This is a genomic window from Aquimarina penaris (genome assembly GCF_040786285.1).
Lineage (GTDB): Bacteria > Bacteroidota > Bacteroidia > Flavobacteriales > Flavobacteriaceae > Aquimarina.
Genome location: NZ_JBFMKQ010000002.1, coordinates 1 through 57,671, shown reverse-complemented (window position 1 = coordinate 57,671; position 57,671 = coordinate 1). Strand labels below are relative to the sequence as shown.

The window sequence follows — 57,671 nt, the reverse complement described above, 5'->3', positions numbered from 1 at the left end:
TGGATAATATTATCACTCCAAAAGTTGAAGGAAACAGTTGTGGTACGGATCATGATACAATTTGTGACACCTGTAATTGTCATGTATTTCATCAATATACCTTACGAATCACTAATGGCAAACGAGATGATTTAGCGCAACATCTTAACGATAAGAGCATACCCTGCGGAGTTTACTACCCTATTCCGCTGCACAGCCAAAAAGCGTATAAAGATGATCGTTATAATGGAGCTGATTTCCCAGTAACAAATCAATTAATTAAAGAAGTAATTTCATTACCTATGCATACAGAATTAGATGATGACCAAATTGACTTTATCACTAAAACTGTTATCGATTTTGTAAACTCATAATACTCACATACACTCTTCACACAATGCGAAAATTATATACCCTTATTTTAGTATTTGCTTGTACATTTTTTGCTCAAGCGCAAGACATCTATGTACAATGCGGAAAATTAATCGACACGAAAACCGGAAAAGTACTTGCCGAAAAAACTATAGTGGTTTCTGGGAATAAAATTAGCAAAGTAGAAAATGGTTATGTCTCTGGAAAAAATGATGATACGACCATTGATCTTAAAGACAAAACGGTGATGCCAGGGCTTATAGATATGCATGTTCATATTGAGAACGAATCAAATCCTAAAGCATATTTAGAGCGATACACAAACAATGAAGCCGATGTAGCCTATAATTCTGTTGGGTTGGCGAAAAAAACGCTAATGGCTGGATTTACTACAGTAAGAGATCTTGGAGGAAGCGGTGTAAATATCGCTTTAAAGAAAGCAATCGCAAAAGGAAAAATTGATGGCCCAAGAATCTTCACTGCCGGAAAAATAATATCAACTACTGGCGGACATGGAGATCCTACTAATGGAGGAAAAAAATCCCTAATCGGTGATCCTGGACCAAAAGAAGGAGTTGTTAATAGTGTAGAAGATGCAAAAAAAGCAGTACGCCAACGCTATAAAAACGGTGCTGATCTGATTAAAATCACCGCAACTGGTGGTGTGTTAAGTGTTGCTAAAAGTAGTTCTAATCCACAGTTTACCGTCGAAGAAATAAAAGCGATCTGTGAAACGGCCAAAGATTATGGTTTTCATGTAGCTGCACATGCTCATGGTGATGAAGGAATGCAACGAGCAATCCTGGGAGGTGTAAAGACCATAGAACACGGTACTTTAATGAGTGAAAAAACAATGGATCTCATGAAACAATATAATGCTTATCTAGTACCTACAATTACCGCAGGAAAAGAAGTTACCGAAAAAGCGGCTATCGATGGATACTATCCTGCTATTATTGTTCCTAAAGCATTAGAGATTGGACCAAAAATCCAAAATACTTTTAAAAAGGCATACGATCGCGGTGTAGGAATAGCGTTTGGTACAGATGCAGGAGTATTTAAACACGGACAGAACGGTAAAGAATTTGGTTATATGGTCGAAGCAGGAATGCCCGTAATGGCCGTTATACAAAGTGCTACCACGACCAACGCAAAAATCCTGAATATGGAAAATGAACTAGGACAAATTGCTCCTGGTTTTCTGGCGGATATTGTTGCCGTAAATGATGACCCCACCAAAAAAATAGACACCATGAAAAATGTAGTCTTTGTAATGAAAGAAGGAAAGGTGTACAAGAAGTAAATTAATACAATTCCGATACAACAAATCAAACCTACGCGTATGCAATGAACTGACTTCACTTTGAAGTTAAAAAGTAATAAACATCACAATCATCCAATCTAAAAACACCAATCATGAAATTAAATCTTAAGCATACTCTAAAAAAGGTACTTTTCATTAGCATCTTCATTCAGTTAATCACGCTATCTTTTACAGTTGCACAAACCAAAACGGAGCAAATTGACATATTGATGAACCTATATCATGAATATGGGCAATTTAATGGCTCAGCCCTTGTTGCAGAAAACGGAAAAGTGATTTATAAAAAAGGACTTGGGTTTGCCAATATGGAATGGGATATCACAAATCAACCGGATACCAAACATAGACTTGGATCGATTACCAAGCAATTTACGAGTATGCTAATCATGCAATTGGTAGAGCAAGGAAAATTGAAGTTAGATGTTCCCATTACTACATATTTAACAGACTATCCTAAGTCTAGTGGAGATAAAATTACTATTCATCACCTACTCACACACACTGCAGGAATACCTAGTTATACATCGTTTCCTAAGTTCTTTAAGGATCATGCTCGCAATCCCTATACTCCCGATGAATTTGTAAAGGTGTTTAAAGATTCTACTCTCCAATTTACCCCTGGAGAAAAATTTGCTTATAGTAATTCGGGGTATTTTTTATTAGGGGTAATCATAGAAAAGGTTTCAGGAAAAACGTATGAGCAAATGTTACAAAAAAACATTTTCACTCCGTTAAAAATGAATAATACAGGATTTGATCATCACCGTACAATCCTTAAAAACAGAGCCACCGGATATAGTAAATTTGGAACTTTGTATACAAATTCAGGTTATCTCGATATGTCTATACCCTATGCCGCCGGATCCATGTATTCTACTGTAGAAGATTTATATCTATGGGATCAGGCATTATATACAGATCAATTGATTAGTAAGAAATCTAAAGATTTAATTTTTACTCCCGATACTTCAACAGGAAAAGCAAGCTATGGTTATGGATGGGGTATTAATCATCAGCCTCTTGGCAAGTCCAACGATAGTATTAAAGTGATAGGACACAGTGGTGGTATCAATGGATTTAATACCATTATATCACGCATTCCTTCGGATAAACATTTAATCGTATTACTTAATAATACAGGAAGAACAGACCTAAAACAAATGAGCAGATCCATAAGCAGTATCCTTTATGGCGCAGCCTATGATAATCCAAAAAAGTCTGTGGCTTTTTCATTATTAGGTGTTATTATGGATAAAGGTATATCCTCTGGACTTGAAGAATTTGAAAAAATTAAGGCTTCAGAAACTTACGCTCTTGATGAAATAGAAATGAATAGGGTAGGATATCAACTTATAAGAGTTAATAAAGTAAAAGAAGCTATTGAAGTATTCAGACTTAATGTAGCATCGTTTCCAGAATCCGGAAATGCATATGATAGCTTGGGCGAAGCCTATTTAAAAGATGGAAACAAAGAACTCGCCATCAAGAATTACAAAAAATCTGTAGAAATTGATCCTAATAACACCAATGGAGCTAAGGTATTAAAGGAGCTTCAATCTGAATAGGAAGATTAAAAATGAAAAATGACACCATTAAAATTACTAAAAAAGAAATCCTATCAGACAACTGGTATACTTTGCATAAGGTAACCTACGAATATCTCAAAAAAAATGGGACATGGGAAATACATACCAGAGAAGCCTATGATCGCGGTAATGGTGCTGTAATCTTACTATATAATCCTATCAGCAAAAAGATTATCCTAACCAGACAATTTAGACTTCCCACCTATATCAATGGTAATGAAACTGGTATGATGATCGAAGCGTGTGCTGGATTATTAGATCAGGATAATCCAGAAGATTGTATTCGTAAAGAAACTGAAGAAGAAACAGGATATAGAATCAGCAAGGTTGAAAAAGTCTTTGAATCCTATATGTCGCCAGGGTCGGTTACCGAAATACTTTATTTCTTTATCGCAGAATATACTGAAGATATGAAAGTAAGTGAAGGTGGTGGAATTGTAGAAGAGCAAGAAAATATAGAAGTACTGGAGTTAGATTTTGACAACGCTCTAAACATGATGTACACTGGAGAAATAAAAGACGCCAAAACCATAATGTTGTTACAATATGCTATAATTAACGACCTATTATAAGGTAACTAGGTATTAAATGACTCAAAAAAAGATTTATGAATAGAACTATTTATACAAATAAGCAGTTGTTTCTCTTAGGAATCCCTGTTTTAATGATATTAACATTAATATCATTAGCCAATTCTCAAGTCTTTAAGGATAATTCAGATACATTGTCCTTGTATATTACATTAGATTTATTATTACTTATACCAATGGTTTATTTTCTAACCATTAGAAAAACCACTATTCCGAAGTATACAATTTTACTTGCCTCTGTTGCCGGTGTTATAATTGCATCTCAAATACTGCCGATTGAACATCAACATTACTTAGGTCTTTTAAAAAAATGGGGGCTACCTGTTATAGAAATATCGATTATATCTTTCGTAGTCTATAAATTCAGAAAAATACTAAAAAAGTATAGACAACAAAATGTGCTAACTCCAGATTTTTATACTTCGCTAAAGAAAATATGTAATGAGATACTTCCTTCAATTATAGTCTCACCTATAGCCAGCGAAATTGCCCTTACATATTATGGTCTGATAGATTGGAAAAGAAAAAAGGTGAATGATAATGAATTTACCTATCATAAAAATAGTGGATCCCTTGCCTTGTTCGGAACATTAATCTTTTTAATGACTGTCGAGAGCATTTCTATACATGTACATCTGGTAAAAAATGGTGACCCCAGGACTGCCTGGATTCTTACGGCAGTTACCACTTACAATGCCTTTCAGGTTTTTGGGTTTATAAAATCAATCATTAAAAGACCCATATCTATTCGAGATAATACATTGATTTTGCACTATGGTATCATGAATGAAACCTGTATTGATATTCGAAATATTGAAAGTGTTGAACTCTCTACTGCGCAAATAACATTTGATAAACATACAAGATCCCTATCTCCCTTAGGAGAATTAGAAAGTCATAATGTAGTGATTACGCTAAAAGATGTAAATACACAAAAATGGATTTTTGGGATCAAACGAAAGTATACCACTTTGGCATTACATGTCGATCAAAAAGAAGCATTTAAAAATAAAATAGAGGAAACAATACAAACAATTAAAGCCAAAAATTGTGATTATTAAACTAGCAGAAACCCATCTTAAAACAAAATTTGGCATATATAAGGAGATTCTTTTTTATGACGGCCAAAAAGAATTACATGCCTTAGTGATGGGAGATATAAAGGGTGAAGAAGAAATACTCTGCAGAGTGCATTCGTCTTGCATATTTGCTCATCATTTTAACAGTATAGAATGTGATTGTAGGGAACAGATGGAAATCTCACAACAGCTCATCCAAAAAGAAGGAAAAGGAATCATTATCTGGTTAGACCAGGAAGGAAAGGGAAATGGTCATTTTGCATTGCTAAAAAGTATAGAACACAAGAAATCTGGATTATCACAGGCTGAAGCGTATGAAGCTGCCGGATTTAAAAAAGATGCTAGAGATTTTGCACAAGCTGCCAAAATTCTAAAACAAATCGGTGTTAAATCAATCCGAATGTTAACCAATAATCCAAAAAAAGTAGAAACACTAACTCAATATGGAATTCATGTTGATGGAACTTTACCTACTATCTTATGATCTTTATAAAAAAGAGATAGATGCGTAAAATCTATAGACAATTACATTACCTAAAAAAATAGCAGTATATTACTGTTATAATTATATTGAATTGTAATAAACACTAAAAAGTGAAATTTTTTAAACTAAAAAAAACCTTTGACTGGAAATATATAATTCGTGAAGTGCTCCTCATTTTTATAGGAATCAATCTAGCAATATGGTTTAATAACTGGAACTCTTCAAAAAAAGTTAATCACGATAAAACCATTGCCATTTCAAAAATAAAAGGCGAAATAGAAAATAACATCAAGGAGCTCAATACAACTCAAAATAACAATCAATTTATTTTAAATGCTTTTACTGATTTACATAAATTGTCTGATAAAAACTCTTCTCAAGTCATTGCCACTCCAGAACAATTAGTTAAACTTAAGAAGCAATATCCGAATTTTTTTAGCGCTTCAGATTCTTCAAAAGTTAACGACAATCTATTTAAGTATAATCTACAGACCTATATCGAACTCGAAATCCCAACACTTTCTCAAATAGCATGGGAAACTACTAGATCTATAGGTATTACCAATGAATTTGATTATGAATGTTTGTATGATCTAGAGAGCACATATAATCTTCAGAAAAGAGTTCAAAATGAAGTAGACAAAGCTGCTAATGCATTGCAAAAAAGAGAAATAAAATCATTAATAAATATCCTTGAATTTTTAGATCAGTTGAATGAACAATTGATTAAAGATTACCAAAAGATCCTTCTCGAAATAAACAATTGCCTTTAGATCGTTTTCATCAAGCTTTTGTGTTTTCAAATTATCTGATACCCAATTACTACTATTCTAAAGATATACACCATCGCTTTCAACATTTTTTGACCGCTAAGATCATGTTAATTTGCTATATAATTTAGAAAAAAAGAATACTTTTAAGTATTCAAAAACACAAATCAATGATACCCATTAATGAACTTCTAGTATTTGCTTTAGCATCTCTTATTATGGTACTATCGCCTGGACCCAATATGATATATCTAATTTCCAGGTCTTTATCTCAAGGAAAACAAGCAGGCATCATTTCATTATTTGGAGTTATTTGTGGGTTTTTATTTCACATTCTTATGGTATCGTTTGGGTTAACAGCCATTTTTTTTGCTGTCCCCTATGCTTTTGTCTTGGTAAAGTTTCTTGGCGTGGGGTATTTATTATATTTAGCTTATTCTACTATCAAATCTAATAGAAAAAATACTTTTGAAACTAATACCAAATTAAAAACAGACAGGCCTTTAAAATTATTTAATATCGGATTATTAACTAATGTGCTTAACCCTAAAATGGCATTGTTTTATTTATCCTTTTTCCCCCAGTTTATAAAACCCGAATATGGTGCTATACTTTCACAAAGTTTTCAGTTGGGGATTGTACAGATCATCGTTAGTTTTTGTATCAACTTTCTTATCGTTATTTCTGCAGCCAAAATGGCGACTTTCTTTGTTCAAAAACCAATCTGGGCTCGAATACAAAAATGGTTTATGGCTTCAGTATTAACTGGTCTGGCCATAAAAATAGCTTTCGCAAAAGCAAAATAAATTTCAAAAACTATTATGAGACATAAACATCTATTCTTTATCCTATCATTATTAGTCATTTTTAGCTGTAAACAAAAAGAAGAAAATTCTACAGCAAAAGATACGGGTAAGGCTGAAGAAGCAAAAGAAAAATCTAAAGAATCAACAGCGCAACCCAATGTTATAGTTATTGACAGCCTATTCAAAATACCGGGATTAGATAGAACAAGGCAAATTAGAATTTACTTACCTCCTAATTACGAGAAATCTGATAAAAAATATCCTGTAGTATACATGCATGATGCGCAGAATTTATTTGACAATGCCACTTCATATGCTGGTGAGTGGGGTGTGGATGAAAGTCTAAATGAGCTCTCTAAATTATCTGACATTGAATTAATCGTAGTAGGAATTGATAATGGAGAAGAAAAACGTATGAACGAGCTTAGTCCTTGGGAAAATACAGAGTTTGGAAAAGCTGAAGGCAAGCAATATATGGAGTTTATTGTGAATACCATCAAGCCCTATATAGATACCACATATAAAACACAAAAGGATAGAGAGCATACTGCAATTATGGGAAGTTCTATGGGTGGATTAATTTCGCACTATGCGATATATAAATACCCGCAAATTTTTGGGAAAGCAGGAATCTTCTCCCCTTCTTACTGGTATTCAGAAAAGGTATTCGATTTTACCAAAAATCAACCCATACCAGAGGACAGCAGGATATTTCTTCTAATAGGAAAAAAGGAAGGGTGGGATATGGTAAAAAACACTCGTAAAATGAATAAATATATCATTTCATCCCATCCCGAAAAAAATCTTAAACTTGTGGTAGATCCAAAAGGAGAACATAACGAAGCATTTTGGAGAAAACAATTTACCCAAGCTATACAATGGTTATTTAAATAACTTTAAACCATAATCAAAATGAAACTTATAAAAACAGCAGTCTTATTCTTCTTTATTACCCAGATTACTTTGGCTCAAGAATCCAATCTTTCTATATTCAAACCTCTAACTAATAAAGTATGGAAAGCCCAAGGCAATTGGGGAGACGGTAGTAAATTTAAACAAGAAATTGTTTTTGAATTTGATTTAAACAACAACATAGTTATTACAAAATCTAAAGGGTTTACTAATAAAGAACAGACCCAGTATGGCTCTCGAAATCACGGTATCCGAAAATATGATGTAGCAACCAAAACCATAAAGTTCTGGGAGTTTGATGTTTTTGGAGGACTAACTAAAGGAGAAGTTATTCTAGATGGTAATAACATTCTCTATCAATATCAATATGGGGAGTCTGTGGTGACCGATATGTGGATATATGTTGATAATAACACTTACAATTTCAAGGTAGGTAGTTATGCCGATGGAAAATGGAAACAAGTATATCTAGAGACTCAGTTTAAAGCGGTTAACCAAGAACATTAAACACTACATATCATGCAGATCTTACCACCAGATTTCTCTCGTTTCGAACCCATTAAAGATTTCCCTTATAAAGAGAATTTTGTTGATTTTGAAAACTTAAAAATGCACTACATTGATGAGGGAAATGGCGAAACCATTTTGGCACTTCATGGAGAACCCACCTGGTCTTATCTATATAGAAAATTTATACCTGTTTTAAAGAATTATCGCTTCGTTGCTCCAGATTTTATAGGATTTGGCAAATCTGATAAAATTGTAGGACGTAAAAATTATAATTTTGACCTTCATTTTAGATCGTTAGAAAATCTAATTCATAAGCTAGATCTTAATGACATTACATTGGTTGTACAGGATTGGGGAGGTTTATTAGGATTGTCGCTTTTGGCAGAATATCCAGAACGATTTAAAAGAGTGGTGGTTTTAAATACGTTTCTTCCAACGGGTAAAAAATTGGCGTTCCCATTTAGGTTGTGGAGAATGTTTGCAAAATATCACCCATCACTACCCGTAAGTGGGATTGTGCAATATGCTTCATATCATAAATTATCAAAAGAAGTGCTTGATGCCTATGACGCCCCATTTCCTAATAAAAAACATAAAGGTGGTGCAGTTGCATTTCCACTTTTAGTTCCTGCTCATCGTAATGACCCAGCGGTCAAACCCATGCAAAAGGCGAGAGATATCCTTTCTCAATGGAATAAACCGGCATTGGTTATGTTCTCTGACAAGGATAAAGTTTTTAGCGGATTAGAAAAATTCTTTTACAAATTAATTCCCTCCAGTAATGACCAACAAAAGATTATTATCAAGGATGCCGGGCATTTTTTGCAAGAAGAGAAAGGTGAAGAAATTGCAACTTACATAGACCAGTTTATGAAAGACGAATTGAGGATCAAAAAACAGTAGCATTTACTAAAAAACCTCACAAATCTCAGAGATATGTGAGGTTTTAGATTTTGGATTTTATTATAAAGCTACTATTTGAACTCTATGTAAGAAAATTTACGTCAGTCAGAGTTGTTTTCAAGCAAAAGCCTAATTTCGATACAATTTTTCTCCGTTTCACTATGAAAAATCACTCAATTTGACGACTTTTTTATACAATGAGCTTATATACAAACTCACATTATTGTACTATTCCTTCTCAATTGACGCAATAGTTGTCTCTGCGGATCGATCGATCTTTTTTACTAATCCAGATAATACTTTTCCTGGCCCAACCTCGGTAAATAAAGTCGCACCATCTTTTATCATATTTTGCACACTTTGCGTCCATTTTACTGGAGCAGTTAATTGTGCAATCAGATTTTGTTTAATCTCGTCGGGGCTAGTAACCGCAGTTGTCGTTACATTTTGGTATACAGGACAGTTTGGTGTATTAAAAGTAGTCGCCTCTATTGCCGCTGCCAATTCTTCACGTGCAGGTTCCATTAAAGGTGAATGAAATGCTCCTCCTACTGGTAATACTAATGCTCTTCGTGCTCCTTTTTCTTTTAATACTTCACATGCTTTATTGATTGCATCTACATCTCCAGAAATTACTAATTGACCAGGGCAATTATAATTTGCAGCTACTACTACTCCATCAATTTCGGTGCAAGCTTGCTCAACAACCTCATCTTCTAATCCTAAAACTGCTGCCATCGTAGAAGGCTTTAATTCACATGCTTTTTGCATTGCCAGTGCTCGCTTAGATACTAATCGCAATGCATCTTCAAAATTAAGTGTGCCATTGGCCACTAATGCCGAGAATTCACCTAATGAATGTCCTGCGACCATATCGGGTTTAAAACTATCACCTAATACTTTACTTAGAATTACTGAATGTAAAAATATGGCAGGCTGAGTTACTTTGGTTTGTTGTAACTCTTCTTTTGTTCCTTCGAACATGATTTTGGTAATCTCAAAACCTAAGATATCATTAGCCTTATGAAAAAGTTCTTTGGCCATTTCTGAATTTTCATATAGATCTAGACCCATTCCTGGAAATTGAGCCCCTTGACCCGGAAATACATATGCATTCATGTACTGTGTGTTTAAAGTTTTGACAAAAGTAGTGAATCTAAGTTACAAAGTGATATAGTTACTAAGGTACAAAGCTTTTGATATATGTGTTATCTAAAAATTCATATTTAATCTTCTTCGGAATGACAAAATCTTTACTTGTTTAGTGCTGTAGTTCGCCATTCCGTTGAAGACCTAAATCCATAAAATCCATCATACTTTTACCCCCTCAAGTATTCAGGCTTATTATGGAAACAAAAAAATCATAAAACTTTAAATTGAAAGACGCCTGATTCTGAGGTATTTCCTCGGGAATCTTTCGTTGTTATTTTCCAGTAATAGATCGTATTTGATGTTATAGATACACTAAACATACTCTCTTCTAGATTACTTGAAACAATTTCTGGTTCGCGAGAGGTATCAAAATACACATCATATCCAACAATATCATCATCAACATCATTCCCTTCCCAATCTAAAATAATTTCGCTTGCAGTAGTTCTAATAGATTCTGCCATTTCGGGAGCAATAGCCTCTGCAGGAAACGGTGCATAAGATTCGATTGCATCTCCGGCATTGTAAAATTTCCATTCAACACTTTGAGCTGTTTCCGATACGGTATTAGATTTTGAAACTATAAACCAACTATACGGTGTTCCTCTACTTAAAACTATTGGGGTTTGGGTGGCTGTTGATTGATGTGTTGTACGATTACCTGTAGTTAAATTCGTAAGTTCTACTTCGTAACTATCTACATTAGCGCCAGCTTCCCACTCAAATAATACAGTGCTTTCTGTGGGAGTGATATCTGTACCTACATTACAAAGTGAGTTTTCAAAAGGAAAAATTAGATTTGAAGCTGTAGGGTTTTGAGTAGCTTCTTGCTCCTCTGTACCTTCGTCGCTATCACTACTACATGCGCATATCATAGCAATCAAACCAAAAAGAAAGAATAACTTTTTCATTTTTTTACAATTTTAAAAGTGGATTGAAAACTCTCGGAGCTTATGGAAACCATATACATACCAGATTCAAGAAATGAGGTATCTACATGTATTAACCCATCTAAAGGTTTATATTCTTTTGACACTACCAATTGCCCTAAAAGGGAATATATTTTAAGATCAACATTTTTTAAATAACCAGTACCTAAATACATATTAAGATTATCCCGGAATGGATTTGGATAAAAAAGCACTTCGTTAGCTATAAAAATGGTTTTTTCATAGGTACCCTGGCATTCTTCGTCTGCCTTGATCTGAATTGTATTAATTCCTTTGTCTAAATTTAAAGTAACTAAGTTGTCCTGTGTGCTAAAAACCAACCCATTAAAATCTATGGTATAATTTAATCCTCCGTACATTTCTAAAGATACTTTTGCCTCACTGCTATTAACACTTGCGATTACCGATAAATCTTCGGGTTCGGTAATAATGACTTCAAAGCAAACTTTATAACCGGGTTTCTCATCTATAGTGATACACAGCTCATAAATGCCCGCTCGAAGGTTTCTGATCTCAACATCGTTTGTGAAATCATACTCCGCATTTACCTCAGCCCCGACAATTGTTGCCTTGTAGTTAAAAATTTCGACTGCTTCAATTTTTACTTTTCCATTATTACTACTTCTGCAATTTTCGCTAGTTGTTAAAATTGTAAAATTGGTTGACGGCAATGTAAAAAAGGCACACCCAAATAAGTCAACTGTGCTGCCAAATGGAGTATTTGGGCACAGATCTTCTATATCGGGCACACCATCGTTATCATCATCATCACAGACTAACTTATAGGCGGCTTCTTCATCTTTGAACCAATTAGGATATGATTCAGAAGCTGCAATATCATCCACCAATATGCAGGTTAAATTAGGATTATCGATGACATCAAAATTTTCGAGAATTGTATTAAATCCATTATTTATATTGACCGTTATTAGTTGATTTGAAGCACATAAAAGAGTTTCGATATTAGGATTTTGAGTAATATCAATGCTCGTAAGTTGATTAGACGTACAGTTTAATTCTGTTAAAGCTGTATTGGCACTTACATCAATGTTCGTAAGCATATTATTAGACACATCTATTAGGGTTAATACCGTATTTGAAGCTATGCCTGTACCTTCAATACTTGTTAATTGATTTCCCGAACATAACAATCTTTCTACTAACACATTACTGCTAATATCTATGCTCGTTATTAGATTATTTCGGCAATTCAGGGTAACTAAGCTTGTAAAATCTTGTAAGCCGGTAAGATCAGAAATTTCTTTGCCACTAATATTTAAGTTAGTAATCGAGCTTATTGCAGCCGTTGGCACATAATCGTCTAATGGGCCAGAATCAAGCCCCAAATTTATTAAAGCTTGCTCAAATCCATCATCGGGTATAAAAGTTTGATTATAATAACAATTTTCTGCATAAGAAGCCGTATCATCTTTTTGCCAGCTTGCACCAATAATACTGATGTCATCAATCTCTATACATATTAAATCTGGGTTGTCCTGTGCATTAAAAACTAATAAATTACTATTATTTCCATTATTAACACTTAATGTTACCAATTGATTCGCACTACAACGTATTTCGGCTAACTTACTATTTGTACTAAGATCAAGGTCCGTAAACTGATTATCATCACATTTAAAACTCGTTAGATCCGAAAATACTTCAATATTAATTTCTGAAAACCGATTAGAAGAAATATCGAGTGTTTGTATGATATAATTATCACTTACAAACAAGCTATCGATTTGATTGTTTGCACATAAAATCTCTGTTAGATTAGTATTAGTCCTAAGATCGAGACGATTGCCAATACTGTTTGAAGAACAATTCAGAGATTTTAATGCTGCAAAATCTTCTATTCCGGTTAAGTCGGTAATCCCATTGCCACTAATATCTAAATCAATAAGCGAGCTTATATTTGCCGTGGGCACATAATTATCATTGGGGATATCATCATAAATTGCAAGAGCCTCTTCAAAGCCATCATCGGGTACAAATGTATCTTCGTAACGGCAATTTTCGCTATATGCTGCCCGCTCATCCTTTTGCCAGTCATCTCCAATTTCATTTTCATTATCGATTTCGATACAGCTCAGATCTGGATTATTGACAGCATTAAATCGTAGTAATTGATCATTATTTCCATTTTGTACGTTTAAACTTTCCAGTTGATTAGAAGAGACATCTATATTGGTTAATAAAGTATTTACCTCTAAATTTATATCGGTAATTTCATTGGAAGCTACACTAAAACTGGTAATATTTAGAAGTTGATCAAGGTCATTAATTTCTGTAAGCTTGTTTGATGATAGATCCAGAATCTCAATATTGGTATTATTAACCAGCTCTACATTTTCTATTTCGTTATTTGAAGCCGATAATATGATAAGAGCAGTATTTACTTCAACATCGAGAATTTCGAGCTGGATATTTGCGCAATACAATTGCTCTAAATTCTCATTTCCGGTTAAAACTAAATCTCCCAATGAGTTATTGGAGCAATCCAAAGATCTCAATTGTCCATTTTCTATTAAATCTATGGATGTTACCCTATTATTGGAAAAATTTAAAGAGTTTAGCTGTTGATTGAAGCTCACTTCTAAATCTGTTAATTGGTTTGAAGCACAACTCAAACTTTCAAGAGCTACAAAGTCATCTACCTCTATATTTTCTAGCAAATTATCATTGCAGCTTAAATCTGTAAAAAAGTCATAAGATGCCGTAGTATCGTAGATCAAGTTAGTTATTTGATTAGAATCACAGGCGAGTTCTTCGATATTGGTATTTGCACTGAAATCGATATCGGTTAGAAAATTAATTGAACAATTTATTTTTTTGAGTTCAGTAACTGCAGAAATATCTAATTCAGACAAATTATTATCTCCACAATCCAATTCTTCCAAAGTGCTTGATACCGGGTCAAGATCGAGTATACTAAACTTATTTTTACCACAAAACAATTGTTTAAGTGTTGTACCGGTGATATTTAAACCTCCAATTCCTGTTGTTGAAATATTGTTCGAACTACAATCCAGTGACTCTAGATTGGTCATATCACTTACATCAAGTTGTGCTAGGTTGTTATTGTCACAAACTAACGCTACCAAATCCAAATTTGGATTGGATTGTAAGTCTAAATTGGCTAATTTGTTACCTCCACAGTTAAGCTTTATTATGGAATCGTTTACCTGAAGATTGAGTTCTGCAAGATTATTACTAAAACAGGAAAGATTTTTTAAGGAAAGATTATTACTAATATCTAAAAGTGATAACTTATTTTCTGAACAATTTAAAGAATCTAGAGCTACAAATGCTTCTATACCGGTAAGATCAAAAATATTTCTATTGCTAATATTAAGGATTTCTATTTTGTTTATTGAATCGGTTACGACATAATTATCTAAAGAACCACGGTCATAACCAAGGTCAATTAAGGCTTGTTCAAAATTATCATCTGGGATAAAAGTTTTATTGGTGGTACAACTTAAATCGTAGGATGAAGTCGCGTCTATAGACCAATCGGGTTCGTTTTCGGCGGCGGTAACATCATCGACCTGAATACAAGCCAATTCAGGATTTCCGGTTGCGTCGAGGAAAGTCAATACTCCAGCAGGTACATTTTTCAAAGTTAAATCCACCAAGTTATTAGAAGAGCAATCTAGATATTCCAGATTAATCAGTGGAGTAGCATTCAGATTACTCAACATATTGTTGGAGCACTTTAATGAGTCAAGAGCAATAAAAGCTTCAATTCCCGTTAATCGTTCTATATTTTTGTTATTTATATCTAAGACGGTTATGGTATCAATTCTAGCTGTGGAAACGAGATCATCTAGTGGTGCTTCATCATAACCCATATCGATTAAGGCTTGCTCAAAATTATCGTCTGGAACGAAAGTAAGTGGCTCACAAACTTCTTCATATGAAGCTACATTATCTATTAACCAGGTCATTTGGTCGTTGGCCATAGCAGTAGCATCTACCTCAATACAATATAAATTAGGATTGTTTAAAGCATTTAAAGTTGCCAATTCTTCATTATTGCCATTGTTGATTTTTAGGGTTTTCAATTGATTCGCAGCACAATTGAGTGAAGTAATTGAATCATTTTCACTAATATCAATTTCAGAGATTAGGTTAAACGAAACATCTATAGATTCTAATTCTATATTTTCACTTACCTCCAATAACACCAATTGATTAAATGCTGAAATCAAAGTTTCTATTTTTTTATTGTTCTCAAGCTCTAAAAGGGTTAACTGATTATTAGAGCACCCCAAAAACTCTAAGGAATCATTCAAACTGAGGTTCAATTCTGTTAATTGATTGTCGGAAACAGTTAAGTTGGTAAGAAGCCTGTTACTAGTGACTTCCAGAGTGCTTAATTGATTATCTGAAACATCAATAAAAGTAAGCGAATCATTTGCTGAAAGATTTAGATTCGTAATATGATTAGAAGCACATAATAATGTTTTTAACTCTGTATTAGCATCTATATCAAGACCCGACAACTGATTTTCGGAACAAATCAGCTCTTCTAATGAAGTATTGGTATCAATTTCGAGATTACTCAATCTATTATTTGAACCTCTCAAACTGACAAGAGAATCATTTTGACTGGTATTGATCATACTTACCTGATTTGAAGTAAAATCAAGATTTCTAAGCAAGTCATTTTGAGAAACATCGAGTATTAGCAGTCGATTATCACTACAATTTAATGTTTCTAAAGATATATTCAGAGAAACATCAAGGGTTTCCAATAGGTTCGAAGCACAGTTGAATTCGACAAGTTGAGTATTCTGGCTAATATCAATATTGGTTAACCGATTATTAGAACAGTTCAGTACTTCTAAACTTTCAAAACCCTCAATTCCCGTTAGATCAACGATATTTTTATCAAAAATATTGAGATCTGTTACGTCATTAATATCTTCGGTCGATACCACACCGTTTACCGCACCATCAGAATCAATCCCAAGATCTATAAGTGCTTGTTCAAATTTGGAATCAGGTATTGCAGTTTCCTGACCCCAAAACACATTTGAAGTGGTTAACACCAATAAAAAAGAAATAAAAATCTGTCTTTTCATGACATATGTTTTATATTGAAATTACATGCGTTCAATTTCTAACCTTTATATCTGTAAACTTTTGTTCATGCTTTTGATGAGTATGCATAGCTTTCTCTATGGTTGATTGCATAAACTGTGTAATTTCTTCTCTATATTCAGGGTCAGAGTCCATCCTTTGCCAAAACGGATGTTCTTCAATTGGAATTAGAGCTGTATTTTGTACATCCCGAATAGATTTAAAGTTATTGGTATTACCAAAAACCATTTTATCTATCTGTTCATTATCATCTAACTGCTGTTTGTAATTTTCCCTGGCTATCTGTATTGAAGTCTCTATATGTTCTTTTGAAAGGTCAAAATAAAGAATATCATCCTCATGAGAGCGAACCAAATTGTAATCAGATTGTTTTTGGTTTTGATATTCTTCATCACTTTCTGATTCCGACATATTGGGTTCATTAACCTCTATAGCCTTGGCAAAACCGGGAACTAAGTTTATTAGTGCTTTATTTGATGCAGCTACTTCATTCTTTAATTCTCTATATTCTGAACGTAATGCTTTAAGTTCTTCTTCTTGTTTATATACTATCTCACTTAAATCATTAGTATTTATACCAACGGCCACATTTACAAGACTTACATCATTAGATATTTTGTTTATTACCAACCAGGCCACACCGGCTATTTTTTTATAATCTCTTGTTGTCATATCTTTTGAGTTCACTGCTTTTGCAAACCCACTCCCAATTTCGCTTGGCAAAATATAATCTCCAGGATTTACACTACCAATGACTCTAGCTGGCACTTGTCCCATAAAGGCAATTTTTACATTGTCTTTTTCATTCCCCTTTTGTGGCATATTTCCTAAGACTATAGGTCTTGTAGAAACGATCATTACTTTTTCTGCACCCCATAGGTTTTTCGTTACAAAACCATTGTTAACCCCAACTAACTCTCCTGGAGTAAAAACATCTGATGGATTTTGTTTGGGTAACCATTCTGCATAATCTCCAGCACCAGAAGAATAGGTAACACCAACATTATTATTTGAAGTTACTATGAAGTTTGCATTTTCTTCAATTACGAGTCCTAAATTAACTCCACGCAATACAGCCCCGGCGATCTTAGTCACCAAATCCGTACCCCCTTCTACAATAAGTGACGGAATAGGAACAGTAACACAGGCTCCAAAACCTACACAACCGGTAGCAGAAGTTGATGCGGCAACTGTTTTAAGACCTTTCTGAAAGACATTGGCTACTGCAAGAGTTAAATTTCCTGCAGAAACGGCAAGGCTCACCCCATTTCTTGCAACCTGTCTAACATAATTAGGGTTTGACAATAGATCTTCACTTGACTCTCCCTGAATTCTTCCCCACATTTCACCAGAATCTTCATCCCAAAATGAGATATAGTTATTGTCCTTAGATCTACTACCGTTTACTTTTATGGCGACTCCTTGACTACTACCTTGAATCAATAAGGGATATGCACCTATATTATTTTGGCCACCTTCTGCATCAACATTAGTATTGATGTTCACTTTACCATTTAAATTTGCAGGACCATCTACACTTAAATCTTTGAACTTACTTTCTCCATTAAAAACAGCATCTCCATCAAATTTAGCTGTTCCTTCTGCGGCTACATTTAAATCTCCAGAAAAGTTTGAAGTCGCATTGTTATTTACATTCAATTCATCATTTAAATCAGTTACACCTTGAACATCCAGGGTACTATTTAAACCTGTAGACCCATCAACATTTAGTTCGCCTGTTAGGTTGGTGGCATTATTGTTATTTACATCCAAAGTACTATTTAAACGGGTTGGCCCACCAACTGTTAATTCACTATTTAAATCGGTAACGTCATCTACTACGAGCTTACCTGTAGCTTTGATATCTCTATGAAATCCATAAGGTAAAAAGGTGAGTTTCTCGCGACTCATATCGACAAAGCTAGAACCACCACTAAAGTCGATTTCAACTTTTAGATCTTTGCTGGTTCCATCCCAATTGATTTTGGTAAACTCATCGGGGTTAATACTACCAATAGTTAGATTGATTCTACCATATTGATCTGTATTAGTGGTTTGTACCTCTTGGTACTCCATACCATTATTGGAATCTATAATTGTAAATCGAATAGAAACTGTGGCATTAGGTAAAATATTACCTTCGGCATCTACTCCAGGCAACTCTTGATTATCAGGACCAATAATGACAGCTTGATAGCTTATCCCATCTGTTTGTGCTGATAGATGTATACTTGCTAAAAAAAACAGTGTTAGTATTAAATTTTTCATGGTTATGTTGTTTTTAGTTTTTTATTAATTCTATGAGTTCGTCTAATTTTGGTGATAAAATAATCTCGATCCTACGGTTTTTGGCTCTGCCGTCTTCGGTCGAATTATCCGCTACAGGGTCATACTCGCCCCTACCTGCCGCAGTAAGATTTTTTTGATCTAGATTTTGATTGTTTCTAAGAACTTCAACAATAGCAGAAGCTCTTTTTAAGGACAGATCCCAATTATTAGACACCTCCCTATTAGGAATGAGTGGTTGATTATCGGTATGTCCTTCAATTAAAATAGATACATCAGGATTTCTAGCCAATACATCTCCTAAGGCATTAACTGCATTTTCGCCATCGGGTTTTACTTCCCATTTTCCGGAATCAAAAAGTAAATCGCTTTCAAGAATGATTTTAATACTCCCATCATCCTTTTTTGTAGTGAGCTCATTTCCTGTGTAGGGCAACAATGCATTTGAAATAGAAGCTCGAAGCGATTTAATTTCTTCTTCTTTAGATATTACCTCATTACGTAAAGCTGTAATTTGTTGCGATTTATCTTCGAGTTCTTTTATTTTTTGTGAATTGGTTTCTACCTCTTCTTTGAGATTGATCAGTTTTTGGCTCTCACCTTCTTCAATTTTTGAAAGATTAATGAGAAGCCCTAACCCAAAGTTGTGTGCATTAATTTTTAGGTCACCTTGGATGTCTTTAAAAGTGCCTGCAATACCGTACATGTATTGCGTAAAGGTGGTCAGCTTTTCAGAAATTTTATATTGTACTCCGATTCCACCTCTAAAAAAATAGATCGGAGTATCAAAATCGTCCTCTCCTGATAAATTAAACACCTGGTTATTTAATGTTTGCGTGCCTTGAATTAGAAATTCGGCCGCCGCCGTTGCCTTAACATAAAAAGTGAAGTCACCAGGTTTATAAAATTCGTAATCGAAACCGGTACTAATCCCTAAATAAGTAATATCCCACTCAAAAAAATTATCGAGTGCCCTATCACTCCCTATTGAGCCATAGGTGCTATAATTACCTATTACATTTAGAAATAATCTTTCTGTAAAAATGCTTTTACGGTACCCCAGGTTTATAAACGTATGGTCTGTTGCGCGAAGATTTTCGAGTTCTCCTCCTAATGAATTTTTAAAATCAAAAGAAGATATAGTTTTACCTGCTTCTAAGTAAAGTTGCTGACTTTTTATAGAAGATAAGCAAATTAAATATGCTGCGATGAGTATAAGTTTCCTCATAATTATTCTTTTATAAGTTTGGCTGTGAATTTTTTATTCCCCGATGAGACCTTCAAAAAATAGGTTCCATCAGAAATTTCTTCTAATGGGAGTGCTATTAATTGTGAAGCAGGAAATTCTTGCGAACGAATAGTTCTTCCCATGATATCAATCAAAACAATGTTCACTTGATTTGTGATTGGAGTATTAAATGAAATATTGACGGATTGTTGAAATGGATTTGGATAGAGAACAGCCTTTAAATTACTTGTGGTTATTGGAGAAATGATTTTTGCACTAAGAAAAGGTTGCTGAAAACCTTGTCGTATCGTATAACCATTTTTACTATATGTGCCTATTACACTACTCTGACCTATGCTTTGGCTAACACTATAATTACCAGTGTTAGTAATCATAGTTTTAGATGATCCACCAACTCCAACAGTCGATCTTAGTATCGAATACTCCCCTTTTACATTTTTGTTACTGTTAGTATTAAAATTTTGACCGTAACACAGCGCTGCAACCAAATAAAACAGTAACATAGAAATTTTCGGATTCATTGAAATTATGATTTGATGGTTAGTTTTTTATATAATTTAAAACCACTCAATTAGGAGTTGAGATAGAGGCTTTACCCTTTCGATCCTTCGAAAAGATAATCTATACTTAAGTTATAAGCATACCTTTCACTTTGTTGAATTCTATTCAACTAAAAAATATTGTATTCTATTATTCCGAGATATGGGACCTACTAGTACCATGGGATTTTTCTCTGCAGTAGAAAGAGAAAGCACCAAGACCCTAGATATAATTTAATTGGGGAGTACAATACTCTAGGGAGTTCAAATATTTTTGTTTAATTAAACTGTTATAAAAGTAATTGTTAGAAATAACATAACCAAGAAAAAACAACTTCAATAGCATAAAAACCAGTGTTTTACACCGGTAACCACGTAAAAACACCTACTGTTTTAACTTCGCATTTTTATCGTATTTTTTACTCTTTGATAATAAGAACTACCAAATAAATTAAGATGTACCAAAAGATAGTATAATTGCCAGATGGGCAATCGATCTTTCCAGTTTGCCGCTAAAGGGAATATCTCATGATACGAATCAAACAATCTATAATCAAATCCTCCAAAAAGGTACATCATTGCTATATCCATTTCTCTTGGAGCATAGGCAACAGCAGGATCAATCAAACAAGGCATTCCGTCTTTATCGATGATAAAATTACCACTCCATAAATCTCCATGAACTAAGCTTGGTTTTTCTATAGGAATTTCGGCTTCGATCGTTGCATAAAAAAGGTCTAGATTCGAAAATGAAAAACCGTTTTGTTTAGCCAATCTAAATTGAGGTTCTAATCTTTGGTAAACGTAGAATTCTGAAGCCGAATCACACATCGTGTTATACTGTGGCAGGCTTCCGATATAATTGTCTTCTTCAAAACCAAAATCAGGTTGACTTTTCTTATGCAAGACTACTAGTTTTCTTCCAAATATTTCCCAAAAATTATTGATTTGTCTTTTTGAATTAATGTATTCTAAAATCAAAAAAGCAATATCACCTAATTCTCCAAAACCTATAACTTTGGGTATCACAAAGGTGTTCGAATGCAATAGGCATTGTAGTCCTTTAGCTTCGGCCTTAAACATCCCGGGAAATCTTGAAGCACTGTTTATTTTTACAATTACCTTCTGCCCAGAGGTTATTACTTGATATACTTGATTAATATCTCCACCTGATATAGGTTTGGTGGATATTATTTTTTCTGAAAGTATTTTTTCTAGATGTTCTATTAGTTCTGAAGAGAACATTATTTTCTTTTATACGTCAAATAGGTAAAAGGATAGTTATGCTTATCGTCTTTGTCATGAAATTCTTCTTTTACCAGTTTCCATACCTCTGTATCGATTTCTGGAAAAAAAGTATCGGCATCAAAAGTTCCTTCATGTACCCGGGTTAATTCTATAGCATCTGCATAATCAAGTCCAATGGTATATATCTCCCCTCCTCCAATGATGTAGGGTTGCGGATCACTTTTTGCTATTTCTAATGCATCTTTCATCGTTTGCACTACCAAAACTCCTTCGGCTTTATATTCTTTATTTCTAGAAATTACAACATGTACACGATTAGGTAGTAATTTAGGAAAGGACTCAAAAGTCTTGCGCCCCATAATAATATGATGACCAGTGGTAAGTTGCTTAAAACGTTTAAAATCATCTGGTAAATGCCATACAAGGTCATTGTCTTTCCCCAGTTCATTTTGTTCGCCTGCTGCTGCGATCATGGTGATCATTTGTTTTGGCTCTTTTTTCTCCACTATTTCAACTGGCTGTTTTCCTTTAATAAATTCTTCTTTCTTTTTAACAAGGTCTTCTTTTGGATACATTAAATCCACGTCTTTTTGGATTAAAGTAATTTCTTCTTTTTGCCTGGCTATCAATTTTTCCATTTGCCGATCTGTCCATTCCTGACCCATAAATGTACTGAACAACCATACATTACAAAAATGCAGTGTAAAAAGAAATGCCCAGCATACGATCCCAACTATAGACCAATATGCTCCAAAAAAAGTAACTTCTTTACCAAGCCCAAAGGCAAGATTAAGGACAACCATAAATATAGATCCAACCACAAATACTATAAAATGCTGAAATAGTCTTTTCTTTTGAATAATTCTCTTTCGTGCGTGTTCATAAAGTTCACGCTGTTGTGGATCAATTTGTAGTGTTTCTTTTCTTTTGGAAAACATTTTAATAATACCTTAGTAATGTCCCAGTAAATATAAAGGTTTTAACAAAAAACCGATAACTAACTTATGAAGAATTTATGAAAAGAATTTTTCCTTATAACCAACACCATTAATCTCAATACGGCAAGTTCAGGGGGTCTCTATACAATTCGATTTTAGGCTTTAGTAAAATCACAATTTAGATTTCTTAATTGGCTGAGGTATATTTAGAAACCAACAAGATTGATCCATTTTTAATCTAAAAGACGATCAAAATTATATAACTATTTATCCTAAAAATAACGTTATCGCTTTATTTCGTGATTAGGGAATCAGAATAAATCTACATTTAGACAATTCTACTGGTGATACAGATAACTTATTGAATGTACTATATCGTTATCGTTAATAAATAACTGTAAATCTGACCATTACTGCTTTTTAATTTAGAAGTTTTATAGTAATTTCATTCTAATTTTATTAACCAATAATTAATATTTAACGAAAATTATGGCGATTACCAAGCAGTACTTAAAAACAAAACCCATCTGTAAAGTTACTTTTATTGTTCCTGCAAAGGAAGCAAATAGCGTAAGTGTAGCTGGAGAATTTAATGAATGGAATACAGAAGCAACAGTGCTAAAGAAATTGAAAAACGGAAACTTTAAAGGAACCATTGACCTTCCTAAAGACAATAAATTTGAATTTAAATATGTTGTAGATGGTCAATGGACCAATGAAGTCGAAGCCGACGGGTATCAATGGAATGATTTTGCGGCGGCTGATAATAGTGTATTAGTTTTATAATCTAAAGGGTATTGTGGTTGAAGAAGTACTAATCTACAACCACAATACTTTTCCGAAAAGACCTATACTCTTTGATTTGCTGTGCAAAATCACCGGAATAAGGACAATACCAAGCAACATCTTTATTTCCTCTCCTTTTCGATATCAAGTTTATTTAAAACTGACTTAAGCTAGATTTTTTTTATGAATTTAAATTAATAATCTTAGTTTTAAGTAATGAACTTCTTGGAAACCATTTTTTTATTTTTTGCTTTACAAGCTTTTGTTTTTGCTGTTTTGTTTTTCTTAAAAAAGAAAGGAGACAGGGTTGCCAATACACTGTTAGGCATTTATATCCTGTTATTTAGTTATAACATTATATATAATATATTGTATTGGTCAAAACTCTTAAATTCTGCTCAATTTATACACTTAAGTCTTACCAATAGGATACCATGGGTTTTATATGGACCCATTTTATATTTATATATTAGGAGACTTATTCATAAAAATAAATATAGAAGTATTGATGCCCTTCATTTTGTACCTCTCTTATATGTTATCATAAATTATTCCCCCTACTTTTTCCTTTCTGCTCAAGAGAAAATAGATGTACTCAATAACAACAAGTTAGGATATTACGTTTATTTCTATACACCACATTTTATCAAAATTATTATTGCTTTAATGTTATTTTATTGCGGGCAACTGTTTTTTTCCTTTAAACATAATATTAAAAGCTATAACAATTCGAGGTGGTTAAGATGGCTGAGTTATTCTTTTTTTGGTTATGTTCAATCTTTTTCTTCATATTTTATTTTGGTTTATTTCAATGTACTAGATACAGGATCGGACTATTTTATTGGTTTTTCTATGATTTTTTTTACTGGATTGCTTTTCTATTTTGCTTTTTTGCAGCCCAAGGTTTTTGATGGTTTATCAATGGATAAAGTTCTTCCGTTTAAAAAATATCGTAAAACTGGACTTACCAGAGATCATTCTTTAGAATTAAAGTCGAGACTTCTCGATGTGATGGAAAAAGACAAACCCTATTTAAATAGTGAACTAAGGATAGCCCATTTGGCTAAACAACTTAATCTCTCCAGACATCATATGTCTCAAGTTATTAACGAGCACTTTGATCTCAGTTTTTTTGATTTTATTAACCAATACAGAGTCGAGGAAGCTAAAAAAATGATGGTAGAAGATGATCATTTAAATATGACCGAGATCCTATACTCTAGTGGTTTTAATAATAGGGTTTCGTTTTACAAAGCCTTCAAGAAATTTACCAAAATAACTCCTTCAGAATATAGAGTGCAGTAATAATACTTTGGTATTTTCATAAGTATCAATATGGTAATGATAGAGCTTCCAGAATATAGTATGTAAATCTTTATCGGCAACCACTAAACGCTTCTATCGCGTAACACCTTTTCTTCAAAATTTACATTCATTTGTCTAGAACAATACAAATCATTTTTTCAAAAAAATTAAAAACACAGACATGATGAAAACAATTTCTACATTCTTAATGATTGCATCAATCACATTCTATTCGTGTGGTGTTGGTGACAATACTTCTGATGATGATGGTGTTCCAACTCCATCTGATGAATACACGCTATCTACTCTAACCACTTTACCCATCGGAACAGGAGGACTCGACGTAGATATCTATGGAAATATATATGCAGCTGATTTTGGAGTTGGTTTAGCCAACATTAATGGCGCAGATATATTCAAAATAAATCCAGAAAATGGAGAATCAGAACTTTTTGCCAGTTTTTTCCCAGCTGGTTTAACAGGCAATCATTTTGATGCTATGGGTAATTTGTACCAATCAAATTTTGGGGTAAACAAAGTATTTAAAATAGATCCTAACGGGAATACTGAACTTTTTACAGAAACAGTAGCCTTGCCTACCGGAATAACAATAGATGACACAGGTAATATTTATATTTTGAGCTGTCAAAACGGTACGATTACAAAACTCGCTCCAAATGGCGATTCTAGCTTATTTGCTAGTAGTGGAGATTTTGCCTGCGCAAATGGTATCACCTGGGTAAAAGATACCGGGAATATATATGTAGTGAATTTTAATGATGGGAATGTACTGGAAGTTGTTTCTACCGGGGAGGTTTCGATACTGGCAGCAATCCCAAATTCAACAGGAAATGCTCATATTACTTCTTTTGAAGGAGAACTATATCTTACTGCTGCTTCTTTAGGTCAAATCTTTAAAGTAAGTCTAGATGGCTCATCGATAGAGGTGATTGCCGGTGATGGTAGTTCAATCAATACAGATGGAGATGCATTGACTTCGGGATTACGAACTCCAAACGATTTAGCATTTAGTCCTGATGGAGAAAAAATATATATTAACTGTGTTTCTAATTCTGGAAATAGTAATGAGTTATCTCCCACAGTAATACGAGTTCTGGAAAAAGACTAATTCATTCAAAAATTACAGTAAATCATTATAAATAAAAACATTTGAGGTGTTGTGGTTGAGTGTTAGTCTACAACCTCAACACCTTTCCAAAAGGCAACATACCCTTTGATTTGTTTTGCAAGATCACTTGTTTCGGGATAATACCAAGCAGCATCCTGATTTTCTTTTCCGTCTACTTCAACAGTGTAATATGAAGCCATTCCTTTCCATGGGCAATTAGTGTGTGTATCACTAGATTTAAAAAACTCTTTTTTTATAGTTTCGGGAGGAAAATAGTGGTTATTCTCTATCACCTTAGTATCATTACTTTCTGCTATGATCTTACCATTCCAAATCGCTTTCATGTGTTTAAGTTTTGAGTTTTTTATATTCTATTTTAGCTTTTTTTAAGCAAGTAATCTTTGTAATCATTATTGGTATCTGAAAAAGATTCTACAATTTTAAGACCAGATTCTTCAGCAAGCCACTTTACAATATCGTCATCATATTTCTGAGAAATCTCGGTATGAATACTCTCCCATGCTTCGAAATGAACTTCTAAGGATAAATTATCGATATCTACAGTTTGTTTTTCTGTACTGATAAGATAACTTTTAGCCGTTCCGTTTTCAGGATCATAGGTTTCCCAGTGCATAAATTTATCAAGATCAAAATTTCCGTTAAGCTCTTTATTAATTCGTGTTAAAATATTTTTATTAAAAGCTGCTGTTACTCCTGATTTGTCGTTATAAGCATCTAAAACTTTCTGTGGATGTTTTTTTTGATCAAATCCCATAAATACAAGGTCTGCTGAATTCATGGCATTACATAATTTTTTTAAAAACTGAATGGCTCTAGGGTGTAGTAAGTTACCAATATTAGATCCCAATACCATAATCACTTTTTTGCGATCACTTATGTGTTTTAATCGGTCTAAAACCTCAAAATACTCTCCTATTTGGCCTTCTACAACAACCTTTGGCATCTCTTGATTCAGGTTATCCATTAATCCATCAACTGCATTTTCGCTTATATCTATTGGTTTATAAACAAAATTGTAGTTCTGATCTACCAATTCTTTTAATAGCACTTTGGTTTTTTTACCGTCCCCAGCACCAAGTTCTATTAGATCGAAACCTTCTTTATTAGCATCAAAGTTTTGAGTAATAGCCAATTTATGCGTCTCAAAAATTTCATACTCTGCCCTTGTGAGATAATATTCGGGAAGGGCCATAATTTGTTGAAAAAGCTCGTCTCCTACCTCGTCATAAAAGTATTTTGAGGATAAGTACTTTGGGAAAGCCGTTAAACCTTCGCACACTTCTTTTTCGAAAGTAGAGATTATTACTTTTTGTTCTTTGGAGTTCATGTGAAATGGAATTAGTTATCTTTTACCAATCGCAATCCGGTAAATTGCCATCTTAGGTATGGATGAAAAAAATTACGATATGTAGGTCTAGTATGATATTGTGGCGTGGCCACCGAGCCACCACGGAGTACTTTTTGATTCACCATAAATTTGCCATTATATTCGCCTAATGCTCCTGGAGCTTTTTTATAATTTGGATATGGTAAATATGCACTTTCTGTCCATTCCCAACGCTCTCCCCAGTTAAAATAAGGTTGCGCAACTTCCCATTCAAACTCGGTAGGCAAACGCTCACCTTTCCATTGAGAAAACGCAAATGCCTCATAATATGAGATATGGGTTAATGAATGATCAGGATTCAACTTTTTTAACCCTTGTAAAGTATATTGGTGATATTCGCCATCAATTTTATGCCAATATAATGGTGCTTTATAATTTTCATTCTGCAACCAATCCCAAGCTTCAGCATGCCAAAGCAAGCTATTCTCATATCCTTTATCCTTAATAAATTCAAGATATTCTTTATTAGATATCAATTGGTTTGCAATGGTATATTCTTGAAGAAACACTTTATGTACACCAAGCTCATTATCATAACAAAAATCGGATCCTTTATATCCTATATCATAGATTCCTTCTTCAATTGTAATATATTCTGGTGAAGCATTAGAAACATGGTTTTCTGTAAACGTATCATTGTACTTAGGAAATAGTGGATTATTACCAAGTATAAATTTTATATCAGTAATCAATAATTCCTGGTGTTGTTTCTCATGATGAATACCTATTTCTAATAAATTTTGTATTTCTTCGTTTGTGTTTTCTTCAAGAAAAGATTGTAAATGCAAAGTCACATAATCTCTATACTCAAATACTTCGCTTACTGTAGGTCTTGAAAGGTTACCTCTATTGGTTCGTATTACTCGTTTTCCTATGCTTTCATAATAGCTGTTAAAAACATAAGCGTATTCTGGATGAAAACGTTTATAACCTTTAGCGTATTTTGCTAAAATAAATTCTTCAAAAAACCAAGTTGTATGTCCTAAATGCCACTTAGGAGGAGAAACATCTACTACTGGCTGGATCACATAATCTTCAACCTGAAGCGGGGCACAAATTTCTTCTGTATCTGAACGGGTTTTCAAAAAAGAAGTAAGCAAATTATCAATAACAATCATAAAAAAAAGTGTATCCGATTTATACGAATACACTCAAATTTACTGATTTTTATTTTTGTAAGAACTTTAACAAGGTTAATCCAATGTTAAAATATTCTATATTTTATTGCGGTTTTATAAAAGTAATAGGAACTGTATATGCTATGGCTATAGGTTTTTCCCCCCATTTACCCGGTTCCATTCTTGGTATAGCTCTAACAATTCTTACTGCTTCTCTTTGTAAATATCGATGAGCTCCAGTTACTTCTAATACTTCTACTTTACCTTTCTTATCAATAAGAAATTCTACAGTTACAGTACCCTCTAACCCTTCTGCTACAGCAATATCTGGATATTCAAAATTAGCAATGATATGATTCCTCAATTTATTATCGAAACATTGTGCAGGGGTTTGTCTTGAACGTTCACATTTTGGCCATATAGGTGTAATACCTTTTTCGGCTGCATTTTCTTGCGAGAGAATTATTCCTCCTTGTGCAAAGGAAAATCCTGAAAGCAAGATTGCAAATATTAGTACTAGTTTTCTCATAGTATCATACTTTAAATTTGGAGCTAAACTGCTACCGCTCCCTTAATATGTGGGTGCGGATCGTAGTCTACTAATGTGAAATCATCAAAAACAAAGCCAAAAATATCTTTAACCTTAGGATTGAGTATCATTTTAGGTAATTTACGTGGTTCTCTGGATAACTGTAAATCTAATTGTTCTAAGTGATTATTGTAGATATGTGCATCCCCAAAAGTATGTATAAAATCTCCTGCTTCATAACCACATACTTGTGCCATCATCATTGTAAACAAAGCATATGATGCAATATTAAATGGTACTCCCAAAAATATGTCTGCACTACGTTGATATAACTGGCAAGATAATTTACCCTCAGCAACATAAAACTGAAAGAAAGCATGACATGGTGGTAAAGCAGCTTTACCATTAGCTACATTTTCGGAAAAAGATTTTGAGGTATCGGGCAACACACTTGGGTTCCAGGCAGAAACTAACATTCGTCTGCTATCTGGGTTATTTTTAAGTGCTTCTACTACTTCTTTTATCTGATCAATCTCATTACTATCCCAGTTGCGCCATTGGTGACCATAAACAGGACCCAGATCGCCGTTTTCGTCTGCCCATTCATTCCAGATACGCACGCCATTTTCTTGAAGATATGCTATATTAGTATCCCCTTTCAAAAACCATAATAATTCATGAACTATTGATTTAAGATGTAGTTTTTTGGTTGTAACCATGGGGAAGCCTTCACTTAGGTCAAAACGCATTTGATATCCAAAAACGCTTTTTGTGCCTGTGCCGGTTCGATCTTCTTTTACATTCCCATTTTCAATTACATGACGAACAAGGTCAAGGTATTGCCTCATATTCTCTCTTACTGTTTACGTTATTGTTAAAGTTGTTATAGTCTTCTCAAATATACAAAAAATAGGTTTCGAGACACCTTTTACCCAAAAGATTGTTAAATAGTTATAAACTACTTAGAAAATCATTATTTCAACAAAAATTAGAGGGAATTTTTACCCAATTATCATTCCAGCAATGGTAGCAGATAATAATGAAGCAATTGTACCACCAATAAGTGCTTTCATACCAAACTCTGATAATGTTTTGCGTTGACCTGGTGCCAGAGATCCTATTCCTCCTATTTGTATCCCTATAGATGCAAAATTGGCAAATCCACATAGCATATACGTAGCCATGATAACAGATTTGTTATAGGTTAAATGTGTTGCATTTGTTACATTTTTTAAATCTGCCAATTGTATATAACCAACAAACTCACTAGCTGCTAGTTTTATTCCTAAGAGTTGTCCCATTAAAGCTATGTCTTCTTTGGCGACTCCAATCAGCCACATTAATGGTGCAAAAAGATAGCCTAAAATAAGTTCAAGAGATAAGCTTTGGTAAACTGTGTTTGATGCTATCCAAGTATTTATAGAAGTAATGTCTCCAACCCAACTCAATATACCATTCAGCATGGCAATAAAGGCTACAAACACTAATAACATAGCGCCAACATTTACAGCTAGTTTTAAACCTTCAGTTGTTCCGTTTGCTATAGCGTCTAAAACATTAGATCCTATTTTTTCTGAAGAAACATGTACGTCTGTATTAATTTCTTCTGTTTGCGGAAATAGTATTTTAGAAATAATAATTGCTCCAGGAGCTGCCATTACTGATGCTGCTAATAGGTGTTTTGCAAATTGTAATCGTAAAACTGGGTCGTCTCCTCCTAAAAATCCGATATAAGCTGCCAATACCGCTCCTGCAACAGTTGCCATGCCACCGATCATAACCAATAGCATTTCAGACTTATTCATCTTTTCTAAATAGGCTTTAATTAATAGAGGCGCTTCTGTTTGGCCTAAAAAGATGTTACCAGCGACACTTAAACTTTCTGCTCCAGATATCTTTAGTGTTTTAGTTAACAACCAAGCCAAACCTTTTACTACTTTTTGAATAATACCTAAATAAAATAATAAAGAGGTTAAAGCTGAAAAGAATATAATAGTTGGTAATACTTGAAAAGCGAATATAAAACCAAAGGTGTCCATGTCTACAACCAAACCTTCAAAAAGAAATTTACTTCCTGCTCTTGTAAAGTCTAAAACACTAACAAATAGGCTTCCAACCCATTCAAATATCGTTTGAACAAGTGGTACTTTTAAAACTCCGATGGCAATTATTAATTGAAACCCGATACCTAATCCAACTGTTTTCCAATTTATAGCCTTTCGATTACTACTAAACAGGTATGCAATTACCAAAAGTACAAGCATCCCTAACAAACCTCTCCACAAACTACCGAAAGAAAACCCTTGATTTGGAATAAGCTCGCTGGCACCTTTTATTGCCGGAGTAATTTCTTTAATTTCTTCTTGAGCCATTAGTGTATAAGAAATCCCTTTCTTAGATAATACTAATGTAGAATCTGTAATGGTATTGATTTTATATTTTATGATTGAATCTTCTGCTATATCCGGAAAAAGAAGTAAAACATTATGTTGTTGTAAATAATCTCCTTTTAAGGATTCTTCAGCGGCAACAGTAAAAGAAAACTGTCCTTTATCAAATTGGAAGTAATCTCCTTTTTTCACTTTAATAACTTCACCTGAAGCATCTGTACTTTCATGTAGTGTCCATTTCTTCTCTATAGATTGAGCCGATAATGTGATAAAAACAAATAGTGAAAACAGAAAAGTAAGTAATCCTTTCTTCATAAAAATAGAATTCATTGATAACATATAATTAGATCCCAAAAATAGTGTGTGATTGTAGTATTCAAAGCTATTCCCGCTTAGAGATTTCATCCCTTATTCTGGCAGCAAGCTCATAATCTTCGTTGGTAACAGCCTGATCAAGCATACGATTAAGTTCATCCAAAGACAGGTCTTTATAGCTGGTTTCTTTACCAACCATTTCAACATCTTCTGATACCAATTCGTCTACCAACAAACTTTCTGGATCATTTTCATCATCCTTTTTGGGATTAACTTTAAGGTATATCCCAGCTTGATCAAGTATGTTTTTGTATGTGAAAATTGGTGCTTGAAAACGAAGTGCAAGCGCAATAGCATCGCTTGTTCTAGCGTCTATGATTTCTTCTATCTTATCTCGTTCACAAATTATACTCGAATAAAAAACGCCATCTACCAATTTATGAATGATCACTTGTTTAATGATAATATCAAATCGATCCGAGAAGTTTTTAAAAAGATCATGGGTTAATGGTCTTGGAGGTTTAATCTCTTTTTCTAAAGCAATTGCTATAGACTGCGCTTCAAACGCTCCTATAACGATTGGCAATTTTCTTTCCCCATCTACTTCACTTAAGATTAGTGCATATGCACCATTTTGGGTTTGACTGTAAGATATTCCTTTTATGTTCAGTCGAACTAAACTCATAACGCTCTCAATAAAAAAAGAGCTGTTTGAACACATGGACTTTTACCTAAGTTCAAACAGCCCTCAATTGGGCACAATTTATGAAAATTATGCGTTATTCGACTTAAATTCTTTTAATTTTTCAATAAGTTTTGGTACTACTTCAAACGCATCTCCCACAATTCCGTAGTCTGCAGCTTTAAAGAAAGGTGCTTCAGGATCGTTGTTGATCACTACTTTTACTTTACTAGCATTAATACCCGCAAGGTGTTGTATTGCTCCTGAAACTCCAATAGCTATGTACAGGTTAGTTGCAACTGGTTTTCCGGTTTGCCCAACATGCTCACCATGTGGTCTCCATCCCATGTCACTTACTGGCTTAGAACAAGCTGTTGCCGCTCCTAACACCTCTGCAAGATCTTCTATCATTCCCCAATTCTCTGGTCCTTTTAATCCACGACCTCCAGACACTACGATATCTGCATCAGCAATAGAAACTTTATCTGTAGCTTTATCAACAGATGTTACCTTTACTCCAAAATCTGCATCAGATAATGAAGGTGCAAAAGCCTCGGCTGCAGCAGCTCCTGAGTTTTCTTTAAGCCCAAATGCATTATTAGACAATCCGATCACCTTAACATCTGTAGCCATCTCTGTGATATTAAATGCTTTATTGGTAAACGCAGTTCGTTTCACCTTAAAAGGAGATGCACTTTCTGGTAATGCAACTACATTAGATGCATATCCTGCATCAAGATTTACAGCTAATAAGGGGGCTAAAAATTTGCTATCTGCAGTAGAACTCACAACAACAACTTTTGTTCCTTCTTGTTGCGCAGCTTGTTTTATAGTATCTGCATATGCTTTTGCATTAAAACCAGATAATTTATCATCTTTTACTTCTAATACTTTATCTATTCCATACGTTGCTAACTCACTATTATCACCTCCGTTAATACTTACTGCAGTAACGGTTGTTCCTAACATATTAGCTACTTCTTTTGCATAAGAAGCTACCTCGAAAGCTGCTTTTTTAAACTTTCCTCCTTCACTTTCTGTATATACTAAAACTGACATATTTTTCTCTTTTAAATAGCTTTTGCTTCGTTATGTAATAAATCTATAAGTTCTTGAACATTGTCTGGAGACACTAATTTCACATCTCCTTTTGGAGCTGGTTTTTGAAACTGAACCGCTTTTGTTTCGTGAGCAGCATCTACTGGTTCTATAACCGAAAGTGGTTTTTTACGAGCCATCATAATACCACGCATATTAGGAATACGAAGATCACTCTCTTCTACTAGTCCTTTTTGACCTCCGACAACTAATGGTAATTTAGTAGTAGATGTTTCTTTACCTCCATCAATTTCGCGAATTGCAGTAGCGGTATCTCCATCAACCTCTAGGCCAATACATGTATTAACAAAATTAGCACCTGTAAGAGCTGCGATCATACCTGGCACCATACCTCCGTTGTAATCAATGGACTCTCTTCCTCCAATAATAAGGTCGTAACCTCCATCCTGTGCAACCTTTGCTAATTGTTTAGCTACAAAAAAACCATCTGTAGCTTCAGCATTAACTCTGATTGCATTATCTGCTCCGATAGCAAGTGCTTTTCTTAATGTTGGCTCCGTTTCAGGACCTCCAACATTGACTACATCTACAGACGCTCCTTGCTTTTCTTTGAACCACATAGCACGAGTTAATCCAAATTCATCATTCGGATTAATTACAAACTGCACTCCATTAGTGTCAAATTTAGTATCACCATCCGTAAAATTAATTTTGGAAGTTGTGTCTGGCACATGGCTAATACAAACTAATATCTTCATTTTATATAGGTATTTTTTGAGAATTTATTAATAAAAGCGAAGGTACAAATAAAATGTCGAATTTACTATGCGTGCATAGTAAATTTTTCAATATTCATTTATAACTAAAGGGTTTTAATTCCTACTTTTGCGTTTCGTTATAGCATAAAATAATTATTTATAAATGAAACCGACACGATTAAAATAATTATTACTGTTCATTTTTACTAATTATTTTAATCGTCAAAGATTCCATGTGACGAATAAAAAAAAATAAAAACAAACACATGAAAACAATACAATTCAGAGAAGCAATTTGCGAAGCAATGAGCGAAGAGATGCGCCAAGATGAATCTATATATTTAATGGGTGAAGAGGTAGCAGAATACAACGGAGCATACAAAGCTAGTAAAGGCATGTTGGATGAGTTTGGCCCAGACAGAGTTCTGGACACCCCCATTTCTGAATTAGGTTTTTCTGGAATAGCCGTGGGTAGCGCTATGAATGGTAATCGCCCTATTGTAGAATTCATGACCTTTAACTTTTCATTGGTTGGAATAGATCAAATTATTAACAATGCCGCAAAGATGCGCCAAATGAGCGGAGGACAATTTAATATCCCAATTGTTTTTAGAGGGCCTACTGCATCTGCTGGTCAATTAGGAGCAACACATTCTCAGGCTTTTGAGAACTGGTTTGCCAACACTCCTGGTTTAAAAGTTGTAATCCCTTCTAATCCAAAAGACGCCAAAGGATTATTAAAATCAGCTATTCGTGATGATGATCCGGTTATCTTTATGGAAAGTGAACAGATGTACGGTGATAAAGGAGAAGTACCCGAGGGTGAGTACACAATTCCCCTAGGTGTAGCCGAAATCAAAAGAGAAGGTAATGATGTTACAATTGTTTCTTTCGGAAAAATTATAAAAGAAGCGTACAAGGCTGCCGATGAATTAGCTAAAGAAAATATTTCATGTGAGGTAATAGATCTAAGAACGGTTAGACCCCTGGATCTTGATGCTATTTTTACTTCTGTCAAAAAAACTAATCGATTAGTTATTCTAGAAGAAGCTTGGCCTCTAGCCAACATTGCTTCAGAAATCACTTACCAGGTTCAGTCTAATATCTTTGATTATTTAGACGCACCTATTGTAAAAATAAATACAGCCGACACTCCTACTCCATACTCTCCTGTTTTATTAGAAGAGTGGTTACCTAATAGTAAGGATGTTGTAAAAGCTGTAAAAAAAGTGATGTACAAATAAAATGAACCTCTTTATTTTACGTTTCATCAGTTTTAGGAATTTACCGTATACAAAAATGGCCTAAAAATTGATGTGATCCACTAATTATCACAAGTATTAATTTTAATAGCTTTAGATGAGACATTTGATTTTAGGAGGAATTTTTACACTATTTAGTTGTACATTCCTTCTTTCGCAAACTAAGGTTAGCGGTCAGGCCTTTGACAGTAACAAACAGCCAATACCATTTGCTAATGTAGTTTTTGTAAATTCTACAGTGGGTACAATCACAGATGAAAATGGTAGATTCTATATGGAATCCGACAATAATCATTCTGAAATTAAAGTCTCATTTATTGGTTTTCAGACCAAAAGCATAGCGCTTACGAAGCGTGTTACTTATAACATGCAAATAACACTGGATGAAGAAGCTGCAGCACTCGATGAAGTAGTTATATATAAAGGGAAAACTTCTAAAAAAAATAACCCCGCTTTAGATATTCTCAGAAAAATATGGGATAATAGACGAGTAAACGGAGTTAAAAAATTTAAACAATATACATACGATAAGTATGAAAAATTAGAATTTGACTTAAACACCATTGATAGTGCTCTCATAAATAGCAGAATCTTTAATGGTATGGAATTCATTTTTGATGATGTAGATACCTCTAGAATAACCGGGAAAACCTATCTCCCTATTTTTCTAAACGAAGCTATTTCAAAAGTATATGGGGATAACCAGCTCAACGAGTACAAAGAAGTACTAACAGGAAATAAAAATGCTGGATTTAGTGACAACCAAACTTTAATCGCCTTTGTTAAAGACCTATATTCTGACTATGATGTCTATGAAAATTATCTAAAATTCTTCGACAAAAGCTTTACCAGTCCACTATCAAGAACGGGAATCGGAGTATACAATTATATACTTTCTGACAGTGCATACATAGGTAATAAATGGTGTTATAATATCATTTACTACCCCAGAAGAAAAAACGAACTTACCTTCAAAGGAGATTTTTGGGTGAACGATACCACATGGGCAATCAAAGAAATTAATCTCGAAGTAACCAAAAGTGCTAATATAAACTGGGTAAAAGATTTATATATAGAACAAGAGTTTGATGTTCTCAATGACTCAATATTTCTAATTACTAAAGATTATTTTCAGTCTGATTTCGCTTTTAGTAAAAAAGAAAAATCCCGAGGCGTATATGGTAAAAGAACCACCTTGTATGACAATTATAAATTTGACATAAAAAAAGGCAAAAAGTTCTACCAAAGTCAAGTAGACCCTTACGATCAGGACATCTATAGTCGTGAAGATTCGTTTTGGCAAAATGCCCGAATGGAAGAACTAAATAAAGACGAACAAAAGGTTTATAAATTACTAGACACCCTTAGAACAGTAAAAGCCTTTAAACGATTGTATAATATAGGAACGATTTTAGCCACTGGATATGTAGAGTTTGATGGCTTTGATTTTGGACCTCTTTTCTCTACCATTGGGTATAATGATATTGAAGGGTTTAGACTAAGAGCTGGTGGTAGAACCTATTTTACTTCTAACGACAGATGGCGTATTGAAGGATATGGTGCTTACGGATTTAAAGACAATAAGTTTAAATACGGTATCTCTGGAAAATACCTGGTTGATCGAAAATCCAGATTAATCATTTCTGGAGGAAACCGAAGAGATGTAGAACAATTAGGCGCCAGTTTAACCAATACTAATGATGTAGAAGGAAGAAGCCTTGCTTCGTCCTCTATTATCGCCACAGGAGATAATGATAGACTTACTTCTATTAATTTATCAGCCTTCTCTATGCAGTTAGAGCCCAAGAAAAATTTCACAATTGGTGTTACCGGGTCATACAGAAGATTAAAACCAGCAGATAGATCATTATTTAGCCTGGATTTTATTGATCCTGAAACGGGAGTCCAACAAACAGAAATCCAACAAACAGAAATAGCTACCTCATTAGCGTATTTCCCCGGTCGAAAAACAACTGGTTATGGAGTAGATAGAGTAATTGTAAACCAAGGTGATTATGCAACACTATTTCTTAACTATGGTGTGGGACTAAAGGATTATATAGAAAGTGATTTCGAGTATCAAAAAATTCAATTATTGTATCAACAGCCTTGGAATATTGGAGGATTTGGTCGGCTAAACAGTACATTAGAATTAGGTAAAACCTTTGGAGATGTTCCCCTAGGTTTATTAAGTGTTATACCTGGTAACCAAACATATTTATCTATCTATAATACATTTCCCTTACTCAACTTTTATGAGTTTGTAACCGACACCTATGCCACGTTGCATTTAGAGCATAATTTTAACGGAAGAATATTCTCAAGAATACCATTACTACGTAAATTAAATCTTAGAGAATTAGTTGGTATACGAGGTGCGTGGGGGCAATTATCTGATGAAAACCTGTTATTAAGTGCCCCTTCTAATGAAATTTTGATCGCTCCTGAAGATGAAGTGTATTTGGAATACAGTCTGGGCGTAGGCAATATTTTCAAAATTTTTAGAATTGATTTCCATTTTAGAGGAAACTATTTCGATAATCCTGATGCTCGAAAATTTGGAGTGACCGGGTCTTTTGGGTTCTATTTCTAACCATAGGATTACACAATACAACTCATACAATAGAGCAAAAGCAATTAATTTCATATAGACTGCAAACGTTATAGTTTACCTTTACATTAACATTTCGTAAAAAATATGAGAATTTCTTTAGATAAATTTTATCTAACCCCTTGTAATACCTATCTTTGCCGCCCATTAAATAGAAAACAAAAATTATGAGCGCAGCTACTAAAGAAAGCTTTGACGTACTTATCGAAATCCCAAAAGGGAGCCGCAATAAATATGAATACGATTTTGATATAAAAAAGATACGATATGACCGTATGATATTTTCATCTATGATGTATCCTGCTGATTATGGTTTTATACCAGAAACATTAGCGTTAGATGGTGACCCACTAGATGTATTAGTACTAGTTACCGAACCTACATTCCCTGGATGTGTAATGGAAGTAAAACCTATTGGTGTTTTCCATATGGCAGATGAAAAAGGTCCTGATGAAAAAATCATATGTGTACCAATATCTGATCCAATAGCAAACAGATTAGTAGACCTAAAAGAAATGAATCCGCATTTAATAAAAGAAATAGAGCATTTTTTCCAGGTATATAAAGATTTAGAAGAGAAAAAAGTTGATGTTGGTGGATGGGGTAATATTGATGAAGCCAAAGAAATTATTAAAGCTTGTGTAAAACGCTTTGAAGAGCTAGAAGATAAGCCTAAAGGATTGTTTAGCATCGCTTAAACAAAACCTTTATATCAGTTATTTAAAAAAGGCACTAAATATATTAGTGTCTTTTTTTATTATATCTGTGTCTCGTCCTGAAATAAGTTGACACAAAAACGATTTATTTATAAAACATTCAGGAAACTCTAAGGAGAAGTGTATTCAACATGATTCTAATGTATTGAACACTTTATTTTTTATAGATCTGAAGTACACATGTCTATTTTATAAAAAACAATTTAACACTAAAGCCTTTCTACTTTTAGCCCAAAAACCAATAAAAAAATTTGTGATTAGAAAAATCACCTCGATCACCTAAAATCATTTTAACAGTATTACTTCTTTTTTATTTATTATCTGATATTTCTTGATCCAAAAAATATATAAAAGCGCAATATTTTATAATAAATATTGTGCTTTTTGTATTTAGGGTATTTTTACTACTTTTAGCGACTAATTAACTTAAAAAATATTTAATGGAATCAAATATGATCTTTGTGCCAATAGCATTGGCGATTTTGGGGTTACTTTTTATGTTTATCAAGATGGCTTGGGTAAAAAAACAAGCTCCTGGTAATGAAAAAATGCAAGAAATATCTAAAAGCATAAAAGAAGGAGCCTTGGCATTCCTTGCGGCAGAATATAGATTACTCGTGATTTTTGTTATCATTGCCTCTGCGGCATTATTTGGGATTTCACTATTAGTACCCACAACAAGCTGGATGATAGTCCCCGCTTTTGTATTTGGAGCCATATTCTCAGCACTTGCTGGTAACATAGGTATGCGTATTGCTACCGATGCCAATGCAAGAACAGCCGAGGCAGCAAAAACAAGCTTGCCACAAGCATTAAAAGTATCTTTTGGCGGTGGTACAGTTATGGGTCTTGGTGTTGCTGGACTTGCCGTTTTAGGGTTAAGTTTATTCTTTATGTTCTTTACTAATCAATTTATGGACGGTGAAGGTTCTTTTTATGATAATATGACCGTTGTACTAGAAGCATTAGCTGGATTTTCACTTGGGGCAGAATCTATAGCCCTTTTTGCTCGTGTTGGTGGTGGGATTTACACTAAAGCAGCCGACGTAGGTGCTGATCTTGTAGGTAAAGTAGAGGCTGGTATCCCAGAAGATGATCCACGTAATCCTGCTACTATTGCAGATAATGTTGGTGATAATGTTGGTGATGTTGCAGGAATGGGAGCAGATTTATTTGGATCCTATGTAGCTACAGTACTAGCCGCTATGGTATTAGGAAATTACTTGGTAAGAGATATGTCACAAACAACTCAATTTACCGATAACTTTGGTAATATGGGACCTATCCTTCTTCCCATAGTAATTGCAGGAGTAGGCATACTTGCTTCTATAATAGGAACATTCTTAGTAGGTATCAAAAATAATGATGCTAAAGAAGCACAAGTACAAAAAGCTTTGGATTTAGGAAATTGGGCTTCCATTATTCTAACCGTAATTGCAAGTTACTTTCTTATCGATTTTATGCTTCCAGAAACGTTACAAATGAGTTTCTTTGGTGAAGGAATAAAAGAAGTATCTTCGATGAATGTATTTTATTCTACCCTAATAGGCCTTGCCGTAGGAGCATTAATCTCGATGGTAACTTCTTACTATACGAGTTTGGGTAAAAAACCTGTACTTGATATTGTTCAGAATAGTTCTACTGGAGCCGGAACAAACATTATAGCTGGACTTGCTGTTGGAATGAAATCTACATTTTTATCTGTAATCTTATTCGCAGCTGCAATCTATGGTTCATATGAATTAGCTGGATTTTATGGGGTAGCCCTTGCTGCTTCTGCTATGATGGCAACAACGGCTATGCAATTAGCTATTGATGCCTTTGGACCAATAGCAGATAATGCCGGAGGTGTTGCCGAAATGAGTGAATTAGATCCAGAAGTTAGAGAACGTACCGATATTTTAGATTCTGTAGGAAATACAACAGCTGCAGTTGGTAAAGGATTCGCAATTGCATCTGCAGCGTTAACGGCGTTAGCATTATTTGCAGCTTATGTTACTTTTACAGGAATTGATGGTATTAATATTTTTAAAGCAGATGTATTGGCAATGTTATTTGTAGGTGGAATGATTCCTGTAATTTTCTCTGCCCTTGCGATGCAATCTGTTGGTAAAGCTGCCATGGAAATGGTACAGGAAGTTCGTCGCCAGTTTAGAGAGATTCCTGGTATTATGGAAGGAACAGGAACACCAGAATATGCAAAATGCGTAGATATCTCCACAAAAGCAGCTCTTAAAGAAATGATTTTGCCAGGACTAATCACAATCATTACTCCTATTATTATTGGTTTAATTTTTGGTGCAGAACCTCTTGGAGGCTATATGGCTGGAGTTTGTGTATCGGGTGTAATGTGGGCTATTTTTCAAAACAATGCAGGTGGTGCCTGGGACAATGCAAAAAAATCATTTGAAGCTGGTGTAGAAATTAATGGCGAAATGACCTACAAAGGTTCTGATGCTCATAAAGCAGCAGTAACTGGAGATACCGTAGGTGATCCATTTAAAGATACTTCGGGACCCTCTATGAATATTTTGATTAAATTAACTTGTTTGGTAGGTTTGGTTATTGCTCCAATTTTAGGAGGACATACCGAAGAAGAAACTGCTGTTGCAAATAACGCTGTAGAAGTTGTTCAATCTTCAAAAGATACTTCTGAAGAGAAAATTGAAATTAAAAAATTGAACGAATCAGAAGCTAACAATGAAGCTTCTTTGAAATAAAAACTAAAAATTTATATCTAAACAACCTCGTTCCTTTGAGCGAGGTTGTTTATTTTTATGTCAAAATCTACTTTTTTTCATGTTCAAGAAGAAAGCTTTACGTATCAATACCTACTTAGGATATGGCACTAATACACTTTTTAGCGCCACCGGAAGAGCTCTTGAAGATGAAAATATAGATTTTAGTGCCAATCAAGGTGTTTTTAAAACCTTAAGAAACATTTACAGGCAATTTGAAAGTGATGAAATTAGAAATACACCCATTTTACTTACACTTCCCAATGGGCATGTTATAGAAACAGTTACAGATCACGAGGGATACTATCACCTCGAATTAGACATCTCAACATTACCAGAATACTTAAATAATGAAGGTTGGACAACCTATACAGCTTCTTACAAAAAGGACAGTATTAATAAAAAAATAAACAATAATAATTCTTTTTCGAGTCAAATGCTTATTCCATCTAAACAGGCCGACTTTGGAGTCATAAGTGATATAGATGATACTATTTTACATACTGGTGTCGCTTCTTTTTTTAAATGGAGGGTAATCGCGAATACTTTTTTTAAAAATTTTGATAAGAGAACCGCAATTGAAGGAACCGTAAAATTTTATAAGAAGCTACATTTCGGAAAAAATAACAGCACCCAAATTAATCCCTTTTTCTATGTAAGTAATAGTCCTTGGAATTTATACGACTATTTAAGTGCTTTTTTTAAAAAAAATCACTTCCCAAAAGGCCCTATTTTGCTTAGAGATTTTAGAACCCCTTTTGACAAAACACCAAAACCTAAAATCCCTCATAAGCAATCAGAGATCTTAAATCTTTTAAAAATGTATCCGGATATGAATTTTATCCTGATCGGGGATTGTGGAGAAAAGGACGCAGATATTTATACTAAAATTGCACAAGAGCATCCCGGGCGTATTTTAGCAATTTATTTAAGAAATGTAAACCATCGACGAAAAGAAAAGCGAATAAAAAAGCTTATACAATCTTTTGATTCCTGCCCTATTTTGCTTGTACATACTTCTGATGAAGCGATAGAACATGCAAAAAAACTAGAGTTTATCTACTAATTTTTCAAGCTTCTCACTTCTGAAGTTAATGTTAACATTGCCTCTTGTAATTGTTTCATCGTAGCGGTATCCGAATTTGCATCAATATTAAAACTCAATTTGCTATTTACCTCCCAAAGTTCAACAATTTGATGAGTATTAATGGTATATGGTAAATATTCTGCATTTATAGAAATCAGTGTAATTACTGAAGCATCTTCATTTTTTCTGATTTTCTTTACCACTACGCTATCTTCCAATATAACAACACAAATGGCATTACTACTTACTTCAGAAAGATTATTTACCGCTTTCCCGATCACCCATTCTTTGGGCTCTAAAACAGGTAACATACTATCACCCTCTACCTGAAATCCTCTGTATGTGGCATTTCGATATTCTGGAAGCGGAATATCAAATGCCGGCAACTGTTGATACCAATCTAAATCCTGAACATTATGAGGGTATCCAGCAGCGGCTTTAACATTCACCAAAACTATATTCTCATTATTTACAGAATCCACAGTAATTACCTTAGGAGCAACATTACCGTTATGCAATTCTAATCTTTTTTGATCACTCTCACCAAATAACCAAAGTGGATTGATGTTAAATTGTTGCAACAATCGTGTAACAACTTTCCCTGAAATTTTTGTCTTACCTCGTTCGATATCTGCAGTTGAGTTTTTAATCTGTAAAACCTGTGCAAAATCAGATTGGGTATAATGGTTCTCTTCGCGAATTTGTTTAAAACGCTTAATGGTTTGGTCAGCCGTATTATCCATAAAATTACAATTTAATTTTTAACCATAAATAAGTATTTAACTTCTAACTATTGTTTGGGATAATCACTTAAACAAAGATACATTTTTTTGGAATATTTCCAATTTTAACATAATTATATTTCATTTTTTATGGAATTTTTCCATAAATTTGGAAAAATTACTACTAAAATTAACCATTATGTCTTCACAAAGCATTCCTTTATATCAAAAAGTATCCGAAGAAGTTGTTCGTCATTCTTTAAATAATACCACAAGAGCCATTGATATACTTGAACAGGAATTAAATAAGAAAGGGTATCATTTTGTGCTCAATCAAAAGATTGGTCATTATAACTTCAATTTTTATTGCCCCAAGCTAAGAGTTGCTATTGAAATAGATGGATATGCTCATGAGTTTCTAGACATACATAATCAAGATGCTCCCAAGAAGTTATTTATTTCCTCATTAGGAATTACAGTCCTAAGATTTACTGATTATCAAATTTTTGTAGACATGGATGAGGTTTTTAGAATACTTAAAAATCATATTCAATCTTCAAGGGTTAATCCCTATGTTGTTTGATAGAATTACAATTAAGCCATCTATACTAACGCTGAGTGTGTGTACTTTTTCCCCATTTTAAATTTCGAATAGACGAAATAAAGTATTATGTTTGACGTTAAGTAACCAAATAACTATATCTATTTATTATGAAAAAATTTTTTTTAGGAGCTCTAGCTCTAATGTTTTTATCGGTTGTTTCTTGTAAACAAGCAGCAGACAAAGCAGAAGAAGCTGCTGACCAAGCAGAAGAAGTTGTTGAAGAAGCTGCAGAAAAGGTAGAAGAAGTTGCAGAAAAAGTAGAAAGCGCTGCTGATGGTGTGCCTACTTTTAGCGACCCTGCTGTACAAGAGTACGTTAACGCCTACCAAGAGTATATGGCTGAGTACGAAAAAATCGTTGAAAGTAAAGACATGACTGCTTTTGCCGGACTTAGTACAAAAGGTCAAGACCTTGCGAAAAAAGCTCAAGAAGTTTCTGGGAAATTATCTGGAGAAGATGCCCAAAAATGGACTGATTATATGACTGCAAGCTCTAAGAAAATGCAGGAACTTGCTGCTAAAATGACTCAGCAGTAATATTACAGCTAAACAAGATAGGTCTTTGACTTATAATAAAACCATCCCTTTCGGGATGGTTTTTTTGTTTTAGTCTAACCATTTGATTTTATCCTCTACAGGGTTACGTTTTGATGTTAATTCTTCTTCCTGGTTATAATTCCCTATATAAAAGAATCCTAAACAACGTTCCCCTTCTTCAAAATCACAAAAATCATCCATATAATTAATCAATTTAGGGCTACTCCAGTAGCACCCAACCCCATTTGCAGAACAAGTTAACCACATATTCTGAACCGCCATCGCTGTAGAAGCTATCTCCTCCCACTCTGGAATCCGTTTCTTCGGATCTCTTTGCATACATATTATGAGTACTGCACTGGCTGATTTACAATTATTAAGAATCTTTTTATGTTTAAACGGAGAAAAATCTTCATTCGAAGTGATGTCGGTATATGTATCTGATAAAAATATCCCCAAACGATCTTTCGCTTCTCCTTGTACAACTTTAAAACGCCATGGCTGAGTCAGTTTATGAGTTGGGGCCCAATTTGCATTCTCTAACAAATTTTGAATAAATGCTTTAGAAACAGGTTTATTATTATATTGAGGAGGAAAAATCGATCTCCTACTCCGAATTATTTCATTTATAACCTCTTTACTCATATTATTTCTTTTTTTTGTAAAGTTATTACTATTCTAGGGACTAAAATATCCTTCATTATTAATTAATATAATATTGTGAATCCCAATATTCGACTTCATAAAGCCGAACAACTTGATGACTTATCATTATCAGGAAGTACTCTTGAAAAAACGTTGTTTAGTTTAAAACTAATCAATACCTTTCTTGGTAATCACAGACAATTGGGTACAGCAATACTAAACTACTGTGAAGCAAATTCTACTAAAAAAGAATTTCACATCATAGATCTAGGCTGTGGTGGCGGAGATTGCATTCGGTTTATTTCTAAAAAATTAAAAAGACATAGGATTAAAGTAACTTTTACCGGTATTGATGGTAACCCAACAAGTATATCGTATGCAACACGAAACAATTTAGACATAGCAAATATTGATTTTACAACCGCCGATATCATGGATAAAGATTTTACGGTACCAGATTGCGATATATTAATAAGTAGTCACTTTATCTATCATTTTAATGATAATGATCTTATTGATTTTTTAAGAAAAATTCAGTCCAAAAAAGTAAAGCATATTATTTTTAGTGAGCTTTATAGAAATAAGACTGCATACCACTTATTTAGATTTGTTAGTTTTGTGCTTCCAATTTCTGATATTGCAAAAAAAGATGGTATGTTAGCAATACAAAGAGCTTTCTCCATTAAAGAACTAAAAAGAATTATACAAAGCAGTGCCATTAAGGAATTTAAAATCACAAAAAAACCTTTTTTCCGCACCATCACACAAATAGACTTACACGAATGAAAGACCTACTAGACGATAGTATAAAAAGATTAAGAGAGGCCCCAAAAACGCTTATTCTAACCTATATCCTTATTTATTTTCTATGGGGGTTAGGGATGAATCGTTTTGGAGCAGAAATGGAGATTGCAAGATTTACCTATTGGTGGCAGGTAATTACTTGTTATATCCTTTATATGGTTCCTATTTCTATACTACTAAAAGAGTATAAATTTATTGACCAATATGCATATGGATTAGTCGCTATGGGATTACTTGAGTTTTTAGGATACTGGCTTCAAACTTCATATGTATACCCAAACAATATTCTAGATCATATGTTTAATCCACAAAATTTTAGTTTAGGAATGGCCTTATTTTTTGCATTATATTTCCCAGCCGGAAACTGGTTAGTAGTCAAAGTGCACCATCTTATTTTCCAGAAAAAAGACTAATATTACACACTGGATACATTATTTTTTTGGAACTAGAACAAACTGCTTCTTTCCCTGCTTTTTAACTCTATAGCGATCCTCTATATCTCCGGATCCTTCTAGATCAGATATATAATCCATCCAATCTTGTCTATCAACGATGGCATTATCTAATATTACATCTGTTAAATTTGCATTTTCTAATTTGGTTCCCCACAAGGTAGCTTCAGAAAGATCGGCACCACTAAGATCCGCTCCAAACAAATTTGCATTGGTTAGATCTGCACTTAATAATTCAGCCTTTTGCAGGTTAGCATTATTCAATCTAGCTCTTTTAAGAATTGCATCAGATAGATTAATTTTACTCATTTGTGCTTCTTTAAGCTCAGCTCTTTCAAGGTTAGCGGCTGGCATCTGTGCTTCGGTAAGATCAGAATAATCTAATCTGGCGTACTTTAAGTTTACTCCCCTACCCAGATTAACCTTTCTCAAATTTGTGTAATTAAAATCTGAAGAGTTGAGGATATCTTGTGAAGATTCTGATCCCAAATCACTTTTTAACAAGGTAAATAAAAGCTGCCCTCGTTCTGGACTAATTGGTTTCTCGATTAACTTACCATTCTCTATATAACGATAAGGTTTCATTGCCATACAAAGACTTATTATCCTTGCCTCTAACGTTTTGCTAATGTTACGTGCGCTATTTGTACCCTTATATTTAAGTTCTTCATTAAAATCTGTTAAAACATCTCCCATTACAAAGACCAATGATGATCTTCGATCTGCCTCTACGAGATTATTCTGACTAGTGATTAACTTATTTTGATTCATTAATAACTTCGTCTGAAAAATTAACACCGATGCAGGTATTACGGCAACCATAAAAGCAAATAGTCCTATTCTTGTGATTCGCCAAATAACACTCGAAGATACATCAGAAACAGTATCTACAGAAACCGTTTTATACTCCTTATATTCATTGATGGCATTACTAATACTATTTTTAAGTCGATTGCCAAAAACCGGGATACTGGATTTTTTTAAGAGCCACCATCTAAACCTCCTCTTTTTCTGCTTACCCTTATTAATTTTATCGAGTTTATCCTGTAGTAACTTATTATCTCTCTTTAGCCTTTCGATGTAATCCTGTTCATTCACTGTGATATAGATTTGGATATTTAAACGCTTAATATATAAAAGTTATTATTACATAAAAAAAGAAAGCTTCCTTAATTCACTAAGAAAGCTTTCTCCAATCAACATAAAAACAAACAACCAACCAGTGGTTCCTTACTTTAGGTAATTCGAAATATCGTTGGCTATATCTTCTACCACAGAATATTCTTCTTGTTCATCTATTAGATTAATGGTCTTAACCAAGACTAATAAATACTCAGAAACGTAATCCCTTTTTTGTGCGTCATTTACATACCCTTTTCCTTCGACCACAATAAAGGTGATCAAATTGCGTATGATTAATCTTATATCAGAAATATTTAAATTATCGTTCACTTCACACTTTTTTGAATATTCCTTTTTTAGGAACATAGGTCGAAAGTATGCTTCTCGTTTTTGAAATATGAAAATTGCTTTGAATTAAAAGATCAATCTTCGATTAAAGGTAAGTTTTGTCGTTTTAAGAATATTATCTAATTGATTATGAGACTTTGGAAGGATATATAAACTATACACAACGTGTTATTTTACCATTTTTTTTCACTTCATTTAAAATGAGTAATGTAGTAGGATCGCCATGCATTGCTAATCGATTAATCACATCCTCTAAATGCTTGCTATCTTTAACATGAAATTTCATAATAAGACAATCTTTCCCAGTTACACGAGTACATTCTACCATTTCGGGGTATTCACTTAGGGTATCTGTAAATGATTGAAAGTTAATCCTATTTACACTCATCATAATAAATGCAGAAAGAGACCAACCCAATTTTAAAGGATTTACCTGTGTGCTATATCCTGTAATAACCTCTGTATCCTCCATGCGTTGCACTCGCTCTGCTACAGCAGAAGGCGAAAGCTTTACCACTCTACCTATCTGAGCAAAAGACAAACGTGCATTCTCTTGCAATAACTCTAATATCTTCCAATCTAAATCATCTTTCAACATAATCATTGGTTTTTTTAAACTAAAAAAGAATATTCTATCGAAAAAACAAATATAAACCAATGATTCGATTTCACCACGATCATCAGAAGCTATAATTTTGAATATCAAAAATCATCTAAAACTAAGACTATGTTTGGAATACTAAATTTTGGCACATTCATTTTAGCAGGAATCATACTTAATCTTACACCTGGTGCAGACACTATGTATATTTTGGGTCGTAGTATTTCTCAAGGAAAAAAATCAGGAATTGTCTCTGCCCTTGGTATTTCGTCTGGAGCGTTTTTACATTGTATTTTTGCCGCTTTGGGATTATCCATTCTTTTAGCAAAATCTGCTGTAGCATTTAGTATTGTTAAATACATAGGTGCTGGTTATCTTATCTACTTAGGTATTAAATCATTAGTTTCTAAATCCACAAATAACAAGGAACCATTTCTGGAAAACGCAAGAACCCAGAACTATTCAAAAGTATATTTATCAGGCATATTAACTAACCTTTTTAACCCTAAAGTAGCGCTTTTCTTCTTGGCATTTTTACCTCAGTTTATAGACTCTAATTATGCTACCAGTGCATTACCGTTCTTAATTTTAGGGCTAACCTTTGTAGCTACAGGTACAACATGGTGTCTTATACTAGCGTTCTTTTCGGCAAGATTAGCCGGTAAGATTAGAAAAAACAAAAAGATAAAACTCTGGCTCGATAAAACCACAGGTGTGCTTTTTATTTTTTTAGGAATTCAACTTGCCTTAAGTAAAAAGTGAGTTTATATTTTCTGAAAATACGGTAATAAACAGTTAATAAATTAATACAAAACTATTAGATTTGTCGATAAACGTATAAATAAGAAACCTACTATGCGAACCTTTATCGCCTTACTCTTTACTATTTCTTTTTTATCCTGCACTTCTAAAAAAGATAACACTACTGATCTACTACCAAAATATGTGCCTGATGATAAAGAATTGTACGAAACTATTGTTTTAATGGACAAGGAATATTTTGACGCATTTAACACCTGTGATTTAAAAAAACAGGCCTCATTATATTCTGAAAATGTTGAATTTTTTCATGACAAGGGTGGTGTAATGACTTCAAAAAAAGATGTTATTAGCTCTATAGAGAAAAATATTTGTGGTAAAGTCTCTCGAAAATTAATTGAAGGAAGTATAGAGGTCTATCCCATTAAAGGATATGGTGCCGTTCAAATAGGTTTTCATAAGTTTCATAATAATCAAGAACCTGATGCTCCATCTATCCCAAGTAAATTTATAACCATGTGGGAGCTTACAAATAAGGGTTGGAAAATTACCAAAGTGATAAGCCTTCATTAAAAGTTAAATACATTAATCGCCAAAAAGCGGGGCTAATGCAAAAAATACGATTTTTGATTTTTATTGGCACACTACTAATTATTGCTTGTGCACAGCAACAAAGCAATACGTTACATATTGCGGTTGCTTCGAATATGCAATTTGCCATGAAAGAATTATCAAAAGAGTTTACCCATCAAACTGGTATCGAATGTGATCTAATAATTAGCTCTTCAGGCAAACTCACCGCACAAATTAAAGAAGGAGCTCCCTTCGATATATTTGTTTCTGCCAACATGAAATATCCTAACGAATTATTTAAATCAGGGTATACTACTAACAAACCTAAAGTCTATGCTTATGGAAAATTGGTGATGTGGTCTATGATCGATGACATAAACCCTTCTATCGACATCCTTAAAAGCTCGAAAATAAAACATATAGCCATTGCAAACCCCAAAACAGCTCCTTATGGCAATGCTGCCATAGAAGTACTAAAACAACACGATATCTATGAAGATATTAAAGATAAACTTGTATTCGGAGAGAGTATATCGCAAACCAACCAGTTTATCATTTCTAAATCAGCAGAAATTGGATTTACATCAAAATCAATAGTATTATCTCCCGAAATCAAAGGTAAAGGAAATTGGACTGATATTAACACCACTCAATATTCTCCTGTAAACCAAGGAGTTGTAATTCTTAAAAGCAATCCTTCAAAACAAGCTAATGCTAAAGCTTTTTACGATTTTTTACTCTCTGTTAATGCTAAAAAAATCCTGGAAAATTATGGCTATTCAGTAAAAAGATAATAATCACCATAACACATCTTTAATTAATGTATTTTTATAACGTATAAATATACTTAAGTGAATATTCTTGAAGGAAAAATTACGGCTATAAAAACCCATGGTAGTATATCCTTGGTTACGCTACAAATCGGATCTATTTTTTTTAATACGATTGTTATAGAAACTCAAGATACTGCTGCTTATTTACAACAGGAACATCTTGTTAAAGTAATGTTTAAAGAAACAGAAGTTGTTATTGGTAAAAGCATGGATCACCTTGTTAGCATACAGAATAAAGTAATAGGAGAAATTCTGGATATAGAAAAGGGAATACTACTAAGTAAATTAACCATAGATACCGCAATCGGAAAAATAATCGCAATTATCACTTCTGATGCGGCTCAACAACTTCAATTAAAAGTTGGAGAACACGTTACCGCTATGATAAAAACTACCGAAATAATGTTATCAAAATGATGGATTGGCAACCTTTACTATTAACGTTTAAACTCGCATTGATAACGACCATTTTATTGTTGATCATTTCTATCCCTATTGCCTACTGGTTAGCGTATACTAAATCGCGAATAAAACCAGTATTTGAAACTTTGGTTAGTATGCCCCTTGTTTTACCTCCGACCGTTTTGGGGTTTTATTTATTAGTCGCTTTTAGTCCTGCCAACACTGTTGGAAGTTGGTTAGATGAACATCTGGGTTTACGACTTATTTTTTCTTTTGAAGGGCTTGTTTTTGCATCTGTTTTGTATAGTTTGCCATTTATGGTTCATCCCATCCAGGCTGGGTTTTCAAATCTGGCTTCATCACTAACAGAAGCCTCTCATGTACTGGGGAAATCCAAAATTACCACTCTTTTTAAAGTACTTTTACCTAATATAAAACCATCATTGCTTACGGGAATCGTATTAGCTTTTGCACATACCATTGGTGAATTTGGCGTAGTGCTAATGATAGGAGGTAACATGCCCGGAAAAACAAAAGTAGCTTCTATCGCTATTTATGATGAAGTTGAAGCACTTAATTATAATGCAGCAAATTGGTATTCATTAATTTTATTTGCGATCACATTTAGTATCTTACTTCTGGTATATTTGGTTAATGGAGGATATCTAAAAAAATTCTGGAAATGATACATATCGCTTTGCAAAAAAAATTGACCGCAACGCATGGAACAATGCTATTAGATATTAATGTTGATATCGAAAGTGGTAGCTTAGTTACGCTATATGGAAACTCTGGAGCAGGAAAAACATCTATATTTAGAATGATTGCGGGATTGCTTCAGGCAGATAAGGGATGTATTACTGTTCATCAAAAAACCTGGCTGGATACCGAAAAAGGGATATCCTTGAAACCTCAACAAAGAAAAATAGGATTTGTATTTCAGGATTATGCTTTGTTTCCAAACATGACCGTGAAAGAAAATTTGCTATACGCCTTAGAAAAAGGGCAAAACAATCAGATTATAAACGAATTAATAGAGATTATCGAACTGGGTGACTTGCAAGATCGCAAACCCGAAAAACTCTCAGGAGGGCAAAAACAACGTGTTTCTTTAGCAAGAGCCTTAGTAAGGAAACCTGAGATTTTAATGCTGGATGAACCGCTATCTGCATTAGATAATATGATGCGGGCTAAACTACAAGACTATGTCCTTAAAGTACATAAACAGTATAATTTAACGACATTACTTATAAGTCATGAAATCGGGGAAGTTATAAAAATGTCAAACAGAGTGTTTATCATCAAAAACGGGAAAATCGTCAAGCAAGGCAACCCAATCGAAGTATTTACAACCAAACAAATGAGTGGTAAATTTCAGTTTTCGGGTGAGATCGTTGAAATAAAAAAAGAAGACGTGATTTATATTGTTACCGTTTTGATAGGAACAAATTTTGTGAAAATAGTTGCGGAAGAAACAGAGATAAAAACAATGGTCATTGGAGATAAAGTAATTGTGGCTTCAAAGGCGTTTAATCCTTTGCTGCAAAAGATAGATTAACCTCTCTACATTACTTAATTTGGATTTTAGTCTTTTCTATAAAACCCAAAAGTAAAGGCTACAGACTCGACATAAACAAAACTTTCTAAATGTATATTATATTCAATCGGAGCATTTAGTTTTTTCATCACTCCAATTACTCGATACAATTTGGTTTTGGATATCCCTAATCGAGAAGCAAAATACTCTGGTGGACCCGTTGCCTGCAATCGAATTAACTGATCAATTCGTTGAATGATTTCAATTTGTTTGATAATAATATTCATGATATGTTTTCCCTTTTGAGTGTTACTTTCAGTCTGTTTTGGTTTACCGCAAGTATGGGAATGGTTTACGTTTGTTTCTCTCAAATAAGAGTTTATGGGAATTATTGTTGTTTAACTATTTGTTGAGTTATATATGAAGTTATAATAAAAATGCACCAGCTATAAAAACCAGTGCATTCTTTTCACACCTACCTATTCACAGAGAATATGTCCTTCAATTGTTTTACCATACCACCGTCTCCAGAGACACTAATCTCACCAATTTTGTCGGCGATTTTTTCTACATACTCCATTTCTTTAAGCTTGTAGAGCATTTCATTGTCTTCCATAAGTTTGGCAGTATTTAGCAAACTTCTGGTTGATGCGGTCTCTTCACGACGCGTAATGATATTGGCCTGAGCTCTTTTTTGCGCTACCAGTACCTGGTTCATAATATCCTTCATTTCACCGGTTAAGATCACATCCCTGATACCACAGTTTAGAATTTTTACACCTAGTTTGGCTGCTTCTGTTTTGGTATCTTCAAATACTGCTTGTGCAATACTTTCTTTACGTTCCAAAAGTTCATCTAACGTATAGGTACCTACATAAGCACGTAATACTAATTGCATGGCGATATACAATTGCTTTTCGTAGTCTTTGTTATCTAATAAAGTCTTTTCAATATCTACAACTTTATACTGTGTATAGAAGTTGATACGAACAGCTGCTTTATCTTTAGTCAACAATTCCTGACCTGCAATTTCTAATTGCAATTGACGTAAATCTGCTTTGGCAATCTTGATAGAGGTATCATTTCTCCAGAAACGATAAATACCACTTTCTAGAGTTTTAGCATACACATCATCTACAATCAATACTGCTTTTTCGTAGGCAGCTACTTCAAAAGCTCTGATATATTGATTCAATGCATAGTGGCTAAACAATGATTTATCAATCTTTTCGGTAATATAAATCTTACTTAAATCTGCTATAGTAAATTCATAATCGATCAATCCTTTCCAGTAGACATAACGACCTGCTGCCAATGTATTTTTAAAGTTCCCATTCTCGTACATCAATACGATCTCATTATCTTTTACTTCAATTACGTGTAACATGGCCTCCAACTCCTTGTCTTGTAGTAAGAGTTCCAGTGCTACTGGTGCTGCAAAAGGTTTAGTAAGGTCATATTGTATAACTCTCTCATTAAATCCTAACCAATGGATTCCTTTGGTAACTACACGATGGTAATCTCCTTTTTTGAAAACTAAACCTACTCTGCCCGCATTAATTCTTACTCTTTTCATTTTTTTACTTTTTAAACCTGTCCGTATGACAGGTGGGTTAAACATTCATTAGATGACAATTCCTGTAACGGAGACCTTGTCTACTTCAATCCAGAACCACGGGTATAGTCCTTTCTTACAGTATATTATCTGGGCGTGTCCTCTTTTTCGTATACACTACAAAGAGGTCGGGCTATTCGCTATATCTTTTTTAATTTTTTACCCTTCGACAACACTTCGACAAGCTCAGTGTGACAACTCAGGATGCGTCATTAAAAAAGGATGCCGCTACTATCCCTCACGCAATTTCTACTTCAAGAAAAACGGTGACAGCAAATCATCTTTCCTGTACGGAAATATTAGTTTGTTATATTGTCTACAACCAGTTTTAAGAAATGAGATGAAAGAGTATATCGTCTTAAAAAGATTATATAATACTAAAATCTGAGTTCAAAAAAGTGGCTATTTCGAATACTAACAACACCAATATTTCAAAGTACATTCGAGACCGTTGGTATAGTAAGAGTACTATAACAACCGATCTGCAATCACAGTTCTCGTCATATTTAACAGCGTGACAGGCTGGCGATCAGTTTTAAAAGATGATCAACTTTTAACCTACGTTATGAGCGTAGTGCTCTAGCCAACTGAGCTACGAAGCCTAAAAAAGTGGCCTCGACAGGAATCGAACCTGTGCATTTGAAAATGGATTTTCAGTCCATATCCTACATTAAAAGTGTAGTGCTCTAACCAAACTGAGCTACAAAACCTAAAAAATGGAGGCTTTGACAGGAATCGAACCTGCGCAAAAATCTATTGCTCTACCATTGAGCTACGGGACGTATATAAAATCTAGAAAATAGTCGTCCCGGAGGGATTCGAACCCTCAACACATAGAGTTGAGACTATTTTTGGTTATAGTCAAACCTTCAAGTCAAGTTGTATATGAAGTGATGATACAAAGATTGCAATACCTCATACAATGGTGCTATACAGAAACACGCAACAAGACTTGCTTGATATTTTAATGAACTTATATTTTGTAACGCTTCTTTTACCATCAGCGCTGAGTTTTAAGCTAAAGAGGTTCTTTATCAAAGCCCTGCTACTTACCCTATTTTGTAGCAGGGCACTACTTCAAACCCTCAGTTATACCCAATTAAATAGGAGGGCTTGTTTCAATTACACTACAAAGATGAAATCTTACTACGCAGTCTTTTTGCGTAGATAAAAAATCATTTATAAAAAGTGCGATGTCTGTCATTTTTACTTTTTACTCCTCTAGTTTCTGGAGGGTATAAAGCTTTTGTCATGGCATTGATGTAATTCGAAATCCACTTTGATACTATTCTAGTGATCAAAAGCTTCAAACTTTTCTTTTTTCTTTTGGTAATAGTAAAGTGAGTTTCCATAATACTTAGATGAATTGATTAAACATTGTTTTAAAGATTAGTAGGAATAGCAAGACTCGAACTCGCATCTTTGGGATCGTACTCCAATATTCTGTCCAATTGAACTATATTCCTTAATTAGGGTGTCTATGGGGAATCGAACCTGATCTTGGAGAATCACAATCTCCTGTGCTAGCCGTTACACTATAGACACCATACAGAAGATCTAACAGGATTTGAACCTATACCCCAAGAATCAAAATCTTGTGTGCTAGCCATTACACTATAGATCTATAAGTACTCTGTAGGGGAATCGAACCCCTATTTCCTGATAGAAAGTCAGGCGTACTTACCATTATACAAACAGAGCAATTTGTCTAGAGAGCAGGATTCGAACCTACAACCTCCCACGTCCAAGGCGGGTAAACTACCATTGTTATATCTCTAGATTGTTATTGCAGTACCGATCCCGATAGCTATCGGGACGAACACCCAAGAGACAGTCGGGTGCGCTAGCCATTGTGCTACGGTACTAAATATGTGGAAGTAGTAGGACTCGAACCTGCATGCTCCAAAGAGACCGAATTTACAGTCCGGCGAGCCAACCAATTGCTCAATACTTCCAATAGTTAAGAGACAAGGATGAGATTGCTACGCCTTCTCATCAAGTCACAAAGTGGATTTTCACAGTATTCAAACAAGTTTGATACTATTCCAATCATTGAGACAAGGATGAGATTCGAACTCATAAATAACAGATTTGCAGTCTGTAGCCTTAACCTTTCAGCCACCTTGTCTTTGCGATACTGGTAGGACTCGAATACCGGATCAAGTCCGGCACAAGCTCTACTATTTTATGGATAACAGCTCATCTGCGCTAACCATTAAGCTACAGTATCGTTTTGCGGAGGAAGAGGGAATCGAACCCCCGGAGCTTTTACACCCGACTGTTTTCAAGACAGTTTCCTCGACCAACCGGACTCCCTCCTTTTTTAGCAGAGGATAAAGGAATTGAACCTTTACTACCAAAATGGCAGACCTGTTTAGCAGACAAGCACAACAAACCAATATTTGCCTATCCTCCGTAATGTTGACGTAGTAGGATTTGAACCTACATTACTCCCGATGTTAAATCGGGATGCTTTATCCAAATACCCTACACGTCAATGTGTTTAGTTTTCAAAATGTCAATGAACTATGGCAATAAAAAAAGACGCCTTGTCTAGGCGTCTTCTTATATATCTGATGTATGTATAAGCTATGTTCTTATAACCATCTTTTCTATAAAATAGACACCCTTTATGTTCTTATCTGAACAATATTCTCCTTGCTCGGTAAAGAGGCGATTTAAAATATGTTGTGAACTATTCGGTATCATTTTTATATGTTTTATAGTATTTATAATAGTGCAATCTTGATTATTATTTTTGTTTTGATTGCGATGCAAAGATGAAAAATCTTTTTAAATCTGCAAATATTTTTTTGATTTATTTATTTGATAATCAGTTAGTTACGATTAAAATTAGACATAGAAATCCCTGTCCGTTTTTCAACGGATATTGGATATTCTCGCAATAGTTTGTCTCCCTGATGCTTACTTTCCAAATACTAATCTTTATGTACTAACTAACTTTTATTCATTATTCTAAAAAAAATTCATAAAAAAAGCGCCCAATTTCTTGGACGCTCATGTTATATCTAGTTTTTGTTTTAAATCACTTCATAAATATGCTTAAAAATAGCTACACAACGTCCTGTTTCGAATGGATAATTCATTAATCCATCGATAATCACACTGACTAAACAGCGATTTCGGTGCGGTATGTATTCTATTTTGTGTCATTTTGTTTTGCAAATATCAATAGTTTCTTTGTTGTTTTCCAAAATTATTCTTGAAAAGAACCCAATTTGGAAACATTCTAATGAAGAAGATCAACCACAAAAAAAGCGTTCAGGAAACTAAACGCTTTTGACATTAATTGTTTGTCTCGTCCTGAAATAAGTTGACACAAAATCGACTTATTTATGAAAGATTCAGGGAATTCTAAGAAGAAGCGTACTCAGTGCGATTACAATTTAGGCTTTAAATTAGCAGTAGTATCTCA

General features: G+C 34.0%; 52 protein-coding genes, 10 tRNA genes and 1 pseudogene (1 of these 63 running past the window's edge). 29 read left to right on the top strand and 34 right to left on the bottom strand.

The features are described from left to right. From ABW637_RS09900 to ABW637_RS09850, 11 genes are all read left to right on the top strand, one after another. Positions 1-353, top strand: the 3' end of a protein-coding gene (locus ABW637_RS09900; protein WP_367584526.1) for a DegT/DnrJ/EryC1/StrS family aminotransferase. Its footprint begins 817 nt before the window's first position; only the last 353 of its 1,170 coding nucleotides appear in the window; its start codon lies off the left edge, out of view; the stop codon is at positions 351-353. Positions 354-376: 23 nt separating this feature from the next. Next, on the top strand, positions 377-1,654 hold the full coding sequence (locus ABW637_RS09895; protein ID WP_367584525.1) for a metal-dependent hydrolase family protein: 1,278 nt from the start codon (positions 377-379) through the stop codon (positions 1,652-1,654). Positions 1,655-1,767: 113 nt separating this feature from the next. Beyond that, positions 1,768-3,240 carry a serine hydrolase gene (locus ABW637_RS09890; RefSeq protein WP_367584524.1) on the top strand — a complete coding sequence of 491 codons (1,473 nt, stop codon included), beginning with the start codon at positions 1,768-1,770 and terminating at the stop codon, positions 3,238-3,240. An 11-nt stretch (positions 3,241-3,251) separates the two neighbouring features. Next, on the top strand, positions 3,252-3,833 hold the full coding sequence (gene nudK / locus ABW637_RS09885; protein ID WP_367584523.1) for a GDP-mannose pyrophosphatase NudK: 582 nt from the start codon (positions 3,252-3,254) through the stop codon (positions 3,831-3,833). Between the two features lie 35 nt (positions 3,834-3,868). Next, positions 3,869-4,912 carry a hypothetical protein gene (locus ABW637_RS09880; RefSeq protein ID WP_367584522.1) on the top strand — a complete coding sequence of 348 codons (1,044 nt, stop codon included), beginning with the start codon at positions 3,869-3,871 and terminating at the stop codon, positions 4,910-4,912. Continuing rightward, entirely contained in the window at positions 4,902-5,414 is a 513-nt protein-coding gene (locus tag ABW637_RS09875; protein ID WP_367584521.1) for a GTP cyclohydrolase, read from the top strand. Before ABW637_RS09880 ends, ABW637_RS09875 begins: the two co-directional genes overlap by 11 nt. A 110-nt stretch (positions 5,415-5,524) precedes the next feature. After that, positions 5,525-6,187 carry a hypothetical protein gene (locus ABW637_RS09870; protein ID WP_367584520.1) on the top strand — a complete coding sequence of 221 codons (663 nt, stop codon included), beginning with the start codon at positions 5,525-5,527 and terminating at the stop codon, positions 6,185-6,187. A 167-nt stretch (positions 6,188-6,354) separates the two neighbouring features. Continuing rightward, complete coding sequence (locus ABW637_RS09865) at positions 6,355-6,990, top strand: LysE family translocator (protein ID WP_367584519.1); 636 nt, start codon at positions 6,355-6,357, stop codon at positions 6,988-6,990. Positions 6,991-7,005: 15 nt separating this feature from the next. Further along, positions 7,006-7,884: an alpha/beta hydrolase gene (locus ABW637_RS09860; RefSeq protein ID WP_367584518.1), complete on the top strand. Its 879-nt coding sequence runs from the start codon at positions 7,006-7,008 to the stop codon at positions 7,882-7,884. Between the two features lie 18 nt (positions 7,885-7,902). Then, positions 7,903-8,409 carry a hypothetical protein gene (locus ABW637_RS09855; protein WP_367584517.1) on the top strand — a complete coding sequence of 169 codons (507 nt, stop codon included), beginning with the start codon at positions 7,903-7,905 and terminating at the stop codon, positions 8,407-8,409. 12 nt (positions 8,410-8,421) lie between these two features. Beyond that, positions 8,422-9,315, top strand: a complete 894-nt coding sequence (locus tag ABW637_RS09850) for a haloalkane dehalogenase (RefSeq protein ID WP_367584516.1) — start codon at positions 8,422-8,424, stop codon at positions 9,313-9,315. A gap of 228 nt (positions 9,316-9,543) precedes the next feature. Here the strand turns inward: ABW637_RS09850 and fabD are convergent, their stop codons facing one another. From fabD to ABW637_RS09810, 8 genes are all read right to left on the bottom strand, one after another. Next, complete coding sequence (gene fabD / locus ABW637_RS09845) at positions 9,544-10,434, bottom strand: ACP S-malonyltransferase (RefSeq protein ID WP_367584515.1); 891 nt, start codon at positions 10,432-10,434, stop codon at positions 9,544-9,546. 242 nt (positions 10,435-10,676) lie between these two features. Next, complete coding sequence (locus ABW637_RS09840) at positions 10,677-11,378, bottom strand: hypothetical protein (protein ID WP_367584514.1); 702 nt, start codon at positions 11,376-11,378, stop codon at positions 10,677-10,679. Beyond that, positions 11,375-16,510 (bottom strand): T9SS type A sorting domain-containing protein, encoded by a 5,136-nt coding sequence (locus tag ABW637_RS09835; protein ID WP_367584513.1) that lies wholly within the window; start codon positions 16,508-16,510, stop codon positions 11,375-11,377. The genes ABW637_RS09840 and ABW637_RS09835 overlap by 4 nt, the downstream gene beginning before the upstream one ends. Before the next feature lie 31 nt (positions 16,511-16,541). Then, positions 16,542-18,797, bottom strand: coding sequence for a hypothetical protein (locus tag ABW637_RS09830; RefSeq protein ID WP_367584512.1), 2,256 nt, complete (start codon positions 18,795-18,797; stop codon positions 16,542-16,544). Between the two features lie 13 nt (positions 18,798-18,810). Next, positions 18,811-20,043, bottom strand: coding sequence for an OmpA family protein (locus tag ABW637_RS09825; protein WP_367584511.1), 1,233 nt, complete (start codon positions 20,041-20,043; stop codon positions 18,811-18,813). Positions 20,044-20,045: 2 nt separating this feature from the next. Next, the gene (locus ABW637_RS09820; RefSeq protein ID WP_367584510.1) at positions 20,046-20,585 is read right to left on the bottom strand and encodes a T9SS type A sorting domain-containing protein; all 540 of its coding nucleotides are present in this window, start codon (positions 20,583-20,585) and stop codon (positions 20,046-20,048) included. Between the two features lie 411 nt (positions 20,586-20,996). Next, positions 20,997-21,848 (bottom strand): fructosamine kinase family protein, encoded by an 852-nt coding sequence (locus ABW637_RS09815; protein ID WP_367584509.1) that lies wholly within the window; start codon positions 21,846-21,848, stop codon positions 20,997-20,999. Then, positions 21,848-22,789: a dihydrofolate reductase gene (locus ABW637_RS09810; RefSeq protein WP_367584508.1), complete on the bottom strand. Its 942-nt coding sequence runs from the start codon at positions 22,787-22,789 to the stop codon at positions 21,848-21,850. Before ABW637_RS09810 ends, ABW637_RS09815 begins: the two co-directional genes overlap by 1 nt. Positions 22,790-23,278: 489 nt before the next feature. On the opposite strand from ABW637_RS09810, the gene ABW637_RS09805 reads away from it, so the two are divergent. From ABW637_RS09805 to ABW637_RS09795, 3 genes are all read left to right on the top strand, one after another. After that, positions 23,279-23,575, top strand: coding sequence for an isoamylase early set domain-containing protein (locus ABW637_RS09805; RefSeq protein WP_367584507.1), 297 nt, complete (start codon positions 23,279-23,281; stop codon positions 23,573-23,575). Positions 23,576-24,427: 852 nt separating this feature from the next. Beyond that, positions 24,428-24,880, top strand: coding sequence for a helix-turn-helix domain-containing protein (locus ABW637_RS09800; RefSeq protein ID WP_367584506.1), 453 nt, complete (start codon positions 24,428-24,430; stop codon positions 24,878-24,880). Between the two features lie 181 nt (positions 24,881-25,061). Then, positions 25,062-26,009 carry an NHL repeat-containing protein gene (locus ABW637_RS09795; protein WP_367584505.1) on the top strand — a complete coding sequence of 316 codons (948 nt, stop codon included), beginning with the start codon at positions 25,062-25,064 and terminating at the stop codon, positions 26,007-26,009. Between the two features lie 62 nt (positions 26,010-26,071). Here the strand turns inward: ABW637_RS09795 and ABW637_RS09790 are convergent, their stop codons facing one another. The 9 genes from ABW637_RS09790 to ABW637_RS09750 all read right to left on the bottom strand — a co-directional run bounded on the left by ABW637_RS09790 (position 26,072) and on the right by ABW637_RS09750 (position 34,268). After that, positions 26,072-26,353: a DUF427 domain-containing protein gene (locus tag ABW637_RS09790; protein WP_367584504.1), complete on the bottom strand. Its 282-nt coding sequence runs from the start codon at positions 26,351-26,353 to the stop codon at positions 26,072-26,074. 32 nt (positions 26,354-26,385) lie between these two features. Further along, positions 26,386-27,357 carry an L-histidine N(alpha)-methyltransferase gene (locus ABW637_RS09785; RefSeq protein WP_367584503.1) on the bottom strand — a complete coding sequence of 324 codons (972 nt, stop codon included), beginning with the start codon at positions 27,355-27,357 and terminating at the stop codon, positions 26,386-26,388. Between the two features lie 11 nt (positions 27,358-27,368). Further along, the gene (gene egtB / locus ABW637_RS09780; protein ID WP_367584502.1) at positions 27,369-28,535 is read right to left on the bottom strand and encodes an ergothioneine biosynthesis protein EgtB; all 1,167 of its coding nucleotides are present in this window, start codon (positions 28,533-28,535) and stop codon (positions 27,369-27,371) included. A 103-nt stretch (positions 28,536-28,638) separates the two neighbouring features. Then, positions 28,639-29,064, bottom strand: coding sequence for an energy transducer TonB (locus ABW637_RS09775; protein ID WP_367584501.1), 426 nt, complete (start codon positions 29,062-29,064; stop codon positions 28,639-28,641). Between the two features lie 23 nt (positions 29,065-29,087). Continuing rightward, positions 29,088-29,912: a thymidylate synthase gene (locus tag ABW637_RS09770; RefSeq protein WP_367584500.1), complete on the bottom strand. Its 825-nt coding sequence runs from the start codon at positions 29,910-29,912 to the stop codon at positions 29,088-29,090. Positions 29,913-30,065: 153 nt separating this feature from the next. Beyond that, on the bottom strand, positions 30,066-31,769 hold the full coding sequence (locus tag ABW637_RS09765) for a NupC/NupG family nucleoside CNT transporter (protein ID WP_367584499.1): 1,704 nt from the start codon (positions 31,767-31,769) through the stop codon (positions 30,066-30,068). Between the two features lie 67 nt (positions 31,770-31,836). Beyond that, a complete protein-coding gene (locus ABW637_RS09760) occupies positions 31,837-32,454 on the bottom strand; it encodes a bifunctional nuclease family protein (RefSeq protein WP_367584498.1) in 618 nt (205 codons plus the stop codon). 87 nt (positions 32,455-32,541) lie between these two features. Continuing rightward, positions 32,542-33,510: an electron transfer flavoprotein subunit alpha/FixB family protein gene (locus ABW637_RS09755; RefSeq protein WP_367584497.1), complete on the bottom strand. Its 969-nt coding sequence runs from the start codon at positions 33,508-33,510 to the stop codon at positions 32,542-32,544. An 11-nt stretch (positions 33,511-33,521) separates the two neighbouring features. After that, the gene (locus tag ABW637_RS09750) at positions 33,522-34,268 is read right to left on the bottom strand and encodes an electron transfer flavoprotein subunit beta/FixA family protein (protein ID WP_367584496.1); all 747 of its coding nucleotides are present in this window, start codon (positions 34,266-34,268) and stop codon (positions 33,522-33,524) included. A gap of 266 nt (positions 34,269-34,534) precedes the next feature. On the opposite strand from ABW637_RS09750, the gene ABW637_RS09745 reads away from it, so the two are divergent. From ABW637_RS09745 to ABW637_RS09725, 5 genes and pseudogenes are all read left to right on the top strand, one after another. Beyond that, positions 34,535-35,512 (top strand): pyruvate dehydrogenase complex E1 component subunit beta, encoded by a 978-nt coding sequence (locus tag ABW637_RS09745; RefSeq protein ID WP_367584495.1) that lies wholly within the window; start codon positions 34,535-34,537, stop codon positions 35,510-35,512. Between the two features lie 115 nt (positions 35,513-35,627). Further along, complete coding sequence (locus ABW637_RS09740) at positions 35,628-38,123, top strand: DUF5686 and carboxypeptidase-like regulatory domain-containing protein (protein WP_367584493.1); 2,496 nt, start codon at positions 35,628-35,630, stop codon at positions 38,121-38,123. Between the two features lie 185 nt (positions 38,124-38,308). Further along, positions 38,309-38,839 carry an inorganic diphosphatase gene (locus ABW637_RS09735; protein WP_367584492.1) on the top strand — a complete coding sequence of 177 codons (531 nt, stop codon included), beginning with the start codon at positions 38,309-38,311 and terminating at the stop codon, positions 38,837-38,839. Between the two features lie 458 nt (positions 38,840-39,297). Beyond that, positions 39,298-41,487 (top strand): annotated as a pseudogene (locus tag ABW637_RS09730) (sodium-translocating pyrophosphatase); the annotation flags it as partial. Positions 41,488-41,656: 169 nt separating this feature from the next. Continuing rightward, on the top strand, positions 41,657-42,661 hold the full coding sequence (locus ABW637_RS09725) for an App1 family protein phosphatidate phosphatase (RefSeq protein WP_367584490.1): 1,005 nt from the start codon (positions 41,657-41,659) through the stop codon (positions 42,659-42,661). Here the strand turns inward: ABW637_RS09725 and ABW637_RS09720 are convergent. Further along, a complete protein-coding gene (locus ABW637_RS09720) occupies positions 42,658-43,425 on the bottom strand; it encodes an XRE family transcriptional regulator (RefSeq protein ID WP_367584489.1) in 768 nt (255 codons plus the stop codon). The genes ABW637_RS09725 and ABW637_RS09720 overlap by 4 nt on opposite strands. Positions 43,426-43,603: 178 nt before the next feature. Here ABW637_RS09720 and ABW637_RS09715 point away from each other — a divergent pair, with 178 nt between their 5' ends. Continuing rightward, complete coding sequence (locus ABW637_RS09715; protein WP_367584488.1) at positions 43,604-43,987, top strand: endonuclease domain-containing protein; 384 nt, start codon at positions 43,604-43,606, stop codon at positions 43,985-43,987. A gap of 128 nt (positions 43,988-44,115) precedes the next feature. Further along, complete coding sequence (locus ABW637_RS09710; RefSeq protein WP_367584487.1) at positions 44,116-44,544, top strand: hypothetical protein; 429 nt, start codon at positions 44,116-44,118, stop codon at positions 44,542-44,544. Between the two features lie 69 nt (positions 44,545-44,613). On the opposite strand, the gene ABW637_RS09705 is transcribed toward ABW637_RS09710, so the two are convergent. Further along, positions 44,614-45,189: a nitroreductase family protein gene (locus tag ABW637_RS09705; protein WP_367584486.1), complete on the bottom strand. Its 576-nt coding sequence runs from the start codon at positions 45,187-45,189 to the stop codon at positions 44,614-44,616. 75 nt (positions 45,190-45,264) lie between these two features. Between ABW637_RS09705 and ABW637_RS09700 the strand changes: the two genes are divergently transcribed. After that, entirely contained in the window at positions 45,265-45,975 is a 711-nt protein-coding gene (locus ABW637_RS09700; protein WP_367584485.1) for a methyltransferase domain-containing protein, read from the top strand. Next, positions 45,972-46,406, top strand: a complete 435-nt coding sequence (locus ABW637_RS09695) for a hypothetical protein (RefSeq protein WP_367584484.1) — start codon at positions 45,972-45,974, stop codon at positions 46,404-46,406. The genes ABW637_RS09700 and ABW637_RS09695 overlap by 4 nt, the downstream gene beginning before the upstream one ends. A gap of 18 nt (positions 46,407-46,424) precedes the next feature. On the opposite strand, the gene ABW637_RS09690 is transcribed toward ABW637_RS09695, so the two are convergent. The 3 genes from ABW637_RS09690 to ABW637_RS09680 all read right to left on the bottom strand — a co-directional run bounded on the left by ABW637_RS09690 (position 46,425) and on the right by ABW637_RS09680 (position 48,513). Then, on the bottom strand, positions 46,425-47,543 hold the full coding sequence (locus tag ABW637_RS09690) for a pentapeptide repeat-containing protein (protein ID WP_367584482.1): 1,119 nt from the start codon (positions 47,541-47,543) through the stop codon (positions 46,425-46,427). A gap of 132 nt (positions 47,544-47,675) precedes the next feature. After that, entirely contained in the window at positions 47,676-47,897 is a 222-nt protein-coding gene (locus ABW637_RS09685) for a hypothetical protein (protein ID WP_367584481.1), read from the bottom strand. A 172-nt stretch (positions 47,898-48,069) separates the two neighbouring features. Then, positions 48,070-48,513: an Lrp/AsnC family transcriptional regulator gene (locus tag ABW637_RS09680; protein ID WP_367584480.1), complete on the bottom strand. Its 444-nt coding sequence runs from the start codon at positions 48,511-48,513 to the stop codon at positions 48,070-48,072. Positions 48,514-48,642: 129 nt separating this feature from the next. Between ABW637_RS09680 and ABW637_RS09675 the strand changes: the two genes are divergently transcribed. The 6 genes from ABW637_RS09675 (at position 48,643) to ABW637_RS09650 (ending at position 52,641) form a co-directional block, all read left to right on the top strand. Beyond that, complete coding sequence (locus ABW637_RS09675) at positions 48,643-49,278, top strand: LysE family translocator (RefSeq protein WP_367584478.1); 636 nt, start codon at positions 48,643-48,645, stop codon at positions 49,276-49,278. A 93-nt stretch (positions 49,279-49,371) separates the two neighbouring features. Then, positions 49,372-49,848, top strand: a complete 477-nt coding sequence (locus tag ABW637_RS09670) for a nuclear transport factor 2 family protein (RefSeq protein ID WP_367584477.1) — start codon at positions 49,372-49,374, stop codon at positions 49,846-49,848. 35 nt (positions 49,849-49,883) lie between these two features. Next, the gene (modA, locus tag ABW637_RS09665) at positions 49,884-50,642 is read left to right on the top strand and encodes a molybdate ABC transporter substrate-binding protein (RefSeq protein WP_367584476.1); all 759 of its coding nucleotides are present in this window, start codon (positions 49,884-49,886) and stop codon (positions 50,640-50,642) included. Between the two features lie 57 nt (positions 50,643-50,699). Further along, positions 50,700-51,098, top strand: a complete 399-nt coding sequence (locus tag ABW637_RS09660) for a TOBE domain-containing protein (protein WP_367584475.1) — start codon at positions 50,700-50,702, stop codon at positions 51,096-51,098. Beyond that, complete coding sequence (modB, locus tag ABW637_RS09655; RefSeq protein WP_367585286.1) at positions 51,098-51,769, top strand: molybdate ABC transporter permease subunit; 672 nt, start codon at positions 51,098-51,100, stop codon at positions 51,767-51,769. The genes ABW637_RS09660 and modB overlap by 1 nt, the downstream gene beginning before the upstream one ends. Continuing rightward, positions 51,766-52,641, top strand: a complete 876-nt coding sequence (locus ABW637_RS09650) for an ATP-binding cassette domain-containing protein (RefSeq protein WP_367584474.1) — start codon at positions 51,766-51,768, stop codon at positions 52,639-52,641. Before modB ends, ABW637_RS09650 begins: the two co-directional genes overlap by 4 nt. A gap of 26 nt (positions 52,642-52,667) precedes the next feature. Here the strand turns inward: ABW637_RS09650 and ABW637_RS09645 are convergent, their stop codons facing one another. The 12 genes from ABW637_RS09645 to ABW637_RS09590 all read right to left on the bottom strand — a co-directional run bounded on the left by ABW637_RS09645 (position 52,668) and on the right by ABW637_RS09590 (position 56,732). Next, positions 52,668-52,907, bottom strand: coding sequence for a hypothetical protein (locus tag ABW637_RS09645; protein WP_367584472.1), 240 nt, complete (start codon positions 52,905-52,907; stop codon positions 52,668-52,670). Positions 52,908-53,095: 188 nt separating this feature from the next. Then, a complete protein-coding gene (locus ABW637_RS09640) occupies positions 53,096-54,196 on the bottom strand; it encodes a slipin family protein (protein WP_367584471.1) in 1,101 nt (366 codons plus the stop codon). A gap of 649 nt (positions 54,197-54,845) precedes the next feature. Beyond that, positions 54,846-54,945, bottom strand: a tRNA-Lys gene (locus ABW637_RS09635). A gap of 683 nt (positions 54,946-55,628) precedes the next feature. Next, a tRNA-Arg gene (locus ABW637_RS09630) sits at positions 55,629-55,701 on the bottom strand. A gap of 86 nt (positions 55,702-55,787) precedes the next feature. Beyond that, positions 55,788-55,859: transfer RNA gene (locus tag ABW637_RS09625), tRNA-Gln, on the bottom strand. Positions 55,860-55,864: 5 nt separating this feature from the next. Beyond that, a tRNA-Glu gene (locus ABW637_RS09620) sits at positions 55,865-55,936 on the bottom strand. 6 nt (positions 55,937-55,942) lie between these two features. Further along, a tRNA-Pro gene (locus ABW637_RS09615) sits at positions 55,943-56,014 on the bottom strand. Positions 56,015-56,107: 93 nt separating this feature from the next. Further along, positions 56,108-56,190 (bottom strand) — tRNA-Tyr (locus ABW637_RS09610). Positions 56,191-56,290: 100 nt separating this feature from the next. Then, positions 56,291-56,363: transfer RNA gene (locus ABW637_RS09605), tRNA-Cys, on the bottom strand. A 108-nt stretch (positions 56,364-56,471) separates the two neighbouring features. Continuing rightward, positions 56,472-56,554: transfer RNA gene (locus ABW637_RS09600), tRNA-Ser, on the bottom strand. An 8-nt stretch (positions 56,555-56,562) separates the two neighbouring features. Further along, positions 56,563-56,650, bottom strand: a tRNA-Ser gene (locus ABW637_RS09595). Positions 56,651-56,656: 6 nt separating this feature from the next. Then, positions 56,657-56,732: transfer RNA gene (locus tag ABW637_RS09590), tRNA-Leu, on the bottom strand. Positions 56,733-57,671 lie beyond the last annotated feature (939 nt).

Bases quoted from the DNA above. Each gene is read 5' to 3' on its own strand.
- ABW637_RS09850 (WP_367584516.1), top strand. From the start codon at position 8,422: ATGCAGATCTTACCACCAGATTTCTCTCGTTTCGAACCCATTAAAGAT.
- ABW637_RS09675 (WP_367584478.1), top strand. From the start codon at position 48,643: ATGTTTGGAATACTAAATTTTGGCACATTCATTTTAGCAGGAATCATA.
- ABW637_RS09865 (WP_367584519.1), top strand. From the start codon at position 6,355: ATGATACCCATTAATGAACTTCTAGTATTTGCTTTAGCATCTCTTATT.
- ABW637_RS09825 (WP_367584511.1), bottom strand. From the start codon at position 20,043: ATGAGGAAACTTATACTCATCGCAGCATATTTAATTTGCTTATCTTCT.
- ABW637_RS09760 (WP_367584498.1), bottom strand. From the start codon at position 32,454: ATGAGTTTAGTTCGACTGAACATAAAAGGAATATCTTACAGTCAAACC.
- nudK (WP_367584523.1), top strand. From the start codon at position 3,252: ATGAAAAATGACACCATTAAAATTACTAAAAAAGAAATCCTATCAGAC.
- ABW637_RS09820 (WP_367584510.1), bottom strand. From the start codon at position 20,585: ATGAATCCGAAAATTTCTATGTTACTGTTTTATTTGGTTGCAGCGCTG.
- ABW637_RS09640 (WP_367584471.1), bottom strand. From the start codon at position 54,196: ATGAAAAGAGTAAGAATTAATGCGGGCAGAGTAGGTTTAGTTTTCAAA.
- ABW637_RS09745 (WP_367584495.1), top strand. From the start codon at position 34,535: ATGAAAACAATACAATTCAGAGAAGCAATTTGCGAAGCAATGAGCGAA.
- ABW637_RS09725 (WP_367584490.1), top strand. From the start codon at position 41,657: ATGTTCAAGAAGAAAGCTTTACGTATCAATACCTACTTAGGATATGGC.
- modA (WP_367584476.1), top strand. From the start codon at position 49,884: ATGCAAAAAATACGATTTTTGATTTTTATTGGCACACTACTAATTATT.
- ABW637_RS09705 (WP_367584486.1), bottom strand. From the start codon at position 45,189: ATGAGTAAAGAGGTTATAAATGAAATAATTCGGAGTAGGAGATCGATT.
- ABW637_RS09790 (WP_367584504.1), bottom strand. From the start codon at position 26,353: ATGAAAGCGATTTGGAATGGTAAGATCATAGCAGAAAGTAATGATACT.
- ABW637_RS09855 (WP_367584517.1), top strand. From the start codon at position 7,903: ATGAAACTTATAAAAACAGCAGTCTTATTCTTCTTTATTACCCAGATT.
- ABW637_RS09815 (WP_367584509.1), bottom strand. From the start codon at position 21,848: ATGTTCTCTTCAGAACTAATAGAACATCTAGAAAAAATACTTTCAGAA.
- ABW637_RS09735 (WP_367584492.1), top strand. From the start codon at position 38,309: ATGAGCGCAGCTACTAAAGAAAGCTTTGACGTACTTATCGAAATCCCA.
- ABW637_RS09890 (WP_367584524.1), top strand. From the start codon at position 1,768: ATGAAATTAAATCTTAAGCATACTCTAAAAAAGGTACTTTTCATTAGC.
- ABW637_RS09645 (WP_367584472.1), bottom strand. From the start codon at position 52,907: ATGAATATTATTATCAAACAAATTGAAATCATTCAACGAATTGATCAG.
- ABW637_RS09785 (WP_367584503.1), bottom strand. From the start codon at position 27,357: ATGAACTCCAAAGAACAAAAAGTAATAATCTCTACTTTCGAAAAAGAA.
- ABW637_RS09680 (WP_367584480.1), bottom strand. From the start codon at position 48,513: ATGTTGAAAGATGATTTAGATTGGAAGATATTAGAGTTATTGCAAGAG.
- ABW637_RS09860 (WP_367584518.1), top strand. From the start codon at position 7,006: ATGAGACATAAACATCTATTCTTTATCCTATCATTATTAGTCATTTTT.
- ABW637_RS09895 (WP_367584525.1), top strand. From the start codon at position 377: ATGCGAAAATTATATACCCTTATTTTAGTATTTGCTTGTACATTTTTT.
- ABW637_RS09800 (WP_367584506.1), top strand. From the start codon at position 24,428: ATGATTTTTTTTACTGGATTGCTTTTCTATTTTGCTTTTTTGCAGCCC.
- ABW637_RS09720 (WP_367584489.1), bottom strand. From the start codon at position 43,425: ATGGATAATACGGCTGACCAAACCATTAAGCGTTTTAAACAAATTCGC.
- ABW637_RS09740 (WP_367584493.1), top strand. From the start codon at position 35,628: ATGAGACATTTGATTTTAGGAGGAATTTTTACACTATTTAGTTGTACA.
- ABW637_RS09715 (WP_367584488.1), top strand. From the start codon at position 43,604: ATGTCTTCACAAAGCATTCCTTTATATCAAAAAGTATCCGAAGAAGTT.
- ABW637_RS09840 (WP_367584514.1), bottom strand. From the start codon at position 11,378: ATGAAAAAGTTATTCTTTCTTTTTGGTTTGATTGCTATGATATGCGCA.
- ABW637_RS09770 (WP_367584500.1), bottom strand. From the start codon at position 29,912: ATGAGGCAATACCTTGACCTTGTTCGTCATGTAATTGAAAATGGGAAT.
- ABW637_RS09810 (WP_367584508.1), bottom strand. From the start codon at position 22,789: ATGTTTTCCAAAAGAAAAGAAACACTACAAATTGATCCACAACAGCGT.
- egtB (WP_367584502.1), bottom strand. From the start codon at position 28,535: ATGATTGTTATTGATAATTTGCTTACTTCTTTTTTGAAAACCCGTTCA.
- ABW637_RS09805 (WP_367584507.1), top strand. From the start codon at position 23,279: ATGGCGATTACCAAGCAGTACTTAAAAACAAAACCCATCTGTAAAGTT.
- ABW637_RS09765 (WP_367584499.1), bottom strand. From the start codon at position 31,769: ATGAAGAAAGGATTACTTACTTTTCTGTTTTCACTATTTGTTTTTATC.
- modB (WP_367585286.1), top strand. From the start codon at position 51,098: ATGGATTGGCAACCTTTACTATTAACGTTTAAACTCGCATTGATAACG.
- ABW637_RS09830 (WP_367584512.1), bottom strand. From the start codon at position 18,797: ATGAAAAATTTAATACTAACACTGTTTTTTTTAGCAAGTATACATCTA.
- ABW637_RS09670 (WP_367584477.1), top strand. From the start codon at position 49,372: ATGCGAACCTTTATCGCCTTACTCTTTACTATTTCTTTTTTATCCTGC.
- ABW637_RS09695 (WP_367584484.1), top strand. From the start codon at position 45,972: ATGAAAGACCTACTAGACGATAGTATAAAAAGATTAAGAGAGGCCCCA.
- ABW637_RS09750 (WP_367584496.1), bottom strand. From the start codon at position 34,268: ATGAAGATATTAGTTTGTATTAGCCATGTGCCAGACACAACTTCCAAA.
- ABW637_RS09710 (WP_367584487.1), top strand. From the start codon at position 44,116: ATGAAAAAATTTTTTTTAGGAGCTCTAGCTCTAATGTTTTTATCGGTT.
- ABW637_RS09775 (WP_367584501.1), bottom strand. From the start codon at position 29,064: ATGAGAAAACTAGTACTAATATTTGCAATCTTGCTTTCAGGATTTTCC.
- ABW637_RS09835 (WP_367584513.1), bottom strand. From the start codon at position 16,510: ATGAAAAGACAGATTTTTATTTCTTTTTTATTGGTGTTAACCACTTCA.
- ABW637_RS09650 (WP_367584474.1), top strand. From the start codon at position 51,766: ATGATACATATCGCTTTGCAAAAAAAATTGACCGCAACGCATGGAACA.
- fabD (WP_367584515.1), bottom strand. From the start codon at position 10,434: ATGAATGCATATGTATTTCCGGGTCAAGGGGCTCAATTTCCAGGAATG.
- ABW637_RS09755 (WP_367584497.1), bottom strand. From the start codon at position 33,510: ATGTCAGTTTTAGTATATACAGAAAGTGAAGGAGGAAAGTTTAAAAAA.
- ABW637_RS09795 (WP_367584505.1), top strand. From the start codon at position 25,062: ATGATGAAAACAATTTCTACATTCTTAATGATTGCATCAATCACATTC.
- ABW637_RS09880 (WP_367584522.1), top strand. From the start codon at position 3,869: ATGAATAGAACTATTTATACAAATAAGCAGTTGTTTCTCTTAGGAATC.